Origin of the sequence: Vibrio mediterranei (assembly GCF_900088415.1) — a bacterium.
Taxonomy (GTDB): domain Bacteria; phylum Pseudomonadota; class Gammaproteobacteria; order Enterobacterales; family Vibrionaceae; genus Vibrio; species Vibrio mediterranei.
In genome coordinates this window covers 57,672-115,342 of sequence record NZ_FLLQ01000009.1, presented here as the reverse complement: position 1 = coordinate 115,342, position 57,671 = coordinate 57,672, and the positions used below count along the sequence as shown (strand labels likewise).

Here is a 57,671-nt window from a genome sequence, read left to right as displayed (position 1 = left end):
CATCGAGATATTGGGACGAAATATGCTCTAGCGTAAATGTTTGTATTGCTTCGTTAGCTAAACCGCGCATCGATTGTAACTTATGAGGGTCCTGGTAAACCGACTCAATAGCTTGAAGCAAAGAGTCAGGGTCTCCCACGGGAACTAAGATCCCATACTTTGCATGTTCGATACTGCCTTTAAGATGCGACGTAAAATCGGTTGATGGAGCCAGTATTTCTCTTGGTCCACTAAGGCAATCAGTACTAACGACAGCGCAGTTACACACCAAAGCTTCTGCGAGTACATTTGGAAAGCCTTCACTTTCAGAGTTCAGTACAAAAAGCTTGGCCTTACTCAAATACTTGTAGGGATTCGAGTCAAAACCAACAAATCGAACTCTTGATGATACACCCAACTCATTGGCCAAGCTTTTTAGTGACTCCAATTGTTCTCCAACACCCAAAATGACAAGCTCAGCACTTTTGTCTGCAAGCTTACTGAAAGCTTTTATGAGCCCTAGGTGGCCTTTTCGGGGAGACAAACTTCCTACCGTAACAATCGTGTTATCCATCTCTATTGGCACAGCTAGCTCGGACTTACTGCGAATAGCTTCAATATCATATGGATTATAAATAACAACTTGTTTGGCATTGACCTGATAGTTACGTTCTAAATCAGCCTTTATTGCATGTGAGACTGAAACTATCAAATCCGCTTTGGGATAAAGGGATTTCACTAAAAAATTACTAACCCGCGAAGCAATAGAGTTGTCACTGTATAGCGAGCTAGAGGCAATACGTTCACTGATGACTATTCGGTGTTTTGAGAAGAGCCTAGATAAACAGTTAACGTAATTTGCACGATGGAGAAAACTAACCAGTGTCGTTATTTCCAAGCTTTTAATTACGCGGGACAGCTTAAATGCAAGAAAAGGCAACGAAAGAAAATTCACCAATCCACTCGAGTTAGCAACATTGAGAGAAACGACTTTTATCCTTGGATCTAAGTCATAGTCAATATCTTCCTCGAATACGATAAGCGTACAGTCATAGTCATCGACAAAGTGATTCATCAAAGTACTAACAACTCGTTCAGCCCCACCGCCTGCCAATGAATTTATCAGAAAGGCTACATTATTTCGCATCAATTAGTTCCTCAAAGACTCGCATGTACGCTTGATGATTTGAGCTATAGTTACATTTTTCTAAAAGTAGCTTTCTAGCATTGATACCAAAGACATTGTCAGAGTTATTCTCAATCAATAGATTCACTGATCTCGCTAAACTTTCACTGTCTCCAGCCTTGGCGACATATCCGGTCTTACCGTCAACCACAAGATCGTAGGCACTACCTACTGCCTCAGTGGCGATGACCGGTTTTTCCAACGCCATCGCCTCATTAACCGTAAATCCCCAGCTTTCCATCTGCACATTGGCATCCAGTCGAAATCGAGTTGGCAATACGAAAAAATCACAATGTTGATAATAATATGGCGCATCGGACGACTCACACGGGCCAAGAAAATGTACTCTCGATTCAAGATCTAACTCTTGTATAAGTGCCAAACATTCCTTCTTGTACTCATCATCACCATCGCCAACAACAACCAGATCGTGGCTCACATCAACGTCTTTCATCGCTTTGATTAGAACATCCAGTCCTTTGTATTTGATTACTCGACCTAGATAGAGAATCTTGCTGTTTGAACTAAGGGAGTCCAGCGTTCGCTTCACCTCTGAATTTTTATCTTCAGAACTCAGTGCTTGTTTTGAATCAACAGTCGTATTGTAGGCAACAGCAATAGAGTCTTTGGGAAAATCAAACTCATCGATGTAGAAGTCACGAGCCTTCGTTCCCGCGGCGACAACCCTATCAACACAATATCTCGTCAAGAAGTTCACGTACTGGTATAACAAGCGGTACTTGCGTATCTCTTTTGGGTAGCGCCATAGTTCGTCGAAAACAACAACCTGTTTACCGAACAACTTTACAAAGGGTGCTAACAAAAGAAAAGGCACACTGACTATATTGGAGAAGACAACAATCTTATGGGACCAGAACGGTATCTTTAACAGATCAAAGGACAACCCATCGATTGAAACTCTATGGGTATCTTTAGCTTGATAATAGGCTATATCCGTTTCGCTAAGAATCGTATTGATTTCGGTATATGAGTGAGATTTACCCTTCTCACCACGTCTAGGAGATGCGGACCAGAAAAAATCGACACCACTTTTTGAAAGCCGCTCAAACAGCTCTCGTCTATAGGTTCTGATTGCAGGATGTATGTATAACACCTGGCCCGTTAACTGAGATGCCTTGTTACCCATTGAACTTCTCATTCTTTATCCCATATCCAAAGCCTTTCTTCGAGGCATAGAGTATGTGTTCTGGTATCAAATATTCGAACGCCTGCTTTAGTATGAGCTTGTTATTGGCTCTCCCGGATTTTTTTGAAATCTTACGATGAGCATCTATGCGCAAAGCCAGCTCAATGACGCGATAATCGAGGAAAGGAGCTCGAGTTTCTATGCTGTACATCATTGCCGGTAGATCTGAACTGATCGTAATAGAGTGAGCGTTTTCGGTAATCAAACCAAGCCAATTCGCACTGTCGATGTACGATGTAGCATTAACCTTGTCAGCCCAATAATTAAGCAACTGGGAGTAATCATGATTGTTTAACCCTTTACCGTCAGCTTCCTTCTTGTATAGGTAGCCCTTTCTCCTAGCATTCTCTCGCTGCGCAAGCTCAAATAGTAATTTCAGCTCTTTGGAGGACGAAAAAATCTTCTCAAAGCCACTCAACAGGCCCTTCGGCAATACCTCTAAAAACTTTACGATATCGGAGAACAGCATCTGTCTATTGGCACCATCATATCCATAGAAGATTTCATCAGCCCCAAGCCCCGTCATAACCACTTTTATATTTTGCTTCGATATTTCTCTGTAAAGTCTGGCAGCATGGGTTAACGGCAGTAAGCGTACTTCTTCGCCATAGATTTTGCTCAGTTGAGTATAAAGCTCCTCCTGAAGTTCTTTATCATAACTGAACACTTCTAGGCTCACACCAAAGTGCTGTGCGACAAACTCAGCGCGCTTGGTTTCTTCCTCATCAGCCCTTAAGCAAAATGCTCTCGGTTTCAATCCATGCTCAACCATCAGCCCAGTGATAATGGAGCTATCAACACCGCCACTTAGCAGCGTTGCAATCTCTACATCAGCTCGCTCCCTAATACTCACCGCACTATCGATAACGTCTCTAACATCGTTTTTAGTAATTGATGAGTCTACACAGAAGTCTGGTGACCAATAACACCATTTCCTCTGAACTATTCCTTTTTTCACCACCATCGCATGTGCGGGTTCAAGGCGGCGGATCTGTTTGTATTTGGTATGAGGCTCAGGCACATGCCTAAAGTTTCTTAGAAAACTATAACCAACCCCAATCTCGTCAATCTCGCTACTAAAAACACCCGTTCCATAGAGAGCTGCTAATTCAGAGGCAAAGTAAAAACCAGTTTGATGCTCACTGTAAACGAGCGGCTTCTTACCGATTCGATCTCTAGCGATAAACAAACTGTCTTCATGAATATCGTACACGGCGAACGCAAACATACCATTAAGCTTAGGGAGTAGCTCCTCTCCCCATTGGATGAAACTTGCTAAAAGTACTTCTGTATCTGATGATGTCGAGAAACTATAATCTAGCTGTGCCTTAAGCTCTGTATAGTTGTAGATCTCACCATTAAAAACTATTACATACCTACCGCAATGAGAAACCATTGGTTGATTTGCACTTTCAGTCAAATCAATAATAGCAAGTCTGTTATGACCTAGATATAGGTCATTAATCGAATAAGATGAACAATTATCAGGCCCTCTGTGATTCTGAGCCTGAAGAATTTTATCGAGTATGCTTGCATGGTTATTAATTTTATCTGACCATACACCAGCGATTCCACACATTTCAAATATCCTGGTAAATTATGAACGAGAGCAAATAGTTAATTTATTTCTTCTTTAGTACAACGACAAAGTTTTGATGAAGATACTTATTTAAGGAACCAAAAAAGTTCATCGTTCTTTGCTTCATCGACATATCAGGTCTAAATGTGAAGTATAGAACATCAACAATATCGTAATCATAGCGCTCAGCTAGCTGACGCATGTTTGTTTCATCGAGCCATACTGTATGGTCTGCAAGTGTGTTTGGTTTTTTACCTAACAGAACACGAACGATATTATTCATTGCCATTGGATTAGGTGTTGAGACTATCAACTCGGCATCATCTGTCATAAACTGTTTAATGTTATCCAATGATGTACCTATATTATTTAGATGTTCAATTACATCCAACAACAGAATGGAATCAAATTTACCCAACTCATTATCTACAGATGTGGACTCTAAATTTAGATAGTTATAGTTAAAGCCACTCTTATTAACAAATTCAATACCTTCCTTGTTAATATCAACACCACAAACACTGGAAGCATGTTCCACAAGTCGTTTATGACGCCATTCTTGATAATCTTGCTTTGAATACTCTATAAAGTCACCTAGGCCACCGATTTCTAGTACTTTTTTTGAACTAACTTTACTATTAATGTATTTTTCAAAATCCATGATAGAGTCTTTTCCTCTTTATTAGATTAGACATAGGTTTCTCTATAATTTCATAGGATAACAATCCACCCACAACGGAAATGAGCAGTATTAACCATGGGTTTAATTCGAGCGAAGTTTTCATCACGATAATATTAATAAATATCATGTGTGTAAGATAAATTGAGTAAGATGCATTTCCTAGTTGTTCAAGCCACTTTAACTTTTTCAAACCAGTTCCACGTTCCAAATTTATGGCAGTGAACACTATTAGAAATGAGGGCACTAAATAGTTGATAAGGCCATAATCAACACTTCTCGGATGGACTCCCCAACCTAATAAGTCACTCGAGAATAGATAGAGTATGGAAAGTATAAAAATCGACAGATTCAGACCACTGTTCAGCCTTAGGTTCTTACTGGTATAGATCGAATTAACTAAGGCCCCAGCAATAAAAAAGTAAAAGTAATTGCCGTATTCATAACCTCTAGATCTAAGAATGTTGGCAAGCACAAAGTCGCCGAGTATCAAAATGACAACTACAGCCACTTTTTTATACGTCGTTTTAAGAGGCAGAAGAATTGAAGCCGCGACCAAGGTGTAGAAAACAAACTCATAAGTAAGAGTCCAACCGACACCATGCACTGCACCTAAAGCGGTAAAGGTAAAACTTTGAATAATACGCACTATAGTAGGGTCATAAGCAAAACCCAAAGCAAGGACGATTAAAGTCGTCAGGTAGTACATGGGGGCAACGCGGAAGTATCTATCCAAGAAGAAGGCTGTTGCGGTCTTGTTCGTTTTAGTGAGTATATCAAACATAAGAAAACCACTTAAAACAAAAAATATCGACACCCCTTGGTAGCCTGTCGTGTGAAAGGTATGAAAATAGACGACAGCTACAGCAGCAATCCCTCTTAAATATTGTAGATTATAATACATTTATTTAACCAATTACTTTTCTTGCGTTTATTCTATAAAATGGAAGAGTAAACAGCATCGCCAATCCCCAACCATAGATAGAGCTCATTACGGAAAATTGAGAAAAGAGTAAACTAATAAAAGCTACCTTAAAAAACAACTCTATAAATTGAAGAAGGGTAATTCTTGACAATCCTTGGGTATAGTAACAAGCATTACTATAAAATCGTTGAATGATAGACATAGCGATAACCAGAGAGGAAACTAAGAACATGTTATCATACACTTCATACTGTCCTTCACCTAACCACAAGTCTAATACTAAGCCTCCCGTAAGTGCATACCCAGCACCACCTAGCAAAGCACAAAGCAACACTATACGCTCATACTTATTAAAACTTAATTCAGATAATTTTTCGTTGCTTGAATAAGCCTTACCAAAGCTATGCTGTAAAGGTTCACTGATTCTCCAACCAAGCATAATAATTGTATTTGGGATGCGCCATAATACTAGGTATGCGCCCACCACTTCCGAACCAAAGTAATACTCCAGAACTAGAACATCTATCTGAAGTAATAATATTGTTGACACACCATTCACAAGGTATTTTCGACCTTGTTTCAAGAAAACACGTGATAAGATTTTTCTATAGTGCTTAGTAAAAGATACCTCATACAATCTATCACTATAAAGCTTCATTGAAGCAAACAGAAATGTTATAAATGAAGATAGCAAAAGCGATATGAACACCCATTTAAGCTCATGAGTGTAGAAATAGACGCCGATGCTCAACAACATAAAGAGAAATTGTTGCAAAAATCTAAAAAATGCGACTTTATACTGCATCAGCTTTGCATTTAAAATCTCATAACATGGAATCGTAATGAAGCTAACTAATATGTATATGGAAAATGCTATATACGTATCGAAATATTCATTCTTAAAATGCCATCCATATGCCATTACCAGCAATGATGCAAGGCAGCCATATATACCATTTACGATAAATGATATTGTTGATATGTTATTGAAGTTAAACTTAGTTTTAAGCAAGCTGCGGGTCATGCTTGAGCTCAGCCAACCTAGCCCTATGTCGACGACAGCCTTCGTGCTAAATAAAAGACCAAAAATACCTAGTGCTTCTACACCTTCATGTCGCATTATCAAAGGAATTAAAACTAGACCTGTTACTATATTACTAAAAGTAACAAAGTAACTGAACAATAGGTATTTAAAATGTTCTGACTTTTTGATCATTCAAAGACTACTTTAAATCTATTTTCCCAACAGCTCGGAGAAAACTTGTCATTGAAGAGCTTTGCACTATTTGATTTAAAGCTTTCTTTTTCATCCGCGATTTTTTCAAAGCAGCTTCGAAGATCACTATACAATCCATAGTAAAACTCATTATTCTCCAAGTATCTTTCAGAGAATTCATTGATTGTTAGTTCAACACAATTAACTACTTCTTCGCCTGCGTGAAGCTCTGGGCGAATGATAGGGTGTGAGAGCAAAAAGCCATTATAGTTGTCGACCACTATCTCTTTGGTTGCATAGGCGTCTACAGCAATCAATGCCATTCCGAAAGACATAGCCTCGAGCAGTACCATACCAAAGGATTCATGAAAAGAAGGCAGAACCATCACATCCATTGTGGGGAATACTGTACTGAGGAGCGTGTCACGGTCAGTTAGAGGCAAAAAGGTGATGCGAGAGTCCGAAGCATAAGGCGCTTTCATCGTCTCAGAGATGTCTGAGACCACCGTCAGACGCAATCGAGTATCTTTGGTATTGAAAAATGCCTCTAAGAGTTCAGGCCCTCCTTTCCTCCTAAAATCTATTCCGACGAACAGTAGGTTGGTCACTTCTGATTGAGGCTGGTGTTTAGACAGGTTGTCTTCGACAAAAGGATAAACAACATGACTATTTGGAAAGTTCTCTTTCCCATAAAGTTCGAAACTATGATTACGGCACGTCTCGGACATAAATGTGACAGCCTTACAAGATTGAATCTTGCTCGCTATTTTGGATTTATTCCTTTCAAAATTGCTCTTTTCGTAATAACAAAGGCTATAAGGGTTGTCTAACTCTACTACATACGGTGTTGTGGTTTTCTGCTTTGGGAATGCGCCCCAAAAGTAGTAAAACTCAGCACCATTTGCTGAGTTTTGATCGTAGTTCTGATTATTAACAAGCAGTTTGGAGAGCTGCTTCTTGGCAAACGCATTAATGCTAAATGACGATGGCTTGAACTTTCTAACACTTTTAGACTGGATCACCCCATTGGGAGTGGATGTGTCGAACAGGTTATTCGCAGCCTTAATCGTATCCCACATCCTATCCCTTGATGCCGGTCGGATATTAAAATATATAGTCTTCATTTTACGTCACTTTTGAAATGGTATAGCGATATTTTCCCGAAGCCGTAGGAGAGATTTCTTCGACAAAATCAAAAGATATATTGGTCTGTTTCCCCATTACTAGTCTTACTTTTTCTTTAATGCTATCAATATCAGATTCGATCGGGTTTTCTGACTCACTCACAATTTTAATATTGATATGGTTAACAGACTCTTGAACAACTTGAAATTTGTTTACCCACTTCAGGTCGTAAAATAAGTGAGTAAAATATTCCCCGTGAATCTTCTGCTTTTTTTCATTCACAAAAATATCTGAGGTTCTTCCCACAACAGTATCTAGAACAACCTTCCCATCGATAACTCCACCGTATTTAGCCATATCACCAATACGATATCGAATTAACGGCATAACGCGATTCACTAAGTTAGTAACGACCACCTCTCCCGTCTCACCGACACCGACGTGATTGCCGTGTTCATCCAACACTTCCACAAATTGGGTCATGTGAGACACAACCATTTTTCCAATACTCGGCTCAAAGCAAGCGATATCACCCACCTCTCGAGAGCCGTAACGATTAACAATCGTTGCATTTGGAAACGCGTCCGTGATCTCTTTTAAAACGCCATCTGTCAGCGTTCCAGCAGTTGTCATGATGACTGAAACATTATCTAGTTTCTGTTTGGCTTTATTTACGACTCGGCTGAGTTCGTAGATGGACTCCACATAGGCTAGGATCATCCGCGGAGAATTACTTCTAATCCAATCGATGCATTCGATGTATTTCTTATTATCCATCATAAAAGAGTTAAACCAGTACTCATTCTTGATAGATTTCATAAGCCTAACGTTCCATGGCTCCTTACCGTGAAACAAATCCCTCTCTGAGCCCCAAAGTAGGAGTTTCTTTTCACCTACTGAGTAGCCTACGCTGTCATCCATGATGATCTTTACCGCTCGGGTGCTCACGTTAAATTCATCATCTTGCAGGAAGGTAACCGGATGACCAGTGGAGCCACCAGAAGTATTACTATTATGTTTAATAGTCTCTAGCTCAGAGCTACTCAGTGTTGCGTGATTTGCTCGAATAATGTCCTTCGTCAGAAGAGGTAACTTTTTAATTGACTCGGCATTAATCTGGTCGATACCATCAATTCCACACTCTCTCATCACTTTCTGGTAATAAGGAACCTTCGAAAAGCTGTACTGCAGTAATGCGGTTAGCTTCTCGTTGTATATGTCAGCGCTTGATAATAAAGACTCTTGTTTAAGTTTCTTGTAACAAGCTCCCGTCTTCCCAACCTTGCGGAACAGCGCTCCAGCGACAAATTGTCTAGCCATACTCATTTGCTTTTACCGAGACTGATGAATTAAAAGTACTGCTTATACCAGGTGACAAGCTCCCTCACACCTTCTTCAAGTGAGACCTGTGGCTTGAAGCCTGTTGCAAGGAAAAGTGGCTGAGAATCTGCGTAGGTTCTAAGAACATCACCTGGTTGCATGTCTCTAAAATTCATTTTGGCGCTCTTGCCCAGCTCACTCTCTATTGCAGAGATAAAGTCCATCAAGTTAATGGGGTTTCCATGCCCTATGTTATAGACGCGGTACGGTGCCGAACTCTCAGAGCAACCGTCAACACTGGCTTTCCAGGCCGGATTCTCTTGGGGTATCAATGCAGACGCTCTGATGACGCCTTCTACAACATCATCGATATGAGTAAAGTCACGCCACATCTCACCGTTATTATTGACGTCAATCGTCTCACCAGCGCTAATCTTGCGAGTAAATATCAGCGGCGCCATATCCGGACGTCCCCAACTACCATAAACAGTAAAAAATCGTAGACCTGTCGTAGGGATTTTATACAAGTGCGAATAACTATGTGCCATCAATTCATTTGCTTTCTTAGTCGCTGCATACAAAGAGATAGGGTGATCAACATTATCATTAGTTGAGAACGGAACTTGGGAGTTTAGACCGTAGACCGATGAAGAGGATGCATAAACTAAATGTTTAACACCGTGATGGCGACAACACTCAAGTATATTCAAGTGACCGATTAGATTACTCTCACCGTAAGCATCTGGATTTTCTAACGAATACCTAACGCCAGCTTGCGCCGCTAAATGAATAACAATGTCTGGTTGAGACTTCTTAAATACTTCCACCAGATCATTTTTATTGCTGATATCTACCTTATTGAATTCAAAATGAGAGGAATTGATATCCTTCAACCTATCCAATTTCAAGTTAATATCATAGTAATCATTGATGTTGTCTACGCCTACGACCTGATGTCCATGCGCGCAAAGTTTTTTTGCCACGCGACTACCGATAAAACCTGCCGCGCCTGTAACAAGATATTTCATAAATAACTCTGCAAAATATAATTCTAAACTGAACCGAAGTTAGCTAAAGCAAACGATCATGCATCTCTTTGAGACCCAAGGCACTCGCATCTTTCTCTGATAACTTAGGCGGCGTAGAGATGGGCCACTCAATTCCGATATCTGAATCATTCCAAATAATCGAATGTTCCGCTGATGGGTTATAGAAGTCAGTACATTTATACACAAACTCAGCCTCATCACTGGTCACATAAAACCCATGCGCAAAGCCTTCTGGTACCCACAGCTGACGTTTGTTCTCTGCCGATAAGTATACGCCTACCCACTGACCAAATGTCGGGGAGTTTTTACGTACATCCACAGCAACGTCAAACACCTCACCGGACACTACTCGTACTAACTTGCCTTGAGTGTTTTCGGTTTGATAATGCAGTCCGCGCAAAATACCCTTGCTCGACTTAGAGTGGTTATCTTGAACAAACGATGTTGGCTTGCCAGTGACGAGCTCTTCGAATTTTTTCTGTTGCCAAGTTTCCATAAAGAATCCGCGCTCATCACCAAAAACTTGAGGCTCAATAATCTTTACATCTGGGATACTTGTTTCTATTACTTTCATGCTCGGTTACCTAGCAATACTGTCCAATGTTGTCTAGCGCGCTTTGCCAGTCACTTGGCGCAACCGCAAATACTTGCTGGATCTTATCGCAGTTCAAGCGAGAGTTAGCGGGTCTTGGTGCTGGTAACGGGTATTGAGCTGCGGTGATTTCATTTACCTGAGGTGTTTGCGGTAGCACGCCATGCTTATCTGCTGATTCAAAGATCGCTTTTGCAAACTGATACCAGCTTACATGTGGCGCTCCTGAGAAATGATATACCCCAGATTGCTCAGAACCATTAAAGCCATCCATCATCGCCACCAACGCATTAGCAATATCCCCCGCATAAGTAGGGCCGCCAAATTGGTCACCAATAATACCCAGTTCAGGTCGGTCTTGACCTAAACGAAGCATAGTTTTTACAAAGTTATTGCCGTGCTCGCCAAATACCCACGCGGTACGCAAAATCGCATAGCGGGTGCAGTGCGCTGCGACTGCCTGTTCACCTGCGAGCTTACTCTGCCCATAGACCCCTTTTGGGTTCGGTGTGTCGGTTTCTAAATAAGGCTCATCCTTCTCACCGTCAAACACATAATCAGTAGAAATATGCAGCATCACAGCGCCTAGCGATTCCGCTGCTTGGGCTAAGTGGCGCGGACCATCACAGTTAATGGCATAGCTCATCTCGACATCGGTTTCGGCTTTATCTACCGCAGTGTGCGCCGCACAGTTAATGATAACATCAGGAGTTAACTCGGCCAGCACAGAGGCCACTTGAGCCTCGCTGATGATATCCAAGACTTCGCGATCGTAAGCAATAACATCAATATCGTCACGCACAGACAAGACATTGCTCAAACAATGGCCGACCTGCCCATAACTTCCCGTAATCAAGACTCTCTTCACTTATTTGACCTTTTGTCGTTGTCATTCACAAGGCGGATTAAATACTGTCCGTACTCGTTTTTCATCATCGGTTTAGCGATCTCAAGCAGAGCCTCATCGGTTAGCCATTGATTGCGCCAAGCAATCTCTTCAAGACAAGCGACTTTCAACCCTTGAACATTTTCAATCGTTTGAACAAACGACGATGCTTCATGCAAACTCTCATGAGTACCCGTGTCCAACCAGGCGAAGCCACGCCCAAGCAATTCAACATTCAACGAGCCATCTTCAAGATACATCTGGTTGAGGGTGGTAATTTCCAGTTCACCGCGTTCAGACGGCTTCACCTGCTTAGCCCAATCGACAACGCGATTGTCATAGAAATACAGGCCGGTGACAGCATAGTCTGACTTAGGATGCTGAGGCTTCTCTTCAATTGAAACCGCCTTCATTTCGCTGTCAAATTCCACCACACCAAAACGCTCAGGATCTTTCACTTGGTAACCAAACACCGTCGCTCGCCCTTGTGAAGTGAGCTCTCTAGCACGCTTAAGCTGCTGACTAAACGATTGACCGTAATAGATATTGTCGCCAAGTACCAAACATACCGAATCATCACCAATAAACTCTTCACCGATAATGAAGGCCTGGGCCAAGCCATCTGGGCTAGGCTGTACTTTGTACTCTAGATTAATCCCAAAGTCGGAACCATCGCCTAGTAGGCGCTGAAAGCCCACCTGATCTTCTGGTGTAGTGATGATTAGGATGTCACGAATTCCCGCCAACATTAATGTTGATAACGGGTAATAAACCATTGGCTTGTCGTAAATAGGCAAAAGCTGTTTCGAGGTCCCGCGAGTCAGCGGATAAAGGCGGGTACCAGACCCACCAGCGAGAACAATACCTTTCATAGAGAATAGGTCCTTGATTGACGATTCCTTGACCTAGAGATTTAAGTCAAAAGACAGTATTTCGATTGATACCATTTATTGGGTGCCTAAACGTTCACGAGAGTAGGAACCATCGAGAACTCGCATCCACCACTCCCGATTGTTCAAGTACCACTCTACGGTTTTACGGATGCCAGACTCAAAGGTTTCTTCTGGCGTCCAGCCCAACTCGCGCTCAATTTTTGATGCGTCAATAGCGTAACGGACATCATGTCCTGGACGGTCTGTCACGTAAGTGATCAGATCTTGATATTGATTCACACCCTGTGGCTTATTCGGCACCAACTCTTCAAGTAAAGTACAAATCGTTTTTACCACCTCAATATTGGCCTTTTCGTTATGACCCCCAATATTGTAAGTCTCACCCACTTTGCCTTCGGTGACTACTTTGTAAAGTGCACGCGCGTGATCTTCCACAAACAGCCAATCGCGGATCTGCAAGCCATCGCCATAAACAGGTAATGGCTTTCCTTCTAACGCATTTAGGATCATCAAAGGGATCAGCTTTTCAGGGAAATGATATGGACCGTAATTGTTAGAGCAGTTAGTCACCAAGACAGGGAAGCCATAAGTACGCCCCCAAGCACGAACAAGATGGTCTGAACCCGCTTTACTTGCTGAGTATGGGCTACTTGGCTCGTACGAGGTTTCTTCAGTAAACAGATCGTCTGTTCCCTCTAAATCACCATACACCTCATCAGTTGAAATATGGTGGAAGCGAAATGCCGATTGCTTAGCCTCATCAAGTGATTTCCAGTACTGGCGTGCAACCTCAAGCATGTTAAAGGTGCCAACTAGATTGGTTTGAATAAACGTCGCTGGTCCATCAATCGAGCGATCCACGTGTGACTCAGCAGCCAAGTGCATGACCGCATCTGGCTGGTGTTTTTGAAACACGGCTTCTAACGCACCAAAATCACAGATATCAACTTGTTCAAACGCATAACTTTCTGATTTTTCTGCCTCCGGTAACGATTCTAAGTTACCCGCATAGGTCAGCATATCCACATTAACAACGCTGTCAGATGTGTCATTTAAGATATGACGAATTACTGCGCTGCCAATAAAACCTGCACCGCCTGTCACTAATATTTTCATATGCTTTCCTAAAATTTGGCACGCTACCGCCCTTGAGTCATACCCTCAAAAGCAAAAACTAACGACAACTTGGAGGAGATTTAGCCTCCATAAAAATTGACTGAATTGTACCTGACTTAGTGACAGCGCGCGAATATTAATGTTTACAAGCAAGTATAGGTTTAGGGGTCAATAGATAACAGAAACCAATGGGGCATTTTGGCGTAACCTATCCATGAGTTCCATCTTTCCAGAAGTTTCACCGTGGATAAGGTGAACTTGTTTAAGTCGGCTTGAACACCCAGCTACAAATGCAAGGAGGTCTTGTTGATCGGCATGCGCTGAATACCCCGACATTGAGTGTACTTTAGCGTTCACTTTAACGCGCTGTTCGTCAATGATGACAAATGGGCGCCCCGCCTGAATATCACGCCCTAAAGTACCAGCCGCCTGATAGCCACAAAACACCACGTCCGTTCGCTTGTCAGACAGCAGTGCGTGCAGGTAGTTCACAATACGCCCACCCTGACACATACCAGAGGCAGCAATCACTATCGCTGGCTCTCCGGTAACACGAAGCCGATTAACAATCTTTGTATGTTCATGGTGTGACTCAACCACGATACATTGATCGAAGCTTAACGGACGCCGTCCAAGCAGAACCTTTTCTTGTGCCTCTTTACTCCAAAGCTTGCGATACCGCCGATAAGTGTTCGTCACCTTAGCTGCGAGTGGAGAGTCAATAATAATCGGTAAGCGCTCACTAAGCTGGTGTTGCGATAGCAGCATTTCTATATCAAACAGTAACTCTTGGGTGCGTCCAACGCTAAATGAAGGAATCAGAATGACGCCACCATCACTGACGCTACGCTGAATAATCTCTAGCAGTCGCCGAGAGCGGGTTTTAACGTCTTCATGATTGTTATCACCATAGGTGGATTCCAAAAACAGATAGTCAGCTCGTTTAGGGGGCTTTGGGTCGGGTAGCAATGGCGTATTGTCAGGGCCTAAATCCCCTGAAAATACAACAACCTCCGAATTTGGCAATTTCACCTCAACATAGGCACTGCCTAAAATATGCCCTGCTGGTTGAAATCGAATATAAGAGAAATAACGTTTATCGACAGACTTAATCGGCACCCATTCATCATATCTTACCGGTTTTGTATGTCTCTTTATCAAAGTCAATAGACGAGTGCGTTGTATCTGACTCATCCCAAACTGCAGTTTTAGGCCATCTTCCAACATCAACGGTATTAAATGTGCCGTCGCTTGTGTGCAATAGACCGGACCACAAAAACCAGCAGCAAACAACCAAGGTAAACGGCCAATGTGGTCAATATGGGAATGAGTGAGCACTAACGCACGAACAGCTCTTAGGCTAAAGTTAATATCCAGTGTATTATCACGAACATCTCTTCCTTGAAACATCCCACAATCAATTAACAGCGAGTGATTGCCAATTTTCAACTCATGACAAGAGCCTGTTACCGTATTTTTCCCACCATGATGGATAACGTAGACATCATCAGTTAGATGCATTTTTCACCCTTGTTTCGCTATTGGAAACATTACATTGGAGGAGTCAAAGCAACATGAAAAGTGAGAGGGTTAAATATTGGAACTGACTCGCAGATAAAGCTAAACACCTGTTAGGTTAATTTGCCGCGAAATCTTTCGAGATCAAGATCACAATATTGCAAAAACCCATGTAAATGGTAGGTAATCTATAAGTCCATGATTTTGTTTAAACCTCTTCCTGAATACTGTCTAAAAACAGTCCCAAAAGCCGCATAGCCTCTGCCAATGACTTGCGAGAACGCAGCCTAGATCCTAGAGTTTTTCTACCATTCAAATTCCAATTGCGTCTCAAACCCGTTAGCAACGTCATAAAAAAACAACGCAATTGTGCAGAATCATAAAGAAACAACAATGGATGTTGGCAGTATGGCTTTGGAACTTTTTAGTGTCAGTGCGGCAGCGCTATTTTTTCTCTTCGTTTTTACCAAGATGGCAAACCAAGTAGGTTTAGTCGATGCGCCAAACCAGCGCAAACGTCACACAGGGCAGATCCCTCTCGTTGGGGGACTTGCAGTTACCCTTGCTATATTGGGCTACCTTGTCTTATCTTCAAATGAAATGCCTTATGTGAGCGTGTTAACGTGCTCTATGTTTATTCTGTTAGTGATGGGCGTGATCGACGATAAATACGATCTCTCTTGCAAGCTCAGATTAACAGTACAAGCGGGGCTGACGACATTTGTGGCGCTTGCCACAGACATTAAGCTAATAAGCTTTGGTAATGCATTTGGTTTGGGTTATACCGAGTTAGAGTGGCTCGCATTGCCAATGACCGTCATTGCAGTAATTGGTGCTATCAATGCCTTTAATATGGTCGACGGGATAGATGGCTTGTTAGGCTGCTTAGCCTGTATCACCTTTGCAAGTTTGGGTGCGCTGTTTACCTTCTATAATGACCCTCAACACGCGCTGTTCTGCACCGTCATTATTGCCGCCTTGCTTCCCTATATTGCCATGAACCTTGGATGGCTTGGCCATACTCGTAAAGTCTTTATGGGAGATGCGGGCAGTATGGTCATTGGGTTTGTGGTGATTTGGTTACTGTTTACTATTAGTCAACCAAGCCTTAGTGCCAATGACCCTATGTTTTGGTATCAATGGACAGCCTACGAAACCGTTCGGCCTGTCACTGTCCTTTGGCTGATTGCCGTCCCGTTGATGGACATGGTTGCAATCATGGCTAGACGTATCAAACGTGGTGTCTCTCCCATGACTCCAGACCGAGAGCACTTACATCATATTTTCCAGCGCATCGGATTTAATCGTAAGCAAACACTTCTGATTATATGTTCTATTGCTACTGGATATGCGCTTTTTGGCGTATACGGGGAGGTTAAAAACATCTCAGAGCCCACCATGTTCTATCTGTTTCTTGTATGCTTTGGTCTTTACTATGTATTACTAAGTAAAATCTGGCGTATTACCGCCTACATACGTTTGCTTAGAAAAGAACAACGTGGCAAAAAGACATTCGAGCCTATTCAATAACGAATACTGAGCTAAGCAGCATCGAGTTCTTAAAGTCATTAACTGCCAAATATTAATGTGAAACCAATTACACAAAAAAGCGAGATGCATCAGCTTTTGTTGGCTTTCTAGACAGACAGTTTTCCTGTAGAATTAGGCACAATAACTAAATAAAAATGTATCTTTTAACCTAATACGTCAGTGGCTTTTCATGTTGTATTTATTGGCCTTCGTGTTCACCGTGTCTTTTTGTACTCTGTTTGTGAACCGCCGCATCGCAAAACACATTGGTTTAGTCGATAAACCTAATGCTCGCAAGTTGCACTCCGGAGCCGTGCCTTTAGTCGGCGGTATCTCTATCTGCATTACCGTGGTTCTTACCCTGAGTATTTTTGAGCACAACTTAAAAGACACGGGACTGTTCCTTGCTTCTATTTCTCTGCTGACCTTATTAGGTGCACTTGACGACAAATATGATATCAGCTTCAAAAGCCGAATGATTGTTCAAGCACTGCTGTCGCTGGCAATGATGTATTTTGCAGATTTGGAATTAAGTACACTTGGCAATATGTTTGGATTAGGTCATGTTGATTTAGGAGGCTTGGCGGTACTGATAACCATTTTAGCCGTGATTGGTGCAATTAACGCTTTTAACATGGTTGATGGGATAGATGGACTATTAGGCGGGCTTTCAATCGTAACCTTTGGCGCGTTAGGTTGGCTACTCTATAGTGAAGGTCACTCAGCATTAACGCTGCTTTGTATTGTGTTTGTAACTGCGGCGATTCCCTACATCGCGATGAATCTAGGATTGCTAGGCCGCCAGCGTAAAGTATTTATGGGTGATGCTGGCAGCATGATGATTGGATTTACCGTCATTTGGTTGTTACTGAGTGCGAGTCAAGACTCAAACGAACCTCTAATGCGCCCAGTCACCGCACTTTGGTTAATCGCACTGCCACTGATGGACATGGCCGCTATAATGATTCGCCGAGTACGTCGAGGCGACTCACCATTCAAACCAGACCGTGAACACCTTCATCATATATTCCAACGCTTGGGTTTAAGCTCAAGACAAACATTAGTCGCTATCTGTGCGCTGGCCTCATTGCTGACAGGTTTCGGCATATACGGTGAAATCAAACAAATTCCAGAACCGATTATGTTCTATAGCTTTATTGCGTGTTTTATTGGCTACGCACTGTGCTTGGCGTATGCGTGGAGAATTACACGCTTTGTGAGAACAAAATTGGGAAAGGAGCAAGTGGTCGAAGCAACTGAGCTGTAATTCAAGAAGCGAAGCGGACACTACAACACAGCGATGCTCCTTGAAACTACAAGGAGCATCAACAGAATCTCATACTTTTATTTGCATTAACGTTTTTCCTGATACCTAGGCTCTGTTTGTATGCAACGCGTAGTTTGCAAGTTGTATACAACGCGTAGTTTGCAAGCTCTTTGGTCGAGCCCACCACACAGCGAAATTTGCTGCCAAAACATTCTGAAAGCTTCAACCACTCTTCGGCATTCATATCTAACCGTTCAAGCAGCCTAATTTGACTCGCTTGTTTAACTGTACGACTTGTCCTAATGCTTCCACTATCCAATAAAGTAAACTCAACGCCAAAGCAGGGCTGTTCTTCTCGCACATGACCTAAAAAACCAGCCAAGTCTTTTGCTGGTAAAGAGGCAAGCTCCCCCTTGCCTTTATCTTGCTGACTTGCCACTGAGTGAATGCGCTCATAAATAGAAGTAAACCCTGAAAATTCGAGTGATTGAGCCATGTCAGACCGCACTGGGTTTAAATCCACGTATGCCATACAGCTAAGTAGCACCTTTTCATCCAACAAGGCTTGAGACTTAAAGCGCCCTTCCCAAAATCGGCCTTTTCAGACTTCTTCTTTATTGGCTTCACGAGCCAAGAACTCATTAAGGTTACGCATAAACCAAGAGATATTAGTTAACCGCTCACGCCACACGTTAATAAGCTCAATAGTTTTGTTGATTTCAGCTTTAGACTTTAATTCACCATCAAGCCAACGGCTCACCAGCAAAGGCGCTTTATATAAAGTAGTCCAACGCTGCGCGACCTCTTGGTTGCTCCGAGACTCAGCCAAAGACGTATTCACATGCAGCACCAAATGGTAGTTATTGGACATAATGGCATAAGCGCATACATCAATCTCATACACTTGGCTTAGTCAACGCATGCGTTCGACAACCCAGATGTGGCGGTGCTCAAAACTTTGACTTAAATAGGCATCTTGGCCGCATAAAAAAGCACGGCGTACTCACCGAGTATAGTGATAGAGCGCCGTGTCTTGAAGGGAGATTTGAGTTGAACGCGCTTGCGTCATTCAGACTACTGATGAAAAACTTTAAACAGATAAAGTAAGCCAATTGGGGAAGCGTCAAATATATGGGTGTCCTGTATATTTCCTCCTTTAAGGCCAGACTCACTTCGAAAACGCTGCAAAACGCCTTTGGTACAAAGCGCAGACTCATACCGCTCTCAAGCACACAATCACTCGGCACGCGAGTACCCTTGCAGGGGCTCGCAATATGACCTTTGAGGATATCGCTCTTCACGTTGCGCATCCAGAGCTTCCTCTAGTCAAATACTACGGTGCTTTGTAAAATACCGAAGGAAAAATAGACAAAGATCAGATTTGGCGACGTCATCTTATTTACTGCAGTTCTTTGTCTCTCGCCTTGAGTGAGCACACACGAACTCCAGACGCTCAAGCAAGCTATATCATTACGAGCACCTAAGCAAGAAAAGAGTGTATTTGATATAGCTACAAAGCGTCCGCGCGGTGTTATCACATAGGTCAATGTGTGCTACTTTCTCTTGCCGATACCATGGGAAAAGCGCTAATTAATTGAGTAACGTATCGCCTCAAGACAGAGCGATGCGTTACTACTTTGAGCGATGGATAAGCCGCGGCAGATAGCCGAGGAAATAAGCCAAGAAGAGTCCTGCCCCATTGGCCCACCAATCGTACCATGATGCTTGCCGACCTGGTTGCAGTATTTGTAGAAGCTCAATAGCACCGCTTAAAAACCAACATCCTAGCAATGAAAAAACAAGGAATCGCCTGGGTACCACCAGTGAAACCGCAAAGCCTGACACCAAGTAAGCAAAAGCGTGATTGAGTTTATCAGCACCATCAAAAGACACAATCGAAGCAGAATAGTTAGGCATCAAAGAGAAATAGAGGACCCCTCCAAATGTGGCCAATACGCCCAATTTGCACCCGCTGTTATAGTACGGGTGCGAGGCAACGGCCTGCCGAACTTTGTTACCTATCACGCAGGAATGAGATCTTTGTGGTTACGATTGTCTGCTTCAGCTGGCGCTTGTTTATCATTGTCTAGATATAAGTTTTGATAGCAATAATTCGTAGCATCCATATAGCCCTCAACACTGCCACAATCAAAACGTTTGCCTTGAAACTTAAACGCCATTACGCAGCCTTGCTGAGATTGTTTTAACAGCGCATCGGTAATTTGTATCTCACCACCTTTCCCCGGCTGCGTATTTTCGATGTGCTCAAAAATATCAGGCGTTAGAATATAGCGTCCAATGATAGCTAAGTTGCTTGGCGCGGTGCCAGCCTCCGGTTTTTCAACCATATTATCAACGCGGTACAAATCCTCTTTGAGCTTCTCACCGGCGATCACCCCATATTTGTGGGTCTCCGATTCCGGCACCTCTTCAACGGCAACGATAGAGCATCGAAACTTATTGTAAAGCTCGACCATTTGCGACAATACGCCAGACTCCTCGTTAACACAAAGATCGTCTGCCAATATGACAGCAAAAGGGTTGTCACCTACAAGCTCTTTCCCTGTGAGGATCGCATGCCCAAGGCCTTTCATTTCGCGCTGTCGAATATAGGTATAAGACGCAGAGTCAATCAAAGAGCGAATGTCCGTCAGGAGCGATTCTTTGGACGAACCACTGATTTGGTGCTCGAGCTCGTAGTTTTTGTCAAAATGATCCATGAGCGTATGCTTGCCACGACCGGTGACAATCGCCATATGATCCATCCCAGCCTGAATGGCTTCTTCAACGCCATACTCGATGAGCGGCTTGTTAACGACCGGCATCATCTCTTTAGGCATTGATTTTGTCGCAGGAAGAAAGCGAGTGCCGTAACCAGCGGCAGGAAATAAACAGTGTTTTATCATAATTATTTGTCCAACTAACAGGGGAGCATAGAGCAAGAGGCAACACACGCTCCCTTTGCGTTGACCTCATCTTAAACAGGAGCCTAACTGTAGCGCCCTAAAAGGCTGAAAGTGACTATTAGGGGGAATTTCCAAGACACTACAACTGTCTCAAATACGTCTCGAGCCTGAGACTGCATCTTTTTAATTTTCTGTATTTATTCAATAAAAAATGATCACGAGGATCCTTTCCTAATAGATATGACTATCGGGGATTACTTATCGCCATTAAACAAATCGCGCGTGTAGACTTTGTCTTCCACATCTAAAAGCTCTTGAGACATACGATTTGAGACAATCACATCAGAGCGAAATTTGAATTCTTCCAAGTCAGCCAAAACTTCCGAATGGAAAAATTCTTTTTCTTGCAGTACTGGCTCGTAAACAACAACCTCAATACCTTTGGCTTTCAAGCGTTTCATGATGCCTTGGATGCTGGATGCACGGAAGTTGTCGGAGCCCGATTTCATGATAAGGCGATAAATACCCACAGTTTTGGGGTTCCGCTTCATGACGCTGTCAGAAATAAAGTCTTTACGTGTTGTGTTCGCAGCAACGATAGCTTGAATTAGATTGTTTGGAACATCAGAATAGTTAGCTAGCAGTTGCTTGGTATCTTTTGGCAAACAATAACCACCATACCCGAATGATGGGTTATTGTAGTGACTACCAATTCGAGGATCTAAACCGACACCTTCTATAATTTGACGACTATCTAATCCATGCGTCTCAGCATACGTATCGAGTTCATTGAAATATGCAACGCGCATAGCAAGATAAGTATTTGAAAAGAGTTTAATCGCTTCGGCTTCAGTCGAATCGGTAAATAAAACGTCGATGTTCTCTTTTTCTGCGCCATCAACCAACAGATTTGCAAAAACTTCAGCACGCTCACTACGCTCTCCAACGATGATACGAGAAGGGTGTAGGTTATCGAACAACGCAGTGCCTTCGCGTAAAAATTCTGGCGAGAAAATAATGTTATCAGTGGCAAACTTTTCGCGAACCGACTGCGTGAAGCCAACAGGCACAGTCGATTTGATCACCATTGTTGCACTTGGATTCAGTTCAAGTACATCTGCGATTACAGCTTCTACCGATTTTGTGTTGAAATAATTAGTCTCAGGGTCGTAATCCGTTGGTGTAGCAATAATCACATAGTCTGAGTTTTTGTAAGCTGACTCCTTGTCTAAAGTAGCTGTGAAATTGAGTTCTTTTTCCTCAAAAAATGCCTCAATCTCAGTGTCCACAATAGGAGATTTTTTATTATTCAGCATCACTACTTTTTCTGCGATCACATCTAACGCGACCACTTCACAATGCTGTGCCAACAACATTGCATTTGATAGACCAACATAGCCTGTTCCGGCAATAGTAATTCTCATAATAACTCTCTAAGCCTTGTAATAATCTTTATACCAAACAACAAAATTCCTTACACCAGTATTTATATCAATACTCGGCTTGTAGTCCGTTGCTTTATACAGTGCTTCTGTAGATGCCCATGTTGAAGGTACGTCGCCAGGTTGCATTGGCATGAAATTCTTCTTCGCTTCAACGCCCAAGGCTACTTCGATAGCGTTGATAAAATCCATCAATCGAACTGGCGAACCGTTCCCAATATTGTATATTGAGTAAGGAGCATCGCTTGCATTAGGTGTGTCGCGCTTCGCTTCATCTTTAGTTGGAACAACATCTTGAACGCGAATAATTCCCTCTACTATATCATCGATATACGTGAAGTCTCTGTACATATCACCATGATTGTACACATCTATCGCTTTACCTTCTGCAATAGCTTTCGTAAATTTAAATGGTGCCATGTCTGGTCGTCCCCATGGACCATAAACGGTGAAAAATCGCAACCCTGTGGTTGGAATACCGTAAAGGTGTGAGTATGTATGAGATAGTAGCTCATTGGCTCTTTTGGTTGCAGCATACAAAGAGACTGGATGATCTACAGCATGAGACTCCTTGAAAGGCTGATCTTTATTCATACCGTAAACCGAACTACTCGAAGCATAAACCAAATGTTGAATGTTATTGTGACGACACCCTTCAAGTATATTAATGTGTCCTGCCAGGTTGGCATCTGAGTATGTGTGAGGATTTTCCAATGAAAAACGAACACCAGCCTGCGCGCCAAGATGAATGACTTTGTCAAACTGCTCAACTTGAAATAGTGAAGCAACTGCTGTTTTCTCAAACAAGTCTAGTGTACGAAAAGCAAAGTTCTGGTGAACTTTTAAAGTTTGTAATCTTTCAAGTTTTAGGTTTACGTCATAGTATGTGTTCAGGTTATCAATGCCAGTGACAGTATGCCCCATCTCACATAATCTGTGGGAAACTGCAGCACCAATAAAGCCAGCAGCCCCTGTTACTAAATACTTCATCTTTAATTTTCTCTTAGATATGTCGTTAACTGTCCAACGTAACCCTATTTTGCAGTAAGACCACAGACAAATCATGCCTTCCCTGTCAGTAAAGGCTCAGGGTTCCCGCATAAGTTACGAATTTGTTAAATACTTCAAGTGCAAAACAAAACCCTCTCTCGAAACTCGGTATTTAACGCGCATTTTAATTGTCGCCGTTTTAACGTACCTTTCATGTCCACAAGCTTAATAAAGTTCATGCACATTTGACGTATACGAGGAAGGTTTTTTGCGCTTTCACGGTCTCCTTACAATATCGACACTGACTGGCGAATAAGCGACATTCTGTGATATCAACAGTCAGCATAGGAATATCAAACACTTGATGGCAGTAGTAAGGACCACCTTGAACATCAATGTCAGATTGTGCACAGCACGGACAAACCTCTGCAAAACAATCAATAACCACATCAGTGGCTTTTAGCGGTGAGAGTTTTCGTTGATGCCCTGTGTGACCTTGTCTAGCTCCTCTCGAATTGCGACCACCAGAGCCTTCATCTTTTTTCGCTCATAACGATCTTTTGGGGTATCCGAGGAGGGGGTGAGGAATTCTTAGAGCTAGTACTGAGCTTGTCTTCGTAGTGTCGAAGTTGTTCCCATAGTTCATCAATAAGCATCTTAGCCTCATTCAAATCAGAGACTTCAGGTGCTTCTTCTTGGTATTTGGGTGTTTTCTTCTTAGTCATGAGACAATGATGAATCACCAGATTGATCACTCAAGAGCCAAAGTGGGTTCAAGTGCTAGAGGTCGCAGTTTTTTATGTCAATAGGGCTTGGTGAACACTTACGTTAGGGTTGACTTGAATTGATAATGGACAACCAACCACTAGCACTTTAAGTAAGAAAGGTGAATCACCAAATCGACTAGTTTTGTAAGCATCTAACGCCTCCCCCATGTTTTCGGCGATAAAACTTGAAGGAGCTTGTCCTATTTCGGCGATTACAGAGCTACCTCCAAGGTTCGCTCCCATCCATACTTCAGCTTGTGGCTCATGATTATGATTTTCAATTCCAAACAACTCGCTGATGGACGTTTTGCTGCCCCAAGCATAGTTTTTAACTTGGTTCTTAAACTTGAACATATTTTCTGACTCTTGATGTTCAAAATTGACTAACAGTAAAAAGAGTGCCTTCAACTAGTGATTTAGCTGTTTCGAAATCACTCGCTTCAACATAACAACGAAGCTCCGGAGCATTGCCTGACGGTCTTAAATGAACAATTGTTGTACCTGAAAAGTACAAACGCAAGCCATCAGTATAATCTACCTTAACAACATCTACATTTTGTAGCCCTAAGCGAGAAAGTAGCTTATCGAGGTTTTTCTCAGCTTGAACTAGTATTTCTTGACTTTTTTCAGTAGCAAAATTTGTTACACGAGCGCTGTGGGTAAATCGCTTGGGCAAACCTGCGACAAGCTTCTGAATACTTGTACCTTCTTGTCTAGCGAATGAAAGCAGCATTAATGCAGGCAACACTGCGTCTCGAGTGGGTAAAGCTTTCAACACGTTACCACTAACTTTAACATCACTGCCAAGTAAGTAACCACCATTAGCCTCGAAGCCAGCTATGGGTTTGAATCGCTTAGCTAAAGACTCCAACTCTTCAATTACATATGGCGAACCAATCTTCGTCAGGGATACACTACGGAACTCAGAAGATGCAGCGATAATAGTATTACAATTTACTGGGACCGCAAGCGCCTCAATTGCCAAAGCTTTGGAGCATAGCAAACCTAAGATATCGCCACGCAGCCACTCTCCATTTTCGTCAGCAACCAGAGGCCTATCGCCATCGCCATCAGTAGAAAATATAAAGTCTAGACTATATTTTTTCGACCAAACTTTAGCTTTCTCCTTATCAGAGTCAGCCACGGCTTCCGTATCAATCGGTATAAATTTGCTTGTCCGTCCCAACGAAACAACTTCTGCCCCCAAGGATTCAAAGAGGTATTTATATATATCTCGACCTGCACTAGAGTGTTCATAAATACCGATTCGCTTCCCATCTAATAGACTTTTACCAAAGAGGCTAGTATAGCGTTCAACGTAGGACTCAGCCGCTTTCTGATTCACCACTAACGCCGGAAGTAATGTCGGTAGAGAAAACTCTACATTAGAGTTCAAAATGGCATGCTCATCCGCCTTGGTAATTTCGCCACTAGGCCGATAAAACTTAATACCATTGCGTTCAAAGGGAATATGACTACCGGTAATCATAATACAAGGTATATCTAGTTGCATTGCGGTATAAGCAAGAGCTGGAGTAGGAACCACGCCATAATATATCGCAGTACAGCCCATTGACTCAATTGCACTAATTGTAGCTTGAGCCATTTTGGGGCTACTTGGTCGGTTATCTATGGCAACAGCCACATCTCTAAATGAAAATTCATTTCTCATTTCAGTTACAAACGAACAAACAAAGGCAGCACAAACGTTAGGGGTAAACTGTTCAACTAACCCGCGAGCACCACTGGTACCAAATTTAATACCTGACTCAGCAATCACCTTACTCGAAATCAACATCAGTTACCTCTTAATAAACTGTGGAATCTTTGAAACATTCTTAACCAAAAGCGCTAAAGGCCAAAAGACATGGTTGTTTTTTAACGCCTGAATGTCTTCTCTAGTCTTCTCTAGTATATTTTTGAGACTACGATTACTGATACCTCCAACTCGCATTTTCGTAACTACTTTTGGTAAGTAGCTCGCTGTAACATTATGCCTCCATAAATAACGTAGTAGGGAGTCATAATCAGCCGCAATTTTAAGATTTAAATCAAACACCCCGTACTCAATATATAACTCTCGCTTCATAAAAAATGTAGGGTGTGGAGGCATCCAACCATAGCGCAGCTTATCTTGTAAAAACTCTCCAGACTGCCATTTCCGAATAACCTTTGAAGTATTCTCTTTAGATACATACTCTAGATCAGCATAAACAGCCTGAGTGCCTTCACGTTCAAGTGTTTCTACCAAATCTTTAATCGCATCTGGATAGGCAAACAAGTCATCTGAATGCAAAAAACCTACAATATCACCAGTCGCAGTACTAATACCTTTGTTCAATGCATCATAAATTCCCTTATCAGGCTCTGATACAATCGTTGTCTTACGACCAGAATTTTCTTCAACAACAGAAACTGTGTCATCGGACGATGCACCATCAATAACAATGTATTCAATATCAAGATAAGTTTGCATGTTCAGTGAGCGCAACGTATCTAATATGGTTTGGCTGCTATTGAACGTAGCGGTAATAATTGAAACTTTCATCAATAACCAACACCTTCTGAATCGAAACGTACAATGTCATCTTCTTTTAAGTACGCTCCTGAACGAACTTCAATCAACTCAAGAGGTACCTGTCCAGGGTTCTCTACAGAGTGCGGCGTACCGACCGGAATATAAGTAGACTGATTTTCAACGAGAAGGAAAGTTTCATTACCTTTTGTTACTTTTGCAGTGCCTGACACAACGACCCAGTGCTCTGCTCTATGGTGATGCATCTGCAGTGCCGTTTTTTCTTTTGGCTTTACTAGTACTTGTTTCACGTGGTAACGCTCACCTTCAGATACTGTCTCATGAGAACCCCATGGACGATATACTTGTTGATGCTGGTCGCATTCTGCTCGGTTTTGTTGTTTTAGTTGATTTACAATTGACTTTACATCTTGAACCTTGTCTTTATCCGCGACTAAGACAGCATCTTTAGTCTCTACGACGATAAGGTTTTCAACACCAACAGTAGCAACGAGTTTGTCTTGTGAATAAATATAACTATTCTGAGTTTGCTCAATTAACACATCACCACGAGTTGCATTGCCCTGCGCATCTTTATCATTTACATCCCAAAGTGCAGACCAAGAGCCAACATCACTCCAATTTGCATCCATTGGAACAACAACAGCTTTTTCGGTTTTTTCCATTACTGCAAAGTCAATTGATTCGTCCGGGATCTGTGAAAATAGTTCAGATGAGAGGCGAATAAAGTCTAGGTCGTTAAAATGGCTATCGTAAGCACTTTCACATTCTTTCAAGATATCTGGCCTGAACTTTGCCAGCTCTTCAAGATAAGTAGATGCTTTGAATAAAAACATACCACTATTCCACAAGTAACTACCATCCTCTAGATACTGCTTAGCAGTTTCAATATCAGGTTTTTCAACAAAACTATCGACACCTAAACCTCGACTTTCGTCCCCAACAATAACTGTAGCACCGGTCTTAATGTAGCCATAACCTGTTTCTGGAGCATTCGCTTTGATGCCGAAAGTGACCATATCGCCACGCTGTGCGTACGGAATAGCAGCTTGTACTGATTGATGGAAAGATTGAGTATCTTTAATCACATGATCAGCTGCAAGAACTAACATCAAAGCATCTTCACTTGAAGTTTGATGTTCCGATAGGGCAAATTTCGCAGCTAAGGCGATAGCTGGAGCAGTATTACGACCTACCGGTTCCAATAGTATTCCACTATGATTGCCATTAATACGGCGAAGTTGTTCAGCAACGAGAAATCGATGTTCCTCATTGCAGATTACAAACGGCGCATTGTGTTCTAGACCAATCATGCGGCTCAACGTTTGTTGAAGCATGGTTTGTTCACCGGTTACTGCTAGGAATTGTTTAGGATATTTTGAACGAGATAGAGGCCATAAACGACTGCCTGAGCCGCCGGCCATAATTACAGGAATAAGCATAGTCAACTCGTTGTTTTTAATTAGGTGATAGTTTTAGTTGTTTTTTGAAAATACCATTTAGTATGAGTATGTACTTTATCACTGGTCAATAATTCATCTTGATTACACCAACGGTAACGAGAATGCTGTACATCTATAGGTAAATTTAATTCAGAGCGAATGACAATGAGTTTATAGGCAATAGCGACATAATGAGTCTTAATAGCATTGCCAAATACATAGTCGTCATAAAGGTGTGTATAAGGTCCCAACAGTATTGCTTGTGTTAGCTTAAACTCATGTCCAAGCTCCTCCAAAGTTAAACGAGCAAAGGCATCTTCAAGCTTTTCATCCTTAAAAATACGACCACCAGGAACGAACCAGAAACCTTGAGCTGGTCGATTTAAACGCTCTCCAAGTAAAACTTGACCACTTTCGTCTTCAATAACTAAGTCGATTGAAACTAATGGCGTACTTTCAATTACTTGAGAAAAACGTCGTTTGCTTAAAAACATTTGCTTTGTTTATATCCTTATACTGACTCTACCCTCGGTACATTAACCACGATAATTTTGTTGGTTCTCTATAAACCACTGGTAAGTCGTAGTTAAACCATCTTCTAGGCTTGTCTTCGCTTCCCAACCTAGACTCTTTAAACGGGAAACATCCATTAACTTACGAGGAGTGCCGTCTGGTTTCGTAGTGTCAAATTCAATTTCTCCTTCAAAACCAACTACTTTTGCCACAGTTTCAACAAGTTCACGAATAGTACAATCCACTCCAGTACCTACATTTATGTGACTAAGCATTTCTTGCGTATTTTTTAGATACACCTCTTGAGCAAGATTCATTACATAAATTGAGGCTGCTGCCATATCATCCACGTGTAAGAACTCTCGCATAGGTTTACCACTACCCCATGCAACAACTTTACCGTCATCATTCAATTTGGCTTCATGGAAGCGACGCAACAATGCGGGAATAACGTGTGAATTTTGAGGGTGAAAATTATCATTTTCACCATACAAATTAGTTGGCATTACGGAACGATAGTTGCGACCATATTGACGATTATAGGACTCGCACATCTTGATACCTGCAATCTTAGCAATTGCATAAGGCTCATTGGTTTCTTCCAAAGATCCAGTCAATAAAGAGTCTTCGCGCATCGGCTGTTGTGCAAACTTTGGATAAATACAAGACGAACCCAAGAACAGTAAATCATGAACATCATGCAGATGTGCGGAATGAATAATATTGTTTTGAATCGTCAAATTTTGGTAAATAAACTCAGCAGGGTAGGTATTGTTAGCAACAATTCCGCCGACTTTCGCAGCCGCAAGGTAAACTTGGTCAATATGGTGTGTCGCAAAAAACGCTTCAACGGCTAGTGCATCTAACAGGTCAAGCTCATTACGGCCTTTAGTTATAACTTCTACTGAGCAATCTTTAGATAGTTGACGAACTATAGCAGACCCAACCATTCCCTTATGGCCAGCTACAAATACTCTTTTCATACTAGCACCGACAATATAAATATAAATATAAACTGCAGAGCCTGAAATAAGGGGCTCTGCTATGTAAACAAATCAGTTTTACAGACAATCAGCTCTCTAGTGAGATCGTAACGTCAAAGCCGTGTTCTTTTAGAATTGAATGTTGTTTTGCCTTATCGATATCAGACGCAACCATTTCAGCACACATTTCTTCCACGGTAATCTCTGGGATCCATCCAAGTTTGGCTTTCGCTTTACTTGGGTCACCAAGCAGTGTCTCTACTTCAGCTGGACGGAAGAAGCGAGGATTTACTTTTACAATGACATCACCAACTTTCACTTTGGGTGTTTTTGCTTCGTCGATTGCAACAACAGTAGCGATTTCCTCGATACCTTTACCACTAAACTCGAGATCGATTCCAGCTTCCTTTGCTGACAAGCGAACAAACTCGCGCACAGAGATCTGTTTGCCAGTAGCAATAACAAAATCTTCAGCTTGCTCTTGCTGAAGCATCATCCATTGCATACGAACATAATCTTTAGCGTGCCCCCAGTCGCGCAAGGCGTCCATGTTGCCTAATTCAAGACAAGGTTCAAGCCCCTGAGAAATGTTGGCAATCGCGCGAGTGATTTTTCGAGTTACAAAAGTCTCGCCTCGGCGCGGCGACTCGTGGTTAAATAAAATTCCATTACATGCATACATGCCATATGATTCTCGATAGTTAACCACAATCCAATATGCATACATTTTTGCCACAGCGTATGGAGACCTAGGATAAAAAGGAGTGGTCTCGCGTTGAGGAATTTCACGAACTTCTCCATAAAGCTCAGATGTTGATGCTTGGTAGAAACGTGTTTTCTTTTCCAAACCGTTTATACGAATCGCTTCTAGAAGACGAAGAGTACCTATTCCATCAACATCTGCTACATATTCAGGGGATTCGAAAGAAACAGCTACGTGGGACATAGCTCCTAAGTTATAGATTTCATCTGGTTGAATCTCTTTAACCAATCGAATTAGGTTAGAAGAATCAGTTAGGTCACCATAGTGAAGTTTAACTCTTGTATGTCTGTTTACCAAAGCATCGATACGCTCTGTGTTATATGATGACGCACGACGAATTAAACCATGAACCTCATAGCCTTTCTCTACTAAAAGCTCCGCCAAATAAGAGCCATCCTGACCTGTAATACCAGTAATTAGTGCTTTTTTCATTTTAAATCTCGTAATCATACTTGTTTTTTACAACTTGCTTTAAGTCACTATTGACATTTACAGCAGATTTTATTTCAAATACTTTTGCATCTACCATCATACGATACCAAAAACCTTGTAATATATGCCAAAGAAAACCTTGCTTACCATCTAGAAAGCCCATCCTTATGACATATCGATAGATAAAATATATGAAAGGTCTCGTGAATTTTGGTACTTGATTATAAATATGTTTGAAAAACCGGTTCCTTTCTGCAGATGTGCCAAACAAACGACTCTTGACTTGATTGGAGCTATTCGATGACTCGCTGATTAAAACATCAATAGCTTCTCTAGTAGAATAATCAACATGCTTATGAGCCCACCATGAGAGTGTATTCAAATTATCATCTACTAACCTTCCTGGTGCACGAGTCGTAGACCCGCTAGTCAAAACAATATGTTCGTCCATCCAGCGTTGTTCACAATAACCTTTCCCATTTCGCCAAATACGGAGTGTCCAGTAGTCTGACATCCCCCCATGCTTAAGTAACCTACCCATAAAAGTAATAAAACGATTCACCACAACACCATTAACATCACTAGGTAAGTCATCCAATGAATTATTGAGAAAACGGCTTAAGTTACGATCAATATATTCATCTGCATCTATCCGCATTACCCAGTCAGTATCTATATCAAATACTTCTAAAGCAAAATTAAACTGAACTGCGTGATTAATAAACTTATTCTGCTTAATCTCAACGTTATCAAATTTAGAAGCTACTTCTATGGTTCGATCTGTGGAAAAAGAATCTAATATATATATCTTATCAACACTATCCACCAATGAGTTTATGCACCTTTCAACATGCAACTCTTCATTATAAGTAAGAATTATCGCTGATACTGAAGAAGGTTTATTATTTTCTGTCATTTAAAACCCTCCTTTTTATGGTCTTTGCCGGGTTACCCGCCACAACAGACCACTGCTCAACATCTTTTGTAACTACTGACCGAGCACCCACAACTGCACCATCATTAACAGAAACACCGGGGCCAATAAAAGAGTCAGCGCAAACCCACACTTGTGAGCCAATATTGACTGGCGGCTTCAACAGAGGGAGGGTTGGGTCACAGTAGTCATGCGAACCCGCACAAACATGTGTCCTCTGCGAAATAGTAGACATATTACCAATACGCACCACACCCAAGTTATATACTAATGCATGGTCACCAATAGATGACCAATCGCCGATTTCGAGATTCCAAGGAAAATATATGTTGGCAGTATTTGAAATATTCACATTATGACCAACAGAAGCACCAAAGCACCTGAGAATAAAGCTTCTAATTGTATATAGTGGGCGAGGGGTAAGCCTAAAAAAAACCTTCCCAAAACCCCACAAAATCCTAGCAACTTGTACCCGACAAGAGTATTTACGAGCACTTCTATTTTCATCTATATTTAAACTCAAACCAACTCCAGACAATTAAAAAGACTGCTAAGGTAACGACGTAATATCACTTTAAGCTAATCAGCAAGCTCAATGGATACTGTATGTAATGCAGATGCTATTACTTGATGCATATCATAGTACTTATATTCAGCTAACCGACCACCAAAGATAACATTAGGGTTTATCTTCGACAAGTTACGATAGCGCTTATATAAACTCATGTTTGACTCGTCATTGATCGGGTAGTATGGTTCATCTCCCAAGTTCCAATCTTTTGGATACTCCTTGCTTACAACGGTATGCTCAGTGTTTACAGGATCAAAGTGCTTGTGTTCAATAATTCGCGTAAATGGTACTTCTCGCTCAGTGTAGTTAACAACTGCATTCCCTTGGAAATTTTCCTGTTGTATAACTTCATGTTCAAAAGTTAAAGAGCGATAATCCAAAGTACCAAGTTCGTAGTCAAAATAAGCATCTATTGGCCCAGTATAAATCACCTTATTTGCTAATAATTCCATTTCAGCTCTATTTTCCAGAAAGTCTGTATTTAAACGGACCTCAATATCTTCTAACAACTTTTCAAATAATCGTGTATAACCACCAATAGGTATACCCTGATAATTGTCTGAGAAATAGTTGTTATCGTAGGTGAAACGTACTGGTAAACGTTTTATAATAAATGAGGGCAAATCTTTGGCTGAACATCCCCACTGCTTCTCTGTATAGCCTTTAATCAAGGTTTCATACATATCTCTTCCAACGAGAGAGATCGCTTGCTCTTCTAAGTTTTGAGGTTCCCTGCCATCCATTTCAGCACGTTGTTCTGCGATTTTAGCCTTTGCTTCTTCAGGTGTTTTAACACCCCAAAGCTGATGAAATGTGTTCATATTGAACGGTAAGTTAAATAATTTATTTTTATACAAAGCCAGAGGGGAGTTAGTAAATCTATTAAATGGTACTAAGTCGTTCACATAATTCCAAACCATCTTATCATTGGTATGAAAAATATGAGCTCCATATTCGTGTACTTGAATGCCACCCTCGTTTCTTGTATAAGCATTCCCTCCAATATGATTGCGTTTTTCTACGACCAGTACTGACTTTCCTTTCTTTTTCAATTCATGTGCACAAACAGCACCGAAAAATCCAGCACCAACAATTAGGTAATCATACATTAAGCTATCCCTTATAAATAAAATCAGGTTTCATTCTATTCTCTTCTAGAAGGTAAGAGTATACTTGCTCAGTCTTCTTTGCGATAATATCCCAACTAAAATTGTCTTGTACATATAATCTAGCTAACTGCCCAAGCTGGTCAATTTCAGAGTTAGATAAAAGCACAAACTCATTCAAAGTATTTATAATGTCAGTCTTCGTCGTTGATTTTATCTTTAATGAAAAGTCATGACAGAAACTTTCTTCTAGATTACATTGTGGCGTAATCATCGTGATACAGCCGAAACGCCAGGCATCTAAGACAGCCATTGGCAAACCTTCACTATAACTTGGGAGAATGAAGCCTTTGGCATTAGCTAACAATAGATCCTTCTCATCACCATATATAGAACCATTAACTTCTATTGAATTAAGTGAGCAGTTACTAGCTCTGCATTTCAGTTCCTCGATGTACTTTTCATCACCCCAGCCATGTAATACCAGTTTTAATCCTTTGAGCCTACTTTTATTGCTTTCATCGAGCCATGCGTCAACCAACTCTAAGAGCCCTTTTTTCTTGTCATACCTTCCAACATAGCAAATAAATGGTCTTTTTTGTTCTTCGTCATGCACGAGCTTCCTTGGTATACTCAAATCGTCTGCTCTGAGCTCTACCCCATTAGGAATTATATAGATATCACCTCTGTAGCCAAAGCTCCGAATTGATTGAGCCTCCTTACTATTCAAAGCAACAAAGCATGATGCCAAGTTGATATTTCTTCTTTCGAAAAGAGCTAAAACGATCTTCTTGATTAGAGAGCTATTTCTAATAGCCCACTTATCAAGCATACCTCGAGGGCATATAACAACCGGAATTCCATTTCTAGCAGCTTTCAGAGTGGAGAGCGATTGATGCATCCAAAGACCATGTAAATGGACAATATCTGGCTCCGAGCGACTAAGCTCAACACTATGTTTAAATGACAGTTTAAAGTTCTTGGGTCCAATATAGTTGACTAGACGTAGTCGACAGAAATTCCATAATGACACATCAGCGTTATAATAATCGCCATCATTATAAGATAGCACTGTACAATCTAACCCATTCTCCGTCAAAGTCTTCGTAAGGTATCGAACCGAAAAAAACAACCCACCTGCGCTTCTATTTATAGAACCAGTGCAAACTGAAACTTTCAAATTATAATTTCCCCAATTTTCCAAAAAAACCATCATAAATTGCTTTAAAGTAATATTTAAGGCCATCATCCATCGTTAATAAGTCGAGATTTCGAACAACTGTAAGTATTAGCCTTAAAGATTTATAGTTATAATGATGGCGGATATTATATATATTATTTCTCAATTGATAAAATCTACGCCAAACTGGCAGTTCTCGGTCTACTGAAGGTGGGTGATAGTGTTTCGCTTCAACAAGCGTCACCACAGGGAGATATTTATTCAACCTCCACATCATATCTATTTCATCACCAGATATAAACATAGATTTATTAACGTTACCACATATGCTAATCGCCTTGGCCGAAAGCAAGCAGCCGTTAAAAAAGCTTCCTAATGGGTAAGTTCCTTCACTATTCGCTGATTGAAGCAACTCATCATAGTCTGTTACTCTTTTGTTCGCTCCCAATAATAATTGTTTATTCCCTCTGAATTTAGGTAGACTAAATGCTAGCTTATCTGAGTTTAAATTCGAGATCACACTACAACATACTGCTGAGTATTTTCCGTTATCGGCCTTGGCTTCCAATAGTTCAATTGCGTCGAGAGATGGCTCACCATCATCATCTGCTAGAAAAATCCATTCATATTGTCGCTTTAGTGCCTCTTCAATCCCTGTGAAAAAACCACCACTTCCTCCAAGGTTATCTTGCGTAATAGTTATTAGATCTGATTGTGCCTCTAACCACTCTCGTGTCCCATCAGTACTACTATTATTTACTACGATAATATCATCAAGTTGTCTTGTTTGGTTACGTAAACATTTAATCGCTTTTTGTAGTAAAGCTAATCTGTTATATGTCACTATAACCGCTACTATTTTTTTCATTGTTCTTTTTTCCAAAAAAATAAATAATAATCATGCCTATAACCACCGCTGCTTCACTAGCTAAAACAATATACACATAATTATTAATGGTCAATTTATTATACAAAGTTACAACCAATAATATATTTACTGTTGCTCCTAATAGTACACTCCACTTCATTTTTGATTCTAATCCCCTGGGAAATAGGACCTGAAATGCGAGTATGTTACTAATTGTGATTATCGGTATAACAAAGACGAACACATGTAGCAGTTCCGTCGCATCCGAGAAACTTTCACCTAGTAAAAAGTTAATAAGGGGTTCTGATAACCAAGTAATCGTTAGCATAGCAAGTACAGCCAATGACAATTGAATACTTGCTGTTGTAGTAACCAAACCTAGTTTGCCACCTTTGGCTATTATTGGATAGACTACTTGGGAAATTGGAGTAATGAAGTTCAGCGATGCTTTTACAAGTTTTTCGACAGGTGAGTATAATGCGACTGCGGAAGGTCCAAATATTTTACCAACTATAACGACATTGATAGTAGTATAAGCATTTACAGACAGTCTATATAAGAAGGAAGAAACAGCTTTAAAGTAAGCTTCTTTAGCAAAAGAAAGGTTTACAGTAAACCCACCAACTTCAGTATAAACTGATCTAAAAAGGACATAAAGTCCTATCGCTCTCAATAGCACCTGAGCTTGAATAAGTAATCTAGCATCTAGATCCATATCTATCCATATGAACAAGACAACCGACAGAAGGAATGTGGTGTTGATAACTATCTCATATAGGCTTACTACCCATATTCTATTTTTACCTTGAAAGAAATATGTTGGAACATTTCCTACACTTGCTCCCCAGAGGACTAAAAGTAATATATCGTAGGAATCTAGTGAACAAAACTGACTTACTAATAAAGATAGAATCATGATTAGCAAAAGAGAATAAAGCTGAAAAGAAGTAACTTCAGAAACTAGTCTATTTTGACACTGTTCTCCTTTTGCTAAAAGTCTAGTGTATGTTATGTTAAAGCCAAATTCAAAAAAAATAGATACGAAAAATGAAATTGCTTGATAGAAATAGTACTTACCAAATTCTTCCACTCCGAGTGCTCGAGAAAATATAGGTATCAACACTAAAGGTATTAATACTCTAAAAAGAGTCAATAGATACATTGATACTATATTACCTTTCATCTACTTTCTCTTCGATAAATTTAGATACAAGTGTAGAAAGTACAAACGCCATCACTATAGTCTTTAAGTCAAATGCCACACCGCCAAATGACCTAAAAAACATATAGAACACATAGGAACATAAAAACACAGAGAACACATTAATCTTATAGTAGAAAAATCTCATCACTAAATAAACTAAAAAACTATAGACGAATGGAAAGAAAACAATACCAAAGTACCAAAAATCAATCAAAAACACCTTATACCAAGTATATATATTAGTTGCGATTGGGTAATAAACAAACACATCATGATTCCAGGATGCTTGTTGCTCAATAAGTCCTAATTTAATAGCAATAATTTTAAATAGCGGAACATGAGTACTCATAACATTAACGGAATCAAGGTTGAACTCTTTTAACCCTAAAGCACTGCTCTTTTCTGCCATATTAACAACGGTTCCAGCGTATCCATCATAAAACGCTTGAAAACCTGATATACCACCTAAAAAATAGTCACTAAAGTTACGCCAAACACCCTCTAAACCAATTCCTCTTGAGTATAGAATAAATACAGAAATAAGGACAAAGAAAAGAAAACTCGGTACTACTACTTTTATAACCGTTGATAATCTAACGTCATTCACTCTTAGATAGGCAAACATTGTTACGACCAAAATAAATAGTACACCACTTCTTTGCATAAAGAGAACATTATATAAAATAGAGAGCAACAGTGTAGCAAATAGAAAAAACAAGCTGTCTCTTTTATGTATAATAAATACAATAGGTAGTAATATATTCAGATAGTTCAGTTGATTAAGCAGTTTAGCCCAAATAGGAACAGAGTAATCACTAAAAGCAATCATATCCCTAATACTTACATCACCACTATACGCTGCAATTAAACCAACACCTTTAGCACTTATAGCCGCGTTTACGTATGCTAGGGCGGCTATAAGTGCTAAACTTTGCATAAAAAGCAAAGTACTAGCTTTCAAATTCGAAATATTTGCTCTATATACAACCTCCCCTCTTTGGCTATACAATACAATAAAAAGCAAGGAAAAAATAAGAAAGCAGCCATGAAAAGATATCAATACAGTTGCTGTACTCGAAGATAAAAAATCATCTACGGACAAATATACTAAGAATATTACAAACCATATAAAGTTAAAAACCATGAATGGTGAATGATATATCGCACTCTTATCCTTTTTATAAAGAGCGAGCATTACCAACAATAAGGATAAAAAGTAAAATGTTAAATATAAATATTGCAAATTCATTTACTTCGCATTAAATATTAGAGATATAACCACGGAAGATTCATGAACATCCCCGGTCAATAAAGCCTTGCCAGAACCTTCAAAAGATACTCAGAATCCATCGCACACATCGCTCTTTTGTGTTTAATACTCGCTTTCAAAGTCGTTTCACTCTTCAGTATGCTTAAACACATCTGTCTGATCCTTACGAAATTTTCTGCGCTCTCTTCTGTGCGTTTTCGGCAAGAATCTTCACCGATTCTTGTGTCTAGAGACCAATGCATCGAGTCGACCAACCAATGTGAACGCATTGCATTTAACAATTCCTTAGCACTTAGGTCCTTCGAACTAATGTAGTATCTCACCGTGACTTCTGACTCTCTCGTCACAGCTTCTTCCTGTCATACAGAAACGACGATACCCATTGTTTTTAGCTCTGGCCTATCACACGTTAGGTATCCCAAAGCACTTAAACCCTAATTCGTTAGAGCAAGTCTAGTTTCTTGTCTACCACGAGATTTTTCCTATGTGCTTAAGAATCACCATCGTGTTTTTGTAGCATGCTTATATATCGAAATAGTCATTAAACGCTTGTTCTAAACGCCCTTGATTACCTTTAACCGCTAGTAAGTAATCGTCATTCTTATCAAGTATTTTCTGAGCAATTTTCTTTTGGCATCCCATCGCATCAATTGTCACCAAACAACCCGATATATCAAGCAATTCCAGCAAACCTGGGATAGCGGTGATTTCATTAGATTTACGATAGACTTTATGTTGTCCGAGACTGACACCATTTTCGGTCGCAAAAGCGTTTACCATGTGAAATAGCACCAAGACCGCGAGAGTCATCATAAGAGCCCCTAACGGTTTTACTGTCAATGGCAATCACTTCACCCTTAGTAAGCTCTGTGCAATCCTTCATCCATTCGATAAAACACTTCTGAAAGCGAGTGACATTAATCATTCCCATAGCTCTTGCTATTGTCGATGTAGAAGGGACACCATGACTAAAATCACCAAACCGCTTTGCAAAATCTAACTGTGCTTGACTATAAAGATTAATGGTTTTCCAATCATCTTGACCGGAAAGAATAGCGCAAATTGTTAACAAAATGATATCAATTAATTTGTGCTCGACTTTGTCTTTTGGCGGTAATCTGGATGACATCAAAATGCATAAATGGGTGTTGATTACTCACTGTTGGACCTCCAAATTTTCTATGGAGGTATCAGAAAACACTGAAAGTGACCAGAAAATTGATCATCGGTTAATTGTCAATTATGTGATGGTACTAGCTGACCACATTGAAAAATCGAGTACCTAACAAGCCACGAAGCCTTTAAACATGGGCATATTGATGATTTTCCCTGTCCCAGACTCTGTTTCGTGCTAATTGACACAAAAATGTCTCAGACAACTGTCATGCACTGAGACACTTTTTATCCATTTTGAGACAGTCTATTTCACCTATCTCATTGTAATAGCTTATTTTTGGCGTTTTTCTCTAACCCTGGTTCCAACAGGTTTCCAATTTCAGTTGATTACTGCAAAGTTAGGGAGGTTTAAGACTCTAGGTTCTCAACATCTTCCTTCCTAAAAGCGAAGCGAACTAAAACTATTGCGACGCCTAGCATTCCACCAAGCAACGCCCCTAGTATACAAATAAGGGCGCGTTTGGGTCCGGCTTTCAGCTCTGGTACTACAGCTGGGTCGACCACTTTGAAGATGAACTCTTCTTGGACTTCTGCAAGCATTAGACTTTTAGTCTGCTCTTCAACAATCTGATAAAACGCACTTTGCATTTCAGCTACCGACGTTTTATTGAGCTGCTCAGCCAGATAATCCAAGTTCTGAGTGCTTTCTGCAATGACACGCTCACGCATCACTTTGTTGATGTCGTCCACCAACCAAGTCGTCCACGTTTTCGCTAGGTAGGGTGAAAAGAACTCAATACTAACCGTATACAGTCTATTTTCTTTATCCTGATTTACACTAAACATGTCTTTGATGAATACATCATACGCTTCTTGTGATGTTGGCTTTGCCCCACGTAACCCTTTTGGCTCCCGAAGCCACTTCCCTGTAGAAGCATCATAAACATCACCATCTAAAATCAATGTATTGGTATCCGCATCCCACTCTTTTGCCGCCATAATGGGCACCATAAGATCATGCTTTTGAATAAAATGATCTACAAACTGACGAGACTTCATCACCTGCACCGCTAGATCTGTTTGACTGCTTTCGCCACCACCCAGGTTTACTCCAGCCAGTGCCGCCAAGCCACCTAGTTGTCCTGCCATTTTAGCCAGCCCTCCCTGCCCCGAGCTTTCTGCCGGAGCCAGCAAGGTATCTGCTTTGTAGGTGTTAGGCTGGCTTATCGCGAATAGCACCGCTCCCACAGCAAACACAAAGGTTGTGGCAACGATTATCCATTTTCCTTTCCAAAGTGCTAAAAACAGCGCCTTAAGATCAATTTCATCGACATGACTTTGCTGCGCAAACTGCGGTGGCAATTGGTTCGGATAGTTATTCTGACTCATGTTTTCTACTCCGAACTATTACTTATTAATCGCATTAACCGCTACACCAATTTGGTATAGGATTTGCGTGGCTGCTGTCCAAGTACTGAGCGCGTCGCGGTAATCGGTGTCGATTGGCACAACGATGGTGTCTCCTGCTTTTAGCGCTTCATTCTTATTGCCGAACCAATAGCCTGAGTTTGGTTTGTAAACTGAGCCATCTGCACGTACAACAAAAATACGGTCTTCATCCGCTTGCTTTTTAATACCACCGGCCTTGTTTAGGTAGTCTTTAACTTTTAGCTTGTTATCTAACAAGTAAGTGATAGACACCTGGACTTCACCCATAATTGATACGGTATTGCGGAAAGTCGGTACAAACAAAAAGTCCCCATCTTCTAGCATAAAGTCAGCGGCTTGATTACCTTCAGTAATTTCATCGAGTTGAACCACCATTCGACCAAGCGCTTTACTCTTGCTAGCTTCTTCTACAAAGGCCAAAGTTTTATCTGGGTCGGTAATGGTCGAGCCTAGGTTATTATCAACACGGAAAGTTTTCTTCGCAGTTTCTTTACGAATATCAGCGGCGTATTCGTTAAGCTGCTTCTCTTCCTGTAAACGAAGTGCTTCACGAGTGAAAATTGCGCCTTGCGGATGAGCGAATTTGGTTAAACCACCTGCCCGCTCAATAAGCTCACTCATAGTCTCCCCCTGTCGCACAGTATATGTACCAGGGAACTTTACTTCGCCTTGTAGTGTTACTGAACGGTGCATATTCGCATTGGGTTGCTCAAGGACATTTAAGCGATCACGTGGACCAATGATAGCGTTTTCATTTACATCACCAAGTAATGCGTTACCTAGGTTAATACGGGAAATATCCAATACCGAGCGCTGGTCTTTTTGGTCAACAACGGTACGAGATAATTCGGCATTCATAATGTATGCATCCGGTGTTAGGCCACCAGCGGCAGCCACTAAGTCTTTTACGGTATTGCGATTAGTAATTGGGTAGTTACCTGGGTGTTTCACTTCCCCGCCCACTTCAGCAATCAAAGGAGGGTGACCGTATACCGCTTGTTGGCGAAGTTGCATCAAGACAGGTGCAAGTAGAGTTTGACGCGTAGAACGCTTCACCGTATCAATTTGCTTTTGGGTAATCTCTTGCCCTTGATAGATTAACTTCGCTTGCTGTCTATTTAGTTTTTCACCTGTCGACAATGTGCTTTGCTTATCTCTTAGCTCCTGTTCAAAGCTTTGCTGCTTCGCTTGTTCAAATGATTTCGCTGTCGTGGCCTTCTCTCCGAACTGTGACAACGAATCAAGTTCTTCAAGGTTGAATCGGTTAAACACTAATATACGGTCACGGGAGTTCAATAGCATATTGTCTTTGCTACTTGGTGCCATAATCGCGTTAGCGAGGTCTATTTGATAGACACGAACATCGCGTTGAGGGTTTATTTCACGTACAACAATGGCATAGTGCACGTCTGCGGTTGAATTGAATGCGGTATCTACACTAGAGAAAATGTGCGAAATTTTAGTCCCGCTCTTCCATTGGTAGTAACCAGGGTGCAATACGTCACCTTCTACTTGCACGTAGTTCTTTAACTCATCACTACGCTTGCCAACGGTTACTTGGTCACCACTTTTAGCTTTAGTATTTAAACCTGCATTAGTATTGAGTGCGAGTGTTAATACTTCACGAATACCATTTTTAGCAGAGCGTTTAACTTGAACTTGGTCGGCATAGGCGTTCGCCGTCAACCCAGCAGTCATGTTTAAGATATGAGCATAGCTTTCGCCTGGTTTGATTTCGTAAATGGCAGGGCGATTAACTTCACCGGTGATAGAAACAGTTTGTTTAACTGGGCCAATAAAGACCACATCACCCGGCATTAAGCGCACATCGTTGCGAGTATCACCTTTTAATAACAAGTCATACATATCCAAACGACGAATTAACTTACCATTTCGCTTTAACTGAATATCACGCAGTGCACCGCTTTCGCTGAAACCACCACTATAGTAAATCGCTTGAGAAATGGTTGTCAGACCGCTTACTGTATATGCACCCGGCTTATAGGCATCACCCATCACGAATATCTGCATGGTACGCAGTTCACCCATAGTGACATCGCTACGTACCCCAATCATCTGTTCACGCACGCGTTGTTGTAACGATTCACGTACATTAGAGAAGCTCATTCCGCCAACTTGAATAGGTCCCAACGTTGGGAAATTAACCACACCTTCACGGTTCACTCTCAAACGGTGAGTCTGATTCTCCTTACCGAACAGCTGAATCACTATTTCATCGCCCGGGCCAACTTGATACTCCGCAGGCACTGGCACATCACTTATCGGTGCAAATGTCGAAGGCGATGACGCGAACAGGTTAATACCAAAACGTTGCAAAGGAGTATTTTGCTTTTCTTTTGGGGGATTAGGGTTGGGAATAAATTGACCATCAGCGCCTTGAATAAAGGTTTGTTCAACAAATTGACCATCGGGCCCTTTAATATAAGTTGCTTGAGGCTGTACAGAGCTTTGTGCTCCTTGCGCACCACGCTCATTCATCAGCTGCGGATTTTGGTATTGTTCAGTCGTTCCGCTACTACTTGGTAGAGTTATTCCATATTGCGCCGCTAATGCTTGCTGCTGGCTAGCTGGCAAACTTTTGAACATTTCCATCTGCTGTGGTGTTGGCGTTTGAGCGTTTACTGGCATAGTAAATGCCGCTGTCATACAGACACTGGCAACCAGCCACTGTTTTAATTTCGTTCTCATTGATTCTTTCTCTTAGCGTATTCCATAATGACTTAGGTTTGTTTTCCTCACTTTCTAGAAGCGGTACTGAAACCCAAGACTTAACCCGTTTAAGCGAGCTTTATCGCTATTTAAATTGTTGAGAAACTCAAACGTGACGGCAGTGTAACTACTTAACGCATAGTGCATACCGAGACCAAAACTCATCCCACTGTCAGAGCCAGAACCTACGTCCTGCTGGTCAATGGTTACTGATGAATAGCCTAGCAAACCATACATTGAAAGCTGGTCTGTCACTGGGACATTGCCTTTTAATAACGCAGACGCCGTATGGTCAACATTAAGACCACCAGAGCGTTGAATCGAAGTGCCATAACGGCCTTCAACCGCAAAATAATCCGTGAAGAAGTAGCCAAGCTGCGCTTGAACTAACAACGGAGAAGCATCTGCTGTGCCACTTGATGGTGTGTGTTGATATTCAGCACCAGCGTATGTGACAGCGGCACCCGCGTATAAATCAGCAAATGCCGATTGAGAGCAAAGCACGCTACCCAATATGGCTGTTGCGATAGTCAATTTGGTTCTTTGGATCAAGGTGATGTTCCCTAAGCGTGGATATGGTCCGGATAATGGATGCAGAGCTTAGGACAAATGTTCGAGATGAATAAAAGGAAGTGTTGTACCTGTAGATATTATGAGATGAGCAGGGTAAAGCAGTGTCACTTTGAGGGGTAACACCGTACACATGACGTGCATTTCTTTAGCCGCAGCTGCGCATACAACCTAGCCTTCCATTTTTTCGTGCCTCTCTGTGCACGTTTATCCTTCAATTGTAGTTTTTGAGCACGCTACCGCCCTTTGGTATAGCGTAAACCACATTGCGCATTTGCCAGCTTTACATATTTAGACTGCCTGAATTACAGACGTTTAAGCCGTCGCCTGTATTACTTTGATGACAATCTTCGTCGTATTCTTCTGTCTGTAAATAACAGCGAACTTTATTATCCACATATCACATAGGTGAGCAAGTTGGATTCTGTGAGAGTGTGTAAGGGATCTTAGCTTAGCTACCACTCTCACTGGTTATTCATAAGAATACTGATAATACCCGTACCCATTGGATGCTTTTTTCTCAATGGCATTGAGAATCACCCCTTTGACCTCAATGCCAGATTTATTGAAACGATCTCTCGCTATCTCTATCTCTTTTAACGAGTTTTGACCGAAGCGCGTCACCATTAAGGTCGTCCCTGCTTGAGCCCCGACAATACTAGGATCTGTTACAGCTAGAACAGGCGGCGTATCCACGAGAACCAAATCGTATTGCTCACTCGCCCATTCTAACAATTCACTAAAACGTTGATGCATTAGAAGCTCCGAAGGATTTGGTGGCACCATCCCACGAGTAATCACTTCTAGCCCCTCGATTCCGCTAGGCTTAATCGCGTTTTGAATCGAAATTTTATCTGCCAGCAAATCAGACAAGCCATTATCCCACTGTAAATTAAAACTTTTTTGCAGATAGCCTTTTCGCATATCGGCATCTATCAACAATACTCTTTGCCCTGTCGTTGCTGCAACGGCAGCAAAGTTGGTGGAAATAAAGGACTTACCCACACCAGGTGCCGGCCCTGAAATCATAACAATGTTATTTTTTGCCTCCATCATGGCGAAATGAAGGCTAGTACGTAGGCCTCGCAATGCCTCAATCGATAGGTCAGCTGGGTTTTCTTTCGCCAGTAATCCCTTGCTTTCTAAAGAATTTGAACCTCTTAGCACTTTTTTACTCGATTTTGTAAAAGAGAGCTGCAAATCGGACTTTGGAACACTGGCATAAACCGATAGACCTATCGATTCAATCTCCTCAGCACTTTCGACACCCTGATGAAAAGCCGCTTTAACCAAGACCATCGCGACACTCAACATACCACCGAGTAGCGTCGCTAACACGACAATCAAAGATTTCTTCGGTTTTACTGGGTGCATAAACACTTGAGCTGTGTCTAGGATACGTACATTGCCCACAGCGCTTGCTTTCATAATGCTGAGTTCTTGCACTTTGTTAAGCAGTTGGATGTAGATCTGCTGATTCACTTCTACATCCCGAGTCATACGCAGCACTTCGCGCTGAGTTTTCGGTAATTTTTGAATATCTTGGTTTAACCTTTCGCGCTCATGCAACAAAGTTTGTCGTTTATCAAGTAACGATTTGTATGAGGGATGATCTTTAGTAAAACGCTGGCTGATGTCACTTTCTTTAAATGTGAGTTCATTCAGTTGTGCTTCTAAATCGACAATCACCTTTAACGCCGATTGTGCTTCTAACCCTAAATCAACCGATTCGTTTTGCTGTCTAAAGCGGTTCAACTTATCTTCAGAGTCATTCAATGTTGCTTTGATCTGAGGAAGGTTCTTTTGCAGAAATACCAAACTCTTCTCCGCCTCAGCTGATTGACGAGCAACGTTCTGCAAGAAGTAGTTTTGGCTAATATCGTCCAGTATGGCTTTAATTTGTGTTTTATCTTCACCTTCAAAGGTCAGTTGAAGGATACCGGTTTGTTTACTGCGTTCACTGATAGATAAGGTTTGTTGCAGCCACTGTATGGCTTCCAATCGAGAACGCTTACTCAACATAAACTGGTTGCCCTGTTCAGCATCAATATGGCGTACAAAAAGCTGCCAATCGCCATTTTCCGCGAGCTCTCCAGTGCGGCCAGCCAAAACCAACTTACCGTCTTCTGTAGTAACTTGATAGCTTTCGGCTTTATCATCTTTTACGGTAAGTGTTAAAGACACAGGGGCTAGGTATTCCGGCATTTCAAAGCGTGCAATATCAATAGATAGCTGTTCGCCTTGCAGTCGACTCAAACCTTTGCCGATTATTGGCAGTGTTTTTGGTACAGCAATCGTAGTTAGGTTGAGCTTATCCACCGTCTCACCCAACACCATGCGAGAGTTAATAATCTCTATCTCTGTACTCGCAGACGATTCCTGAGAAAAGATATCTCCTAATCCATCGCTGATTAACGTCGATACCCCAGAATTTTTGCTTTCAACTTGAATTAACGCGTCCGCTTTATAGATAGGCGTCGCCATTAGTGCATAGACTACGCCCAAGACAGCAAACAAAAACGTAGTACCAATGATGACCCATTTGGCATCGAGTAACATACCAAATAGTCGGCCCAGATCGATTTCATCACTGGCTGTATCGTAAGCTTTTTTAGTGTCGGTCAGCATTGGATCATGTCCTAAAGTCCCAGCATTTAGGTTTTGGGGACAGCAAATAAAAAGTTGTTAATGAATGCGTTTACTGGAAAGTGACGCTACTGTTAGTTATCCGAGCTTCTTTGCCCACTCGCTCGCCGCTTTATCAATTAACTGATAAACATGCTCAAAAGCTTCTTGGCTTTGACGATATGGGTCGGGAATTTCAATACCGCCTAACCATTGACCGAATAACATCGTTTTGCCACGAGCTTCCGGAGCAATTTGTGAAATCGCATCAATGTGTTTTTTTTCCATAGCGAGAATAAGGTCACTACTTTGACATAGCTCTGTAGTCAGTTGCTGTGATTGATGTCCATTGAGGTCCAGCTCATAGCGTGACGCAATTTTTAGTGCCATATCATCGGCCCCTTTACCAATCAATCGGCTCTTTTCTGCTGCAATGCCTGCTGAGGTAATGTTCTTGGTTGGTAGAATTCGCTTTAGCGCACGCTCTCCCGTTGGAGAACGACAAATGTTGCCAACACATACAATAAGAATATTGTTAAACATAAAACCTCCACACCACTTTAAAAACGCAATCCAGGTTGATTAACACAACCGAGCTCATTAATTACCCCACGCTCGATATGAGTTTCCAGCATCAGCGATATTCTTAATACCCGTTAACGTAGGCAAGAGCTGAGTCATTAAACGGTTCCAACGTGAAATAGGCTGCGCAGTCACATAAACCACATCGTAAGGCTGTAAACCAAACTCGGTGCCCACGACCAATGCTGTCGCATCTTTTATATTGAGCTGATAGATATCCGCTACCTGATCTTGTTGTTGACTGCTGCGGATAACAAAGACACCAGACGCATCAGCTGCTACTTCATTGATGCCACCAACCGAACTTAATGCTTCAGTTAGGCTCATCCCAGCGCGGTCAATTTTCAGCATCTGCGGAGAAGAGACTTCGCCTAACACAAAGATCTTTTGGTCATCATTACGTGGCACATGAACGATATCGCCTGATTGCAACAGTTGGTTTTGAGTTAAGTCACCACGCTGCATCAAAGCATAGAGAGAAATATGTTGTTCAGTGCCATTTCGAGTTAAGGTCACGTTGCGCCAATCAGCATCGGTAGCTAATCCACCAGCACGGTTAACAGCATCAAGAAGTGTTAGTGGAATATTAGTGATAGGCTGCTGACCCGGTTTAGCGACTTCGCCGGTTATATAGGCTTTCTGGGAACGAAACGCGGCAATATTGACATCGACCTGTGGACTTTCGATGTATTTGGCGAGCCGATGGGCGATATCAACTCGAATTTCAGTCACCGTTTTTCCAGCGACGTGAACTTTACCAATATATGGATAGAAAATGGTGCCATCAGCGTGAACCCAGTTACCAGCCTCCTCTGAGCTTCGATAAGAGCCCGCAGGAATCGTTAACTCAGGGTGATCCCAAATCGTGATGTTTAGTACGTCACCAGTACCTACTTTGTATTCATAGCGAGCGATAGCCATATCAAGTGCCGGGTTAGCCGCAGCTTGCGGGGCTAGTGTTTTAAATTCGGCCACAGTTTGTGCCGTTAATGGATAAATAGAGACCTGTTGTTCAAGTGGCTTTGATTCATCGACTGCTTCATGAGCCTTATCACCAGTAGGAAGATGACTACCTGGTAGACTACAGCCACTTAACCCTACTACGACCAACATCGTTGCTAACTTTTTCTTATTCATTATTTTTTGCAGCCTTTACCGGTCTCTAAATCCAATTCTAACCATTAAGGTTACCGAGTCATGCCACGCTACCGCCATCATTGATGCCTTATAATTCAATGCATTAATGCGAAGCCGAGCGCTCATAGACATATTTTGGACAAAAGAAGTCCGCCCACTGCATGTTGCAGCGAGAAAATTCATTGCTTGTTTTTGTTACGTATTGATTGAAGTAAACATCACAAAAACGACATAAGCACCAACACTCAATACACATTATTACAGTGACACAAAGCACATATAAATTGAGAGGCGTAATTTTCACCTTTTTACTTAAAATCACATAAAAAACATGATGTTGATTCCGTAATTTGGATACTTTTTTACATATTAGTGACTTAAATCACACTAATCATATCTTTTAGCAATGGATTTATTTAGAAATCAGTCTAGTGACAAAAGAGACTAAATTACTATTGGAGGGGTAAAAGTGCAGTACGTGATTTGTTAATAGATATCTGAGTAAACAACCAGAACAAGAACATATGGTGAAATAACTCTTAATTGAAAAGTATCAATAGGAGCAACCAGATCCCTAGTTACTCCTATCGGTATATGCAAGTATCTCGATATTTGGTTATGGCGTATCAACCTGATTAGGTCTTTGCAGCCAAGGTGACCTTGAATCTGTCACACTAAACAACTCGTACTTGCGCCCTAACATTTGGCCTCCGTCTCGAGTAATTGGCTGCCAGTTGAAGTTTGCTCGATTATTACTTGGCTTCACCGTCATAATATCGAATGGGATAGAGACATAGAATCCTTTAGTAAAGCTGCCCTCACCGAACTCTTCAGAACTTAAGTTAGAGAAACTCGCGTAAGCTCCGGCAATCACACCACTCTTAAATTGTTTAGAGAAGTCCACACGAGTACCGATATCACCCGCTAAGAACTGACCAACACCAACCTTAAGCAAAGTATTATCGATAAATGACCACTGTGGCATGTAGTACCCCGTCAAGAACCCAGTTGTGCCTTTAGTAATGACTTTGAATGGGCGGCCATATTCTGGGATGTTTTGCTGCTCTTCAGTGAAAACCCCAAAAGGGCTTGAAGGGTCGCGCTGAGACACTAGATTGATGTCAGCACCTATGGCCCAGTTCTTATTCATCGGTCGGTACAATAACTCACCACCCGCACCCGCAAACATGGTTTCTAGATAGCCACCATAAACCTGACCATAAAACCCATTGCCAAATTCTTGGAACCAAGTCGCTTGCAGGTTTTTCACCCATAATGTGTTATCTGATACATAGGCGCGGAACAAAGTTCGAACCCTGGGCACATCAGTACCATCTGGCGGTACGATATAGTTAAACTTGTCATAGTTATCGACAATATTAAGATGAACCGTACCCGATAAGTTGAGGTTTCGAGTTGCCCATAGCTCTGCACCCGCATCTAGGCCAATTTCATACAGATAGAAGCTTTCTGCCGATCCTATAGATTGTGCCAGCGTCGGAGATATTGAGTAATCCCAACGGTCAAAGTCGTCACGTACGACAGTGCTGTTCACTGGCTTAGAAACATCACTCATGGCAATCGCATCTGTTTCATTTTGGTCAAGTGGCTGCTCGACAGCAATGCGCTTAAAGTCGTTGGCATTTACCGTCGCAGTGGTTAACGGTAGATACTGTTTAGTTTCTACGATTTTGTAAGTATCAATCGACTTTGGAAGGTGGTTTGCGAGCACGCCAGCTGCTCTCTGCTGCGCCTCTTGTCTATCTCGGTATTTGGTTTGTTCACCAATGATCGTGACCGTAGCTCCCGACTGCTCAATCATGACATTGTCATAACCAGCATTCGTTTTCAGCTCACCAATCACGATATCCCAGTCTACTTGCTGATCATTACTAGCATAGGCCGTTGGTCTTGGTTCTGGCTTAGGCTCATCTAGCCAATGCGCTTTCATCTCATTAAAGTTAGTACGCAAAGTCAGACCTAACGCTACTGAATTACCCCGTTGATAACTCACGCGGGCATCACCCCAATTACCTAATCGATATAAAGCACCGAAGTTCCATGGTGTGGCGGGCGTCATATCGACACCACCGCGATAAACGGGGAAATCTCCGGAGTAATCGTTAGAGTCATATTCAACTTTGAAGCGCAATGGTTGCCAGGGGGTTTGATACTCGACACCGCCAAATAGTGCAGCGGGCCCTTTAAACCAGCGTTCGTAGTCGACCATACCTCCACTACCCTTAAAATCTAAAGGTCGAGAACAATAACCATCACTAATTTTGCAGAACGGGTTAGCAATATTATTTCGGGTACCTAGATAGCCCCACCCTAAGCCTATGGTAAAATCGAAGTTTTCATAGCGTTTAGTTGCCGCGATAAATTCGCCATCAAATAAACCTGTCCCACCGAAATCTCGCAGGCCAACGGAAGTTTCTGGGAGATAGTTTCCTTCTTGCCAAAGACGGAACTTTAGATCTATCCCTTTATCGGTCATTTTAGTGTCATTACTAAAACCAGGGTCATTACTATAGAGTAAGTCTTGCACCATGGTGTAACGAATCGTAGTTTCAAGCCAAGGCATCAATTGTAAGCTGATATTGTATTTATGGTATTGGTCGCTCCAGTCACCATTAATACTAAACTCACCTTCGGCAGCCATGCGGCCTGTTGGCATTTGCATCAGACCTACGCCACCAAAATCGGATTGAGAAGGTTTTAACGTTGCTGGTTCAAACGCATCTGCCCAAACGGTAGCACTAAAACTTGAGGCAATAGCCACTGCGACAAGAGAAGGTTTCATTTTATTATTGTTCATTATTGATTACCTTGTGACGCAGCAGTTGAACGATGTCTTGGTTGAGAGTTTCCAGCTCAGAAGGCAGAGACTTAATCGGGATATAGATAATGGCACCAGGAGCAATAAAGTGAGGTTTAAAGTTCCAAGCTCCGTATTGAGCCTCCATTACTTTTCCATCAGGCTGAATGATGGTTGCTGTGCCGTCGTATGCTGCTTCGGATTTTATATTTCCAAGCATGTCGAAGTAGTCAGCTAAGAACCACTGGGCATGTTGTTTGACTTCTTCAGCCTTTTTAACAGCACCGAGAAAGTAGATGTTGTTAATTCGTGGAGCGATATTGAGTTGGTAGCTTCCAGTTAAAAGAGGATTACCTTTTCGTTGGGATTGAACAACATCATAATCAAGAGAAGTAAATTCACGATAATGAAACTTTGATGCGTTGATTTGCTCTGAGATTGATTGTGTATCAAGTTCTGGTTTTATTTGAGCGAGGTCAGATAGTTGACTCAGTATCTGTTGCTTCATTTCATCAACGATCACTTGTTTTTTAGAATCAAACAGTTGAGCTTGGACTGGTTCAAAACGAACTTGTTTTGCTTGAGCTTGTTTCTGGACGTCCTTAAGTACAGTTTCAAGGCGTACAGGTTGTGGGTAGTCTAAACGAACACCTTGATTGGGTAACAGTACCGAAAGCTCTGCAGCGATAGCGGGAAGAGGTGCGCAGAGTAGTGTCGCTAGTAATAATTGTTTTATGCGTCCCTGTAGCATAAGGGGTCCTTTTCTTAAGTGCTAATTCGCCATCTTGGAAGTTGAGGCCTCTTGCAGCGAGTCATGCGCTTTGGGAGATCCTCGTTTTCACGAGGATGACGACTATTTTTATTTGTGATTGCTCGTGGCTCTGTTTCTTTTCTTTCGTCATTCCCTTGAAAAAGGGAATCTCATGCAGCGAGTCACGCGCTTTGGGAGATCCTCGTTGTCACAAGGATGACGACTCTTCTTGTTTGTGCTGGATGTGGCCCAGTTGTCTACATTCGTCATTCCCTTGAAGAAGGGAATCTCATACAGCAAGTCACTCGCTTTGGGAGATCCTCGTTTTCACGAGGATGACGACTTTTTTTATTTGTGACTGCTCGTGGCTCTGTTTCTTTTCTTTTGTCATTCCCTTGAAAAAGGGAACCTAATACAGCAAGTCACTCGCTTTGGGAGATCCTCGTTTTCACGAGGATGACGACTCTTCTTGTTTGTGCTGGATGTGGCCCAGTTGTCTACATTCGTCATTCCCTTGAAGAAGGGAATCTCATGCAGCGAGTCACACGCTTTGGGAGATACTCGTTTTTACGAGGATGACGACTATTTTTATTTGTGATTGCTCGTGGCTCTGTTTCTTTTCTTTCGTCATTCCCTTGAAAAAGGGAATCTCATGCAGCGAGTCACACGCTTTGAGAGATACTCGTTTTTACGAGGATGACGACTTTTCTTGTCTGTGACCGTGTATGACCCGGTCTCATGATTTTCTAAATCGTTGGTTGCTTCAGCAACGTTAGCTCAATAGTGCTCATCTCTGGGCCAATCTGCTCTAACGACTTAATAACTTTTCCAGTCGCCGTATCTTTCCAATACGTATTGATTAACTCTTCATCAATAGCATCAAAAACCACCGATTCGGTATATCTTTCTGTTTGATATGAGCCGATAACCGTCGAGATAGTCTCTTTGCCCGCTAAAACTTCAGTAGCCAGCCCCTGATAATCGTAGCGATAATTTGGCATCCAATCATAGGTGACTTTCCACGAACTAGACGTTTGTTGTTCTCTTTGAATGCCTTTGAGATTATCCCCAAACAAACCTATCGTTTTTACGATCCGACCATTTTCGGTAATGATCATCGCTCGGTCAGATGACATCCATTTATATTGAATCACACCTGTTTTAGTATTCGCTTCGGCAAAAGCCAATACAACGAATATTTGAGGGCCTTCGTTTATACGAACATAAGCACTTGCGTATGGTAGTTGTTTGATTTTTTCGGGCGTCAGTGCAATATCGTCGGCACCAAATAACGCCTCAGACATAGTGGCGTTGACATCTTGAAAGCGTTGGGAGCACGCTGTTAAAAACAGCAATGAGAAGGCAAGTAGATACGACTTAAAATTCAATTGGGACATCCTTGGCGCTTCGCAGAGTTTAAAATCCTTAATTCCTGGTTTACGGAACCAAAAACAAAAAGCCCCCTTACGATACAACATGTAAGAGGAGCTCAAACTGACTAACTAAAATTAGTTAGATGCAGTTACTGTAGTTGTTGTTGCAGCTGAATCGTCAGAAGACGCTACGGCTACTACTGCTACTGCTGCTGCTGCACCTACTGCGATAGCACCAGTTGTTGCTGCACCTGCTGCTGCGCCACTTGCGCCAGCGCCAGCTGCGCCTGCTTCAGCTTCTGCGAAAGCTGGGTTAGCCAAGCCTGCCGCAATCGCCATTACTAATGCGATTTTTTTCATGGTTATTTCCCTTTACTAAATTATCGATAATTCAGTGCACTCAGTTGAACACACTGACTTGCAATGTTAGTAGAAAGTACAAAGCTTTGTAAATTGTTTTTTTTGACAAGTTTCTGACAAACGTCGGTTTTTAGGAAGTTGATCCCGATTAGAACAAGATTAGAGTAATAATTATAAATACCTATCACTTACGGCCCTAGCTTTGACGCTGAGGGTAAATCTTATATACTCGAACTAATTATCCCATTCAATTTGGAACAGTTTTATGATCATTGTAACTGGCGGCGCTGGCATGATTGGCAGCAACATTATTAAAGCGCTTAACGAAGCAGGCTTAAATGATATCTTGGTTGTCGACAACCTTAAGAATGGACGTAAGTTCAAAAACTTAGTGGATTTGGACATTACCGATTACATGGATCGTGATGACTTCCTCACCCAGGTTATGGCTGGCGATGACTTTGGCCCTATTGAAGCAGTGTTTCATGAAGGAGCATGTTCTGCTACGACTGAATGGGATGGCAAATATGTCATGCTTAACAACTATGAGTATTCAAAAGAGTTACTTCATTACTGTCTAGAGCGTGAAATTCCATTTCTGTATGCCTCTTCAGCTGCAACATATGGTGAAACAACTGTTTTTAAAGAAGAGCGTCAATACGAAGGTGCTTTGAACGTTTATGGCTACTCTAAACAGCAATTTGATAACTATGTTCGCCGCCTTACAGCAGATGCCGAAGCTCATGGCGAGACACTATCGCAAATTACTGGATTCCGTTACTTCAATGTGTATGGCCCACGCGAGCAACACAAAGGAAGCATGGCTTCTGTAGCATTCCACTTGAATAATCAAATGAATGCAGGTGAGAACCCGAAATTGTTTGCTGGTAGTGAACATTTCATTCGAGATTTTGTCTACGTAGGTGATGTTGCGAAAGTGAATCTATGGTTCTTAGAAAACGGAATATCCGGTATTTTTAACTGCGGTACTGGTAATGCAGAGAGTTTTGAAGCCGTAGCAGAAGCCGTGATCAAACATCATGGCCAAGGTGAGATAGAGAACATCCCGTTTCCAGAACACTTGAAAGGTGCATATCAAGAGTTTACGCAGGCAGACTTAACTAACCTGCGTGCAGCTGGGTGTGATATAGAATTCAAAACTGTTTCTGAAGGTGTTGCAGAATATCTAGCCATTGTAAATAACTAGATTCACTTTCACCAGTAGAGCCTAAAAACGCCTTATAAAGGCGCTGCGGGCTCTTTTTTAATGGGTGACTGTGAGACCTAATATTAAAGATGAAAATTTTCGTCCTAAGCTTATTGAGAAGCCCAGATAGACGCGAGCGTATTGGTCGTTTATTAGCAGAACAAAATATAGAATTTAAGTTTTTCAACGCTATTGATGGTTCTGAGGGTGAACATCCTCTTTGGGAAAACTACAACCATAAAAAAAGAAAATGGCTTATCAGTGGAAAAAGACCATCTCGTGGCGAATTAGGTTGTTATGCTAGCCATTACTTACTTTGGTCAAAGTGCGTAGAACTGCAACAACCCATTGTTGTTATTGAAGATGATGCGCGTGTTGATAGCAACTTAAAACTACATTTGGACAACATTGAGAATAGTGTCAAAAAATACTCATTTCTTCGACTAGAAAGAAAGATAAGTAAATGCCGAACAACTGTTGTTGAGAGTTTTCTTGGTGGTTGTGTCTCTTATATGAGCAATAACAGTGGTGGCACTTGTGGTTATGCTCTAACTCCAAAAGCAGCTGAAGCACTGATGCTAAATTCAAGAGTATGGTGCATGCCTGTAGACAATTATATCGGCTCTTCATACATTCATGGTGTTCCGTCATTTTTGTATTCGCCGGCAGTCATTGAAAGTTCTGAAGACTTTGGTACGACGATCCAACTCAACAATGAGACAGCGGCGCCTTTCTATATTAAGTTAAGCCGTGAAATCTATTCTGGGTATCGAAAACTGCGAAGGTTCCTGTTTAATCGACGCCAGATAAAAAAATTGAAGAGCCCGCTAGCTAACTCAGACTTATAAAATGTATTGAAAAACCGAATAAAAGGTAACGATTAAATGAATATCCTCATGGCTTTATCTCAACTAGAAGTAACTGGAGCTGAAGTCTACGCCACAACAGTTGGGAATGAGTTAGAACGCAGAGAACACAATGTCATCTATGTCTCTGATACGCTAACGAAGCCTCATACGGGTCTATTCTACTCACTGCGCTTTAACAAGCGCAGTATTCTTCGTCGTTTTTGGCATGTAAGTTACCTCATTTATCTCATCAAAAAGCACAATATCCAGCTTGTGCATGCACACTCTCGCGCTTCCAGTTGGAGCTGCCATCTCGCTTGTAAACTGACTGGCACGCCTATGGTTACCACTGTGCATGGTAGGCAGCCTGTCCATGCTTCTCGTAAGAAATTTCACGCCATGGGCAATAAAGCACTTCCAGTTTGTGAAGCAATTCGAGACCAGTTACACAATGATCTTAATGTGCCTTTGGAGCAAATGGTAGTCAGTCGAAATGGTATTGAAACAGGTCATTTTCAAAAGCTTCCTGCCCCTCAAAATCCAAAGCCAGTTATCACGATTGTTGGTAGACTGACGGGTCCAAAAGGTGAACTTTGTTATCGTTTATTGGATGAATGTTTGGATTCAAATTGCTACGACATTCGCATCGTTACAGGTTCAACATTTGAACCTCGTTTTGAGAAGTTCAAACCTCAGGTCAATTTTGTTGGCTATACCGACAATGTTCCTCAAATGCTCAATGAAGCAGACTTAGTCATTGGAGCTGGTCGCGTCGCTATGGAGGCTTTGCTCTGTGGCCGCCCAACGCTAGCGATTGGTGAGGCCAAATGTATTGGTATTGTGGATACCTCGAATGTCAGTGAAGCTATGGCCACTAACTTTGGAGACATCGGACCTAAAGATCTGGATATTGACTTCAGCAGTATTGCTAAGATGGTCGAAACAGGTTTATCAAGCGCGTACTGCAGCGACGAAACCAGTCAAGTTATCAGGGACAATTATACTCTCTCAACCATCGTCGATCAGGTAGAGAGTATTTATCAAGATGTCTTTGTCGACACCCTCAAGCGTGAGATGCCGATCGTGATGTATCATCGCTTTATTCGGGACGAGAGTGGCAAAGGAGTCCATGGCACCTATTTACATATTGATATGTTTGATAAGCATCTCGCTCTACTCAAACGTATGGGGTTTGAAACTCTTACGTTCGAAGACTTGAAGGATGGACGACTTATTAGACGTTTGGAGGCCGGTAAACGCTATATTATGCTTACTGTCGATGATGGCTATGCGGATAATCTGGAACTTATGCTGCCTGTCTTACAGAAGTATAACTTCAAGGCAGTTGTTTATGTTGTCACTGGCGAAACTTTTAACCGTTGGGATGTTGAAAACGCAGAAAATCCTGAGAAATCAGTCAACCTTATGAACGCAGAGCAAGTCAAACAGCTTGCCGACTCTGGCTTGATTGAGATTGGCGGGCATACTTTGACGCATCCAAGGCTTAGTCAACTGTCCAAAGAGCAGCAGCAACATGAAATCCAAGAGAATAAAAATACACTTGAAACGATACTTGGCAAACCACTGACCTCGTTTGCTTACCCTTTTGGTGATCACAATAATGATTCAAAACAACTCGCGAAAGAGGCCGGCTATGACTTCGCTGTTGCAACCGATTCAGGACCACTTCGCTTTCATCAAGATCGCTATCAAATTCGTCGTATTGCTATCTTCCCCAAAACAGATGTTTTTGGTTTTTGGCGAAAAATCCGTGGCAACTACTTGTTTAGAAAGGTGAAAAACAATTCAAATGCGTAAATTCGTTTCACGACTACAACTGCTACGTGACCAAATACGTCATCGATTAGGCGTTATCCTTTTTGATAAGCCAAAACCGTATAGCCCAGTAGAGCCTGCGTCTATCAAGCATATTGTTTTTTTGAGAACAGATGCAAAACTTGGTGATGCCTTTGTATCCTCTTTCGTTTTTAAAGACATCAAACGTTATGACCCAAACATCCGTATTTCAGTAGTTACGGCTCCAAATATGCGTTCATTGTTTTTAGACCACTTAGGCGCAGATTCGGTAATTGAGTTGAGAAAACGACCAAGTTACAAAGAAATAACTAAA

Annotated in this window: 49 protein-coding genes and 2 pseudogenes (2 of these 51 cut by a window edge); 6 read left to right on the top strand and 45 right to left on the bottom strand. The window is 41.6% G+C overall.

Annotated elements, in window-relative coordinates:
- The 14 genes from VME0621_RS21490 to VME0621_RS21425 all read right to left on the bottom strand — a co-directional run.
- On the bottom strand, window positions 1-1,126 hold the 5' portion of the coding sequence (locus VME0621_RS21490) for a glycosyltransferase (RefSeq protein WP_062462537.1). The gene continues 23 nt to the left of window position 1, outside the view; the window shows 1,126 of its 1,149 coding nt (coding positions 1-1,126); the start codon lies at window positions 1,124-1,126; its stop codon lies beyond the left edge, outside the window.
- Window positions 1,116-2,324: a glycosyltransferase family 4 protein gene (locus VME0621_RS21485; RefSeq protein WP_082795567.1), complete on the bottom strand. Its 1,209-nt coding sequence runs from the start codon at window positions 2,322-2,324 to the stop codon at window positions 1,116-1,118. The genes VME0621_RS21490 and VME0621_RS21485 overlap by 11 nt, the downstream gene beginning before the upstream one ends.
- Entirely contained in the window at window positions 2,305-3,951 is a 1,647-nt protein-coding gene (gene asnB / locus VME0621_RS21480; RefSeq protein ID WP_062462532.1) for an asparagine synthase (glutamine-hydrolyzing), read from the bottom strand. The genes VME0621_RS21485 and asnB overlap by 20 nt, the downstream gene beginning before the upstream one ends.
- Window positions 3,952-3,994: 43 nt before the next feature.
- Window positions 3,995-4,612 (bottom strand): class I SAM-dependent methyltransferase, encoded by a 618-nt coding sequence (locus tag VME0621_RS21475; protein ID WP_062462529.1) that lies wholly within the window; start codon window positions 4,610-4,612, stop codon window positions 3,995-3,997.
- Window positions 4,602-5,534 carry an acyltransferase family protein gene (locus VME0621_RS21470; protein ID WP_062462526.1) on the bottom strand — a complete coding sequence of 311 codons (933 nt, stop codon included), beginning with the start codon at window positions 5,532-5,534 and terminating at the stop codon, window positions 4,602-4,604. Before VME0621_RS21470 ends, VME0621_RS21475 begins: the two co-directional genes overlap by 11 nt.
- Before the next feature lie 4 nt (window positions 5,535-5,538).
- On the bottom strand, window positions 5,539-6,771 hold the full coding sequence (locus VME0621_RS21465; RefSeq protein WP_062462523.1) for a lipopolysaccharide biosynthesis protein: 1,233 nt from the start codon (window positions 6,769-6,771) through the stop codon (window positions 5,539-5,541).
- The gene (locus VME0621_RS21460; RefSeq protein ID WP_157769585.1) at window positions 6,768-7,850 is read right to left on the bottom strand and encodes a glycosyltransferase family 4 protein; all 1,083 of its coding nucleotides are present in this window, start codon (window positions 7,848-7,850) and stop codon (window positions 6,768-6,770) included. Before VME0621_RS21460 ends, VME0621_RS21465 begins: the two co-directional genes overlap by 4 nt.
- A gap of 46 nt (window positions 7,851-7,896) precedes the next feature.
- The gene (locus tag VME0621_RS21455; RefSeq protein ID WP_062462517.1) at window positions 7,897-9,216 is read right to left on the bottom strand and encodes a phenylacetate--CoA ligase family protein; all 1,320 of its coding nucleotides are present in this window, start codon (window positions 9,214-9,216) and stop codon (window positions 7,897-7,899) included.
- A gap of 29 nt (window positions 9,217-9,245) precedes the next feature.
- Window positions 9,246-10,244 carry an NAD-dependent epimerase gene (locus VME0621_RS21450; RefSeq protein ID WP_062462514.1) on the bottom strand — a complete coding sequence of 333 codons (999 nt, stop codon included), beginning with the start codon at window positions 10,242-10,244 and terminating at the stop codon, window positions 9,246-9,248.
- A 43-nt stretch (window positions 10,245-10,287) separates the two neighbouring features.
- Window positions 10,288-10,839: a dTDP-4-dehydrorhamnose 3,5-epimerase gene (rfbC, locus tag VME0621_RS21445; RefSeq protein ID WP_062462511.1), complete on the bottom strand. Its 552-nt coding sequence runs from the start codon at window positions 10,837-10,839 to the stop codon at window positions 10,288-10,290.
- Window positions 10,840-10,849: 10 nt separating this feature from the next.
- The gene (rfbD, locus tag VME0621_RS21440) at window positions 10,850-11,725 is read right to left on the bottom strand and encodes a dTDP-4-dehydrorhamnose reductase (RefSeq protein ID WP_062462508.1); all 876 of its coding nucleotides are present in this window, start codon (window positions 11,723-11,725) and stop codon (window positions 10,850-10,852) included.
- Complete coding sequence (gene rfbA, locus VME0621_RS21435; protein ID WP_062462505.1) at window positions 11,722-12,615, bottom strand: glucose-1-phosphate thymidylyltransferase RfbA; 894 nt, start codon at window positions 12,613-12,615, stop codon at window positions 11,722-11,724. The genes rfbD and rfbA overlap by 4 nt, the downstream gene beginning before the upstream one ends.
- A gap of 75 nt (window positions 12,616-12,690) precedes the next feature.
- Window positions 12,691-13,752 (bottom strand): dTDP-glucose 4,6-dehydratase, encoded by a 1,062-nt coding sequence (rfbB, locus tag VME0621_RS21430; protein WP_062462502.1) that lies wholly within the window; start codon window positions 13,750-13,752, stop codon window positions 12,691-12,693.
- Window positions 13,753-13,920: 168 nt separating this feature from the next.
- Window positions 13,921-15,273 carry an MBL fold metallo-hydrolase gene (locus VME0621_RS21425; protein WP_062462499.1) on the bottom strand — a complete coding sequence of 451 codons (1,353 nt, stop codon included), beginning with the start codon at window positions 15,271-15,273 and terminating at the stop codon, window positions 13,921-13,923.
- Between the two features lie 405 nt (window positions 15,274-15,678).
- Here VME0621_RS21425 and wecA (VME0621_RS21420) point away from each other — a divergent pair, with 405 nt between their 5' ends.
- Together wecA (VME0621_RS21420) and wecA (VME0621_RS21415) are read left to right on the top strand one after the other, a co-directional pair.
- On the top strand, window positions 15,679-16,800 hold the full coding sequence (gene wecA / locus VME0621_RS21420; protein WP_062462572.1) for a UDP-N-acetylglucosamine--undecaprenyl-phosphate N-acetylglucosaminephosphotransferase: 1,122 nt from the start codon (window positions 15,679-15,681) through the stop codon (window positions 16,798-16,800).
- Between the two features lie 190 nt (window positions 16,801-16,990).
- Entirely contained in the window at window positions 16,991-18,067 is a 1,077-nt protein-coding gene (gene wecA / locus VME0621_RS21415) for a UDP-N-acetylglucosamine--undecaprenyl-phosphate N-acetylglucosaminephosphotransferase (protein WP_062462496.1), read from the top strand.
- Window positions 18,068-18,125: 58 nt separating this feature from the next.
- Here the strand turns inward: wecA (VME0621_RS21415) and VME0621_RS26355 are convergent, their stop codons facing one another.
- From VME0621_RS26355 to VME0621_RS21255, 31 genes and pseudogenes are all read right to left on the bottom strand, one after another.
- Window positions 18,126-18,599 carry a hypothetical protein gene (locus VME0621_RS26355; protein ID WP_062462493.1) on the bottom strand — a complete coding sequence of 158 codons (474 nt, stop codon included), beginning with the start codon at window positions 18,597-18,599 and terminating at the stop codon, window positions 18,126-18,128.
- Window positions 18,600-18,668: 69 nt separating this feature from the next.
- Window positions 18,669-18,938, bottom strand: a complete 270-nt coding sequence (locus VME0621_RS26850) for a hypothetical protein (RefSeq protein WP_062462490.1) — start codon at window positions 18,936-18,938, stop codon at window positions 18,669-18,671.
- A gap of 1,150 nt (window positions 18,939-20,088) precedes the next feature.
- Window positions 20,089-20,973, bottom strand: a complete 885-nt coding sequence (gene galU, locus VME0621_RS21400; protein WP_062462484.1) for a UTP--glucose-1-phosphate uridylyltransferase GalU — start codon at window positions 20,971-20,973, stop codon at window positions 20,089-20,091.
- A gap of 254 nt (window positions 20,974-21,227) precedes the next feature.
- Entirely contained in the window at window positions 21,228-22,397 is a 1,170-nt protein-coding gene (locus VME0621_RS21395) for a nucleotide sugar dehydrogenase (protein WP_062462481.1), read from the bottom strand.
- A 9-nt stretch (window positions 22,398-22,406) separates the two neighbouring features.
- Entirely contained in the window at window positions 22,407-23,405 is a 999-nt protein-coding gene (locus VME0621_RS21390) for an NAD-dependent epimerase (RefSeq protein ID WP_062462478.1), read from the bottom strand.
- Between the two features lie 265 nt (window positions 23,406-23,670).
- A pseudogene (locus VME0621_RS26945) lies at window positions 23,671-24,130 on the bottom strand (DUF6444 domain-containing protein); the annotation flags it as partial.
- A gap of 72 nt (window positions 24,131-24,202) precedes the next feature.
- Window positions 24,203-24,526, bottom strand: a complete 324-nt coding sequence (locus VME0621_RS21380; RefSeq protein WP_062462476.1) for a type I phosphomannose isomerase catalytic subunit — start codon at window positions 24,524-24,526, stop codon at window positions 24,203-24,205.
- Between the two features lie 19 nt (window positions 24,527-24,545).
- On the bottom strand, window positions 24,546-25,970 hold the full coding sequence (locus VME0621_RS21375) for a phosphomannomutase (protein WP_062462472.1): 1,425 nt from the start codon (window positions 25,968-25,970) through the stop codon (window positions 24,546-24,548).
- 3 nt (window positions 25,971-25,973) lie between these two features.
- Window positions 25,974-26,720 (bottom strand): glycosyltransferase family 2 protein, encoded by a 747-nt coding sequence (locus VME0621_RS21370; protein ID WP_062462469.1) that lies wholly within the window; start codon window positions 26,718-26,720, stop codon window positions 25,974-25,976.
- Window positions 26,720-28,150 (bottom strand): mannose-1-phosphate guanylyltransferase/mannose-6-phosphate isomerase, encoded by a 1,431-nt coding sequence (locus tag VME0621_RS21365; RefSeq protein WP_062462466.1) that lies wholly within the window; start codon window positions 28,148-28,150, stop codon window positions 26,720-26,722. The genes VME0621_RS21370 and VME0621_RS21365 overlap by 1 nt, the downstream gene beginning before the upstream one ends.
- Before the next feature lie 20 nt (window positions 28,151-28,170).
- Entirely contained in the window at window positions 28,171-28,644 is a 474-nt protein-coding gene (locus VME0621_RS21360; RefSeq protein ID WP_062462463.1) for a GDP-mannose mannosyl hydrolase, read from the bottom strand.
- 42 nt (window positions 28,645-28,686) lie between these two features.
- Window positions 28,687-29,646, bottom strand: coding sequence for a GDP-L-fucose synthase (gene fcl, locus VME0621_RS21355; RefSeq protein ID WP_062462460.1), 960 nt, complete (start codon window positions 29,644-29,646; stop codon window positions 28,687-28,689).
- 88 nt (window positions 29,647-29,734) lie between these two features.
- Window positions 29,735-30,841, bottom strand: coding sequence for a GDP-mannose 4,6-dehydratase (gene gmd / locus VME0621_RS21350; protein WP_062462457.1), 1,107 nt, complete (start codon window positions 30,839-30,841; stop codon window positions 29,735-29,737).
- Between the two features lies 1 nt (window position 30,842).
- On the bottom strand, window positions 30,843-31,757 hold the full coding sequence (locus VME0621_RS21345; protein ID WP_062462454.1) for a glycosyltransferase family 2 protein: 915 nt from the start codon (window positions 31,755-31,757) through the stop codon (window positions 30,843-30,845).
- Complete coding sequence (locus VME0621_RS21340) at window positions 31,744-32,298, bottom strand: LbetaH domain-containing protein (RefSeq protein WP_062462451.1); 555 nt, start codon at window positions 32,296-32,298, stop codon at window positions 31,744-31,746. The genes VME0621_RS21345 and VME0621_RS21340 overlap by 14 nt, the downstream gene beginning before the upstream one ends.
- Window positions 32,299-32,354: 56 nt before the next feature.
- A complete protein-coding gene (gene glf / locus VME0621_RS21335; protein WP_062462448.1) occupies window positions 32,355-33,455 on the bottom strand; it encodes a UDP-galactopyranose mutase in 1,101 nt (366 codons plus the stop codon).
- Window positions 33,456-33,459: 4 nt separating this feature from the next.
- Window positions 33,460-34,665, bottom strand: coding sequence for a glycosyltransferase (locus VME0621_RS21330; protein WP_231892990.1), 1,206 nt, complete (start codon window positions 34,663-34,665; stop codon window positions 33,460-33,462).
- The gene (locus tag VME0621_RS21325; protein WP_062462442.1) at window positions 34,634-35,500 is read right to left on the bottom strand and encodes a glycosyltransferase; all 867 of its coding nucleotides are present in this window, start codon (window positions 35,498-35,500) and stop codon (window positions 34,634-34,636) included. Before VME0621_RS21325 ends, VME0621_RS21330 begins: the two co-directional genes overlap by 32 nt.
- A complete protein-coding gene (locus VME0621_RS21320) occupies window positions 35,466-36,683 on the bottom strand; it encodes an oligosaccharide flippase family protein (protein ID WP_062462440.1) in 1,218 nt (405 codons plus the stop codon). Before VME0621_RS21320 ends, VME0621_RS21325 begins: the two co-directional genes overlap by 35 nt.
- The gene (locus VME0621_RS21315; RefSeq protein WP_231892989.1) at window positions 36,673-37,848 is read right to left on the bottom strand and encodes an O-antigen polymerase; all 1,176 of its coding nucleotides are present in this window, start codon (window positions 37,846-37,848) and stop codon (window positions 36,673-36,675) included. The genes VME0621_RS21320 and VME0621_RS21315 overlap by 11 nt, the downstream gene beginning before the upstream one ends.
- Before the next feature lie 161 nt (window positions 37,849-38,009).
- Window positions 38,010-39,113, bottom strand: a pseudogene (locus VME0621_RS26340) (ISAs1 family transposase).
- A 385-nt stretch (window positions 39,114-39,498) separates the two neighbouring features.
- Window positions 39,499-40,479: a Wzz/FepE/Etk N-terminal domain-containing protein gene (locus tag VME0621_RS21300; RefSeq protein ID WP_062462434.1), complete on the bottom strand. Its 981-nt coding sequence runs from the start codon at window positions 40,477-40,479 to the stop codon at window positions 39,499-39,501.
- A gap of 18 nt (window positions 40,480-40,497) precedes the next feature.
- On the bottom strand, window positions 40,498-43,248 hold the full coding sequence (locus tag VME0621_RS21295) for an SLBB domain-containing protein (protein WP_062462433.1): 2,751 nt from the start codon (window positions 43,246-43,248) through the stop codon (window positions 40,498-40,500).
- 54 nt (window positions 43,249-43,302) lie between these two features.
- Window positions 43,303-43,821 carry an outer membrane beta-barrel protein gene (locus VME0621_RS21290; protein WP_051867760.1) on the bottom strand — a complete coding sequence of 173 codons (519 nt, stop codon included), beginning with the start codon at window positions 43,819-43,821 and terminating at the stop codon, window positions 43,303-43,305.
- 489 nt (window positions 43,822-44,310) lie between these two features.
- Window positions 44,311-46,467: a polysaccharide biosynthesis tyrosine autokinase gene (locus VME0621_RS21285; RefSeq protein WP_062462431.1), complete on the bottom strand. Its 2,157-nt coding sequence runs from the start codon at window positions 46,465-46,467 to the stop codon at window positions 44,311-44,313.
- Between the two features lie 96 nt (window positions 46,468-46,563).
- Window positions 46,564-47,007, bottom strand: coding sequence for an arsenate reductase/protein-tyrosine-phosphatase family protein (locus VME0621_RS21280; RefSeq protein ID WP_062462429.1), 444 nt, complete (start codon window positions 47,005-47,007; stop codon window positions 46,564-46,566).
- A 57-nt stretch (window positions 47,008-47,064) separates the two neighbouring features.
- Entirely contained in the window at window positions 47,065-48,183 is a 1,119-nt protein-coding gene (locus VME0621_RS21275; RefSeq protein WP_062462426.1) for a polysaccharide export protein, read from the bottom strand.
- Window positions 48,184-48,799: 616 nt separating this feature from the next.
- Complete coding sequence (locus VME0621_RS21270) at window positions 48,800-51,001, bottom strand: YjbH domain-containing protein (protein ID WP_082795565.1); 2,202 nt, start codon at window positions 50,999-51,001, stop codon at window positions 48,800-48,802.
- Window positions 50,991-51,752 carry a capsule biosynthesis GfcC D2 domain-containing protein gene (locus VME0621_RS21265; protein WP_062462423.1) on the bottom strand — a complete coding sequence of 254 codons (762 nt, stop codon included), beginning with the start codon at window positions 51,750-51,752 and terminating at the stop codon, window positions 50,991-50,993. The genes VME0621_RS21270 and VME0621_RS21265 overlap by 11 nt, the downstream gene beginning before the upstream one ends.
- Window positions 51,753-52,498: 746 nt before the next feature.
- The gene (locus VME0621_RS21260) at window positions 52,499-53,149 is read right to left on the bottom strand and encodes a YjbF family lipoprotein (protein WP_062462420.1); all 651 of its coding nucleotides are present in this window, start codon (window positions 53,147-53,149) and stop codon (window positions 52,499-52,501) included.
- A gap of 111 nt (window positions 53,150-53,260) precedes the next feature.
- A complete protein-coding gene (locus VME0621_RS21255; protein WP_062462417.1) occupies window positions 53,261-53,485 on the bottom strand; it encodes a hypothetical protein in 225 nt (74 codons plus the stop codon).
- A gap of 265 nt (window positions 53,486-53,750) precedes the next feature.
- On the opposite strand from VME0621_RS21255, the gene rfaD reads away from it, so the two are divergent.
- From rfaD to VME0621_RS21235, 4 genes are all read left to right on the top strand, one after another.
- A complete protein-coding gene (gene rfaD / locus VME0621_RS21250; RefSeq protein ID WP_062462415.1) occupies window positions 53,751-54,692 on the top strand; it encodes an ADP-glyceromanno-heptose 6-epimerase in 942 nt (313 codons plus the stop codon).
- Window positions 54,693-54,781: 89 nt separating this feature from the next.
- Window positions 54,782-55,540 (top strand): glycosyltransferase family 25 protein, encoded by a 759-nt coding sequence (locus tag VME0621_RS21245; RefSeq protein WP_062462412.1) that lies wholly within the window; start codon window positions 54,782-54,784, stop codon window positions 55,538-55,540.
- Window positions 55,541-55,576: 36 nt separating this feature from the next.
- Window positions 55,577-57,358: a bifunctional glycosyltransferase family 4 protein/polysaccharide deacetylase gene (locus VME0621_RS21240; RefSeq protein WP_062462409.1), complete on the top strand. Its 1,782-nt coding sequence runs from the start codon at window positions 55,577-55,579 to the stop codon at window positions 57,356-57,358.
- On the top strand, window positions 57,351-57,671 hold the 5' portion of the coding sequence (locus VME0621_RS21235; protein ID WP_062462406.1) for a glycosyltransferase family 9 protein. It continues 768 nt past the right edge of the window; only the first 321 of its 1,089 coding nucleotides appear in the window; its start codon is at window positions 57,351-57,353; the stop codon falls past the right edge of the window. The genes VME0621_RS21240 and VME0621_RS21235 overlap by 8 nt, the downstream gene beginning before the upstream one ends.

Coding starts and splice junctions, on each gene's coding strand:
- VME0621_RS21270 (WP_082795565.1), bottom strand. CDS start 51,001: ATGAACAATAATAAAATGAAACCTTCTCTTGTCGCAGTGGCTATTGCC.
- galU (WP_062462484.1), bottom strand. CDS start 20,973: ATGATAAAACACTGTTTATTTCCTGCCGCTGGTTACGGCACTCGCTTT.
- VME0621_RS21255 (WP_062462417.1), bottom strand. CDS start 53,485: ATGAAAAAAATCGCATTAGTAATGGCGATTGCGGCAGGCTTGGCTAAC.
- VME0621_RS21320 (WP_062462440.1), bottom strand. CDS start 36,683: ATGAAAGGTAATATAGTATCAATGTATCTATTGACTCTTTTTAGAGTA.
- VME0621_RS21245 (WP_062462412.1), top strand. CDS start 54,782: ATGAAAATTTTCGTCCTAAGCTTATTGAGAAGCCCAGATAGACGCGAG.
- VME0621_RS21280 (WP_062462429.1), bottom strand. CDS start 47,007: ATGTTTAACAATATTCTTATTGTATGTGTTGGCAACATTTGTCGTTCT.
- VME0621_RS21315 (WP_231892989.1), bottom strand. CDS start 37,848: ATGGTTTTTAACTTTATATGGTTTGTAATATTCTTAGTATATTTGTCC.
- rfbC (WP_062462511.1), bottom strand. CDS start 10,839: ATGAAAGTAATAGAAACAAGTATCCCAGATGTAAAGATTATTGAGCCT.
- VME0621_RS21240 (WP_062462409.1), top strand. CDS start 55,577: ATGAATATCCTCATGGCTTTATCTCAACTAGAAGTAACTGGAGCTGAA.
- VME0621_RS26850 (WP_062462490.1), bottom strand. CDS start 18,938: ATGTCCAATAACTACCATTTGGTGCTGCATGTGAATACGTCTTTGGCT.
- VME0621_RS21475 (WP_062462529.1), bottom strand. CDS start 4,612: ATGGATTTTGAAAAATACATTAATAGTAAAGTTAGTTCAAAAAAAGTA.
- VME0621_RS21295 (WP_062462433.1), bottom strand. CDS start 43,248: ATGAGAACGAAATTAAAACAGTGGCTGGTTGCCAGTGTCTGTATGACA.
- VME0621_RS21395 (WP_062462481.1), bottom strand. CDS start 22,397: ATGAGAATTACTATTGCCGGAACAGGCTATGTTGGTCTATCAAATGCA.
- VME0621_RS21465 (WP_062462523.1), bottom strand. CDS start 6,771: ATGATCAAAAAGTCAGAACATTTTAAATACCTATTGTTCAGTTACTTT.
- VME0621_RS21360 (WP_062462463.1), bottom strand. CDS start 28,644: ATGTTTTTAAGCAAACGACGTTTTTCTCAAGTAATTGAAAGTACGCCA.
- VME0621_RS21390 (WP_062462478.1), bottom strand. CDS start 23,405: ATGAAGTATTTAGTAACAGGGGCTGCTGGCTTTATTGGTGCTGCAGTT.
- VME0621_RS21325 (WP_062462442.1), bottom strand. CDS start 35,500: ATGAAAAAAATAGTAGCGGTTATAGTGACATATAACAGATTAGCTTTA.
- rfaD (WP_062462415.1), top strand. CDS start 53,751: ATGATCATTGTAACTGGCGGCGCTGGCATGATTGGCAGCAACATTATT.
- glf (WP_062462448.1), bottom strand. CDS start 33,455: ATGTATGATTACCTAATTGTTGGTGCTGGATTTTTCGGTGCTGTTTGT.
- VME0621_RS21265 (WP_062462423.1), bottom strand. CDS start 51,752: ATGCTACAGGGACGCATAAAACAATTATTACTAGCGACACTACTCTGC.
- rfbB (WP_062462502.1), bottom strand. CDS start 13,752: ATGAAAATATTAGTGACAGGCGGTGCAGGTTTTATTGGCAGCGCAGTA.
- VME0621_RS21470 (WP_062462526.1), bottom strand. CDS start 5,534: ATGTATTATAATCTACAATATTTAAGAGGGATTGCTGCTGTAGCTGTC.
- gmd (WP_062462457.1), bottom strand. CDS start 30,841: ATGAAAAAAGCACTAATTACTGGTATTACAGGTCAGGATGGCTCTTAT.
- VME0621_RS21275 (WP_062462426.1), bottom strand. CDS start 48,183: ATGAATAAGAAAAAGTTAGCAACGATGTTGGTCGTAGTAGGGTTAAGT.
- VME0621_RS21285 (WP_062462431.1), bottom strand. CDS start 46,467: ATGCTGACCGACACTAAAAAAGCTTACGATACAGCCAGTGATGAAATC.
- VME0621_RS21455 (WP_062462517.1), bottom strand. CDS start 9,216: ATGGCTAGACAATTTGTCGCTGGAGCGCTGTTCCGCAAGGTTGGGAAG.
- VME0621_RS21460 (WP_157769585.1), bottom strand. CDS start 7,850: ATGTGGGATACGATTAAGGCTGCGAATAACCTGTTCGACACATCCACT.
- rfbA (WP_062462505.1), bottom strand. CDS start 12,615: ATGAAAGGTATTGTTCTCGCTGGTGGGTCTGGTACCCGCCTTTATCCG.
- VME0621_RS26355 (WP_062462493.1), bottom strand. CDS start 18,599: ATGGCATACGTGGATTTAAACCCAGTGCGGTCTGACATGGCTCAATCA.
- VME0621_RS21375 (WP_062462472.1), bottom strand. CDS start 25,970: ATGTTGATTTCGAGTAAGGTGATTGCTGAGTCAGGTATTAAATTTGGT.
- VME0621_RS21380 (WP_062462476.1), bottom strand. CDS start 24,526: ATGTTCAAGTTTAAGAACCAAGTTAAAAACTATGCTTGGGGCAGCAAA.
- fcl (WP_062462460.1), bottom strand. CDS start 29,646: ATGAAAAGAGTATTTGTAGCTGGCCATAAGGGAATGGTTGGGTCTGCT.
- VME0621_RS21330 (WP_231892990.1), bottom strand. CDS start 34,665: ATGGTTTTTTTGGAAAATTGGGGAAATTATAATTTGAAAGTTTCAGTT.
- VME0621_RS21345 (WP_062462454.1), bottom strand. CDS start 31,757: ATGACAGAAAATAATAAACCTTCTTCAGTATCAGCGATAATTCTTACT.
- VME0621_RS21450 (WP_062462514.1), bottom strand. CDS start 10,244: ATGAAATATCTTGTTACAGGCGCGGCAGGTTTTATCGGTAGTCGCGTG.
- VME0621_RS21260 (WP_062462420.1), bottom strand. CDS start 53,149: ATGTCCCAATTGAATTTTAAGTCGTATCTACTTGCCTTCTCATTGCTG.
- VME0621_RS21485 (WP_082795567.1), bottom strand. CDS start 2,324: ATGAGAAGTTCAATGGGTAACAAGGCATCTCAGTTAACGGGCCAGGTG.
- wecA (WP_062462496.1), top strand. CDS start 16,991: ATGTTGTATTTATTGGCCTTCGTGTTCACCGTGTCTTTTTGTACTCTG.
- wecA (WP_062462572.1), top strand. CDS start 15,679: ATGGCTTTGGAACTTTTTAGTGTCAGTGCGGCAGCGCTATTTTTTCTC.
- asnB (WP_062462532.1), bottom strand. CDS start 3,951: ATGTGTGGAATCGCTGGTGTATGGTCAGATAAAATTAATAACCATGCA.
- VME0621_RS21425 (WP_062462499.1), bottom strand. CDS start 15,273: ATGCATCTAACTGATGATGTCTACGTTATCCATCATGGTGGGAAAAAT.
- VME0621_RS21365 (WP_062462466.1), bottom strand. CDS start 28,150: ATGCTTATTCCTGTAATTATGGCCGGCGGCTCAGGCAGTCGTTTATGG.
- VME0621_RS21370 (WP_062462469.1), bottom strand. CDS start 26,720: ATGAAAGTTTCAATTATTACCGCTACGTTCAATAGCAGCCAAACCATA.
- VME0621_RS21300 (WP_062462434.1), bottom strand. CDS start 40,479: ATGAGTCAGAATAACTATCCGAACCAATTGCCACCGCAGTTTGCGCAG.